This is a genomic window from uncultured Cellulomonas sp. (genome assembly GCF_947494015.1).
GTDB lineage: Bacteria > Actinomycetota > Actinomycetes > Actinomycetales > Cellulomonadaceae > Pengzhenrongella.
In genome coordinates this window covers 170571-228241 of sequence record NZ_CANLTL010000006.1, presented here as the reverse complement: position 1 = coordinate 228241, position 57671 = coordinate 170571, and the positions used below count along the sequence as shown (strand labels likewise).

Annotated in this window: 48 protein-coding genes (2 of these 48 cut by a window edge); 26 read left to right on the top strand and 22 right to left on the bottom strand. The window is 73.6% G+C overall.

Features of this window, described 5'->3' with window-relative positions; translation table 11 throughout:
* Together Q0840_RS09175 and Q0840_RS09170 are read right to left on the bottom strand one after the other, a co-directional pair.
* Positions 1-247, bottom strand: partial view of a hypothetical protein gene (locus Q0840_RS09175; RefSeq protein WP_298459007.1) — the beginning only. It extends 791 nt beyond the left edge of the window; only the first 247 of its 1038 coding nucleotides appear in the window; the start codon lies at positions 245-247; the stop codon falls past the left edge of the window.
* 189 nt (positions 248-436) lie between these two features.
* The gene (locus tag Q0840_RS09170; RefSeq protein ID WP_298459005.1) at positions 437-1246 is read right to left on the bottom strand and encodes a GAF and ANTAR domain-containing protein; all 810 of its coding nucleotides are present in this window, start codon (positions 1244-1246) and stop codon (positions 437-439) included.
* A gap of 347 nt (positions 1247-1593) precedes the next feature.
* Between Q0840_RS09170 and Q0840_RS09165 the strand changes: the two genes are divergently transcribed.
* Both Q0840_RS09165 and Q0840_RS09160 read left to right on the top strand, forming a co-directional pair.
* Positions 1594-1944, top strand: coding sequence for an STAS domain-containing protein (locus tag Q0840_RS09165; RefSeq protein WP_298459003.1), 351 nt, complete (start codon positions 1594-1596; stop codon positions 1942-1944).
* 86 nt (positions 1945-2030) lie between these two features.
* Positions 2031-2426, top strand: a complete 396-nt coding sequence (locus tag Q0840_RS09160) for an ATP-binding protein (RefSeq protein ID WP_298459001.1) — start codon at positions 2031-2033, stop codon at positions 2424-2426.
* Positions 2427-2447: 21 nt separating this feature from the next.
* Here the strand turns inward: Q0840_RS09160 and Q0840_RS09155 are convergent, their stop codons facing one another.
* Entirely contained in the window at positions 2448-4046 is a 1599-nt protein-coding gene (locus tag Q0840_RS09155; protein WP_298458999.1) for an NAD(P)/FAD-dependent oxidoreductase, read from the bottom strand.
* Between the two features lie 126 nt (positions 4047-4172).
* Here Q0840_RS09155 and Q0840_RS09150 point away from each other — a divergent pair, with 126 nt between their 5' ends.
* The 3 genes from Q0840_RS09150 (at position 4173) to Q0840_RS09140 (ending at position 7509) form a co-directional block, all read left to right on the top strand.
* On the top strand, positions 4173-5477 hold the full coding sequence (locus Q0840_RS09150) for a D-arabinono-1,4-lactone oxidase (RefSeq protein WP_298458997.1): 1305 nt from the start codon (positions 4173-4175) through the stop codon (positions 5475-5477).
* 84 nt (positions 5478-5561) lie between these two features.
* Positions 5562-5795 carry a DUF6480 family protein gene (locus Q0840_RS09145; RefSeq protein WP_298458995.1) on the top strand — a complete coding sequence of 78 codons (234 nt, stop codon included), beginning with the start codon at positions 5562-5564 and terminating at the stop codon, positions 5793-5795.
* 229 nt (positions 5796-6024) lie between these two features.
* Positions 6025-7509: a GDSL-type esterase/lipase family protein gene (locus Q0840_RS09140; RefSeq protein WP_298458993.1), complete on the top strand. Its 1485-nt coding sequence runs from the start codon at positions 6025-6027 to the stop codon at positions 7507-7509.
* 494 nt (positions 7510-8003) lie between these two features.
* On the opposite strand, the gene Q0840_RS09135 is transcribed toward Q0840_RS09140, so the two are convergent.
* Positions 8004-8600: a 1-acyl-sn-glycerol-3-phosphate acyltransferase gene (locus tag Q0840_RS09135; protein ID WP_298458991.1), complete on the bottom strand. Its 597-nt coding sequence runs from the start codon at positions 8598-8600 to the stop codon at positions 8004-8006.
* A 20-nt stretch (positions 8601-8620) separates the two neighbouring features.
* Positions 8621-10567, bottom strand: a complete 1947-nt coding sequence (locus tag Q0840_RS09130; protein ID WP_298458990.1) for a penicillin-binding transpeptidase domain-containing protein — start codon at positions 10565-10567, stop codon at positions 8621-8623.
* 205 nt (positions 10568-10772) lie between these two features.
* Between Q0840_RS09130 and Q0840_RS09125 the strand changes: the two genes are divergently transcribed.
* Positions 10773-11003: a hypothetical protein gene (locus Q0840_RS09125; RefSeq protein ID WP_298458988.1), complete on the top strand. Its 231-nt coding sequence runs from the start codon at positions 10773-10775 to the stop codon at positions 11001-11003.
* Between the two features lie 27 nt (positions 11004-11030).
* Here Q0840_RS09125 and Q0840_RS09120 read toward each other — a convergent pair whose 3' ends face one another.
* A complete protein-coding gene (locus Q0840_RS09120; RefSeq protein WP_298458987.1) occupies positions 11031-12623 on the bottom strand; it encodes a diguanylate cyclase in 1593 nt (530 codons plus the stop codon).
* A gap of 224 nt (positions 12624-12847) precedes the next feature.
* Positions 12848-14218, bottom strand: coding sequence for a replicative DNA helicase (dnaB, locus tag Q0840_RS09115; RefSeq protein WP_298458986.1), 1371 nt, complete (start codon positions 14216-14218; stop codon positions 12848-12850).
* A gap of 289 nt (positions 14219-14507) precedes the next feature.
* Between dnaB and Q0840_RS09110 the strand changes: the two genes are divergently transcribed.
* Positions 14508-15851 carry an MATE family efflux transporter gene (locus tag Q0840_RS09110; protein WP_298458984.1) on the top strand — a complete coding sequence of 448 codons (1344 nt, stop codon included), beginning with the start codon at positions 14508-14510 and terminating at the stop codon, positions 15849-15851.
* 171 nt (positions 15852-16022) lie between these two features.
* On the opposite strand, the gene rplI is transcribed toward Q0840_RS09110, so the two are convergent.
* From rplI to Q0840_RS09085, 5 genes are all read right to left on the bottom strand, one after another.
* Positions 16023-16472 carry a 50S ribosomal protein L9 gene (gene rplI, locus Q0840_RS09105; RefSeq protein WP_298458982.1) on the bottom strand — a complete coding sequence of 150 codons (450 nt, stop codon included), beginning with the start codon at positions 16470-16472 and terminating at the stop codon, positions 16023-16025.
* 15 nt (positions 16473-16487) lie between these two features.
* On the bottom strand, positions 16488-16724 hold the full coding sequence (rpsR, locus tag Q0840_RS09100; RefSeq protein ID WP_146898683.1) for a 30S ribosomal protein S18: 237 nt from the start codon (positions 16722-16724) through the stop codon (positions 16488-16490).
* An 85-nt stretch (positions 16725-16809) separates the two neighbouring features.
* Positions 16810-17328: a single-stranded DNA-binding protein gene (locus Q0840_RS09095; protein ID WP_298458979.1), complete on the bottom strand. Its 519-nt coding sequence runs from the start codon at positions 17326-17328 to the stop codon at positions 16810-16812.
* A 61-nt stretch (positions 17329-17389) separates the two neighbouring features.
* On the bottom strand, positions 17390-17677 hold the full coding sequence (rpsF, locus tag Q0840_RS09090) for a 30S ribosomal protein S6 (RefSeq protein WP_298458977.1): 288 nt from the start codon (positions 17675-17677) through the stop codon (positions 17390-17392).
* Positions 17678-17889: 212 nt separating this feature from the next.
* Positions 17890-20367, bottom strand: coding sequence for a penicillin-binding protein (locus Q0840_RS09085; protein WP_298458975.1), 2478 nt, complete (start codon positions 20365-20367; stop codon positions 17890-17892).
* Positions 20368-20639: 272 nt separating this feature from the next.
* Here Q0840_RS09085 and Q0840_RS09080 point away from each other — a divergent pair, with 272 nt between their 5' ends.
* The 3 genes from Q0840_RS09080 to Q0840_RS09070 all read left to right on the top strand — a co-directional run bounded on the left by Q0840_RS09080 (position 20640) and on the right by Q0840_RS09070 (position 23862).
* Positions 20640-21284 (top strand): PadR family transcriptional regulator, encoded by a 645-nt coding sequence (locus Q0840_RS09080; RefSeq protein WP_298458973.1) that lies wholly within the window; start codon positions 20640-20642, stop codon positions 21282-21284.
* A complete protein-coding gene (locus tag Q0840_RS09075; protein WP_298458971.1) occupies positions 21281-22375 on the top strand; it encodes an inositol-3-phosphate synthase in 1095 nt (364 codons plus the stop codon). The genes Q0840_RS09080 and Q0840_RS09075 overlap by 4 nt, the downstream gene beginning before the upstream one ends.
* Positions 22376-22527: 152 nt before the next feature.
* Positions 22528-23862, top strand: coding sequence for an MFS transporter (locus Q0840_RS09070; protein WP_298459088.1), 1335 nt, complete (start codon positions 22528-22530; stop codon positions 23860-23862).
* Here Q0840_RS09070 and Q0840_RS09065 read toward each other — a convergent pair.
* Positions 23819-24421 (bottom strand): pyrimidine dimer DNA glycosylase/endonuclease V, encoded by a 603-nt coding sequence (locus tag Q0840_RS09065; protein WP_298458968.1) that lies wholly within the window; start codon positions 24419-24421, stop codon positions 23819-23821. The genes Q0840_RS09070 and Q0840_RS09065 overlap by 44 nt on opposite strands.
* The gene (locus Q0840_RS09060; RefSeq protein WP_298459086.1) at positions 24418-25869 is read right to left on the bottom strand and encodes a CCA tRNA nucleotidyltransferase; all 1452 of its coding nucleotides are present in this window, start codon (positions 25867-25869) and stop codon (positions 24418-24420) included. Before Q0840_RS09060 ends, Q0840_RS09065 begins: the two co-directional genes overlap by 4 nt.
* Before the next feature lie 227 nt (positions 25870-26096).
* On the opposite strand from Q0840_RS09060, the gene Q0840_RS09055 reads away from it, so the two are divergent.
* The 8 genes from Q0840_RS09055 to Q0840_RS09020 all read left to right on the top strand — a co-directional run bounded on the left by Q0840_RS09055 (position 26097) and on the right by Q0840_RS09020 (position 37517).
* The gene (locus Q0840_RS09055) at positions 26097-26645 is read left to right on the top strand and encodes an NUDIX hydrolase (RefSeq protein ID WP_298458966.1); all 549 of its coding nucleotides are present in this window, start codon (positions 26097-26099) and stop codon (positions 26643-26645) included.
* Positions 26642-28864 (top strand): DUF6049 family protein, encoded by a 2223-nt coding sequence (locus Q0840_RS09050; protein WP_298458963.1) that lies wholly within the window; start codon positions 26642-26644, stop codon positions 28862-28864. Before Q0840_RS09055 ends, Q0840_RS09050 begins: the two co-directional genes overlap by 4 nt.
* A complete protein-coding gene (murJ, locus tag Q0840_RS09045; protein ID WP_298458961.1) occupies positions 28861-30699 on the top strand; it encodes a murein biosynthesis integral membrane protein MurJ in 1839 nt (612 codons plus the stop codon). Before Q0840_RS09050 ends, murJ begins: the two co-directional genes overlap by 4 nt.
* A 171-nt stretch (positions 30700-30870) precedes the next feature.
* On the top strand, positions 30871-33480 hold the full coding sequence (locus tag Q0840_RS09040) for a hypothetical protein (protein ID WP_298458959.1): 2610 nt from the start codon (positions 30871-30873) through the stop codon (positions 33478-33480).
* Between the two features lie 158 nt (positions 33481-33638).
* Positions 33639-34661 (top strand): thioredoxin-disulfide reductase, encoded by a 1023-nt coding sequence (gene trxB, locus Q0840_RS09035; protein ID WP_298458957.1) that lies wholly within the window; start codon positions 33639-33641, stop codon positions 34659-34661.
* A 1-nt stretch (position 34662) separates the two neighbouring features.
* Positions 34663-35013 carry a thioredoxin gene (gene trxA, locus Q0840_RS09030; RefSeq protein ID WP_298458954.1) on the top strand — a complete coding sequence of 117 codons (351 nt, stop codon included), beginning with the start codon at positions 34663-34665 and terminating at the stop codon, positions 35011-35013.
* A gap of 58 nt (positions 35014-35071) precedes the next feature.
* The gene (locus Q0840_RS09025) at positions 35072-36469 is read left to right on the top strand and encodes a PLP-dependent aminotransferase family protein (RefSeq protein WP_298458951.1); all 1398 of its coding nucleotides are present in this window, start codon (positions 35072-35074) and stop codon (positions 36467-36469) included.
* Between the two features lie 40 nt (positions 36470-36509).
* Positions 36510-37517, top strand: coding sequence for a D-alanine--D-alanine ligase (locus Q0840_RS09020; protein WP_298458948.1), 1008 nt, complete (start codon positions 36510-36512; stop codon positions 37515-37517).
* Between the two features lie 65 nt (positions 37518-37582).
* Here the strand turns inward: Q0840_RS09020 and Q0840_RS09015 are convergent, their stop codons facing one another.
* The 8 genes from Q0840_RS09015 to rpmH all read right to left on the bottom strand — a co-directional run bounded on the left by Q0840_RS09015 (position 37583) and on the right by rpmH (position 45513).
* Positions 37583-38695 (bottom strand): ParB/RepB/Spo0J family partition protein, encoded by a 1113-nt coding sequence (locus tag Q0840_RS09015; RefSeq protein WP_298458946.1) that lies wholly within the window; start codon positions 38693-38695, stop codon positions 37583-37585.
* Positions 38688-39731 carry a ParA family protein gene (locus tag Q0840_RS09010; protein WP_367183093.1) on the bottom strand — a complete coding sequence of 348 codons (1044 nt, stop codon included), beginning with the start codon at positions 39729-39731 and terminating at the stop codon, positions 38688-38690. Before Q0840_RS09010 ends, Q0840_RS09015 begins: the two co-directional genes overlap by 8 nt.
* Before the next feature lie 1839 nt (positions 39732-41570).
* Entirely contained in the window at positions 41571-42173 is a 603-nt protein-coding gene (gene rsmG / locus Q0840_RS09005) for a 16S rRNA (guanine(527)-N(7))-methyltransferase RsmG (protein ID WP_298458944.1), read from the bottom strand.
* A 538-nt stretch (positions 42174-42711) separates the two neighbouring features.
* Positions 42712-43230, bottom strand: a complete 519-nt coding sequence (locus tag Q0840_RS09000; RefSeq protein ID WP_298458942.1) for a R3H domain-containing nucleic acid-binding protein — start codon at positions 43228-43230, stop codon at positions 42712-42714.
* 38 nt (positions 43231-43268) lie between these two features.
* A complete protein-coding gene (gene yidC, locus Q0840_RS08995) occupies positions 43269-44573 on the bottom strand; it encodes a membrane protein insertase YidC (RefSeq protein ID WP_298458939.1) in 1305 nt (434 codons plus the stop codon).
* 55 nt (positions 44574-44628) lie between these two features.
* Positions 44629-44901 carry a membrane protein insertion efficiency factor YidD gene (gene yidD / locus Q0840_RS08990; protein WP_298459084.1) on the bottom strand — a complete coding sequence of 91 codons (273 nt, stop codon included), beginning with the start codon at positions 44899-44901 and terminating at the stop codon, positions 44629-44631.
* A 104-nt stretch (positions 44902-45005) separates the two neighbouring features.
* Positions 45006-45365, bottom strand: coding sequence for a ribonuclease P protein component (rnpA, locus tag Q0840_RS08985; protein ID WP_298458937.1), 360 nt, complete (start codon positions 45363-45365; stop codon positions 45006-45008).
* Between the two features lie 10 nt (positions 45366-45375).
* On the bottom strand, positions 45376-45513 hold the full coding sequence (rpmH, locus tag Q0840_RS08980; RefSeq protein ID WP_034225701.1) for a 50S ribosomal protein L34: 138 nt from the start codon (positions 45511-45513) through the stop codon (positions 45376-45378).
* Positions 45514-45902: 389 nt separating this feature from the next.
* On the opposite strand from rpmH, the gene dnaA reads away from it, so the two are divergent.
* From dnaA to Q0840_RS08940, 8 genes are all read left to right on the top strand, one after another.
* Positions 45903-47366, top strand: a complete 1464-nt coding sequence (gene dnaA, locus Q0840_RS08975) for a chromosomal replication initiator protein DnaA (protein ID WP_298458933.1) — start codon at positions 45903-45905, stop codon at positions 47364-47366.
* Positions 47367-47907: 541 nt separating this feature from the next.
* Positions 47908-49038, top strand: coding sequence for a DNA polymerase III subunit beta (gene dnaN, locus Q0840_RS08970; RefSeq protein ID WP_298458930.1), 1131 nt, complete (start codon positions 47908-47910; stop codon positions 49036-49038).
* A gap of 15 nt (positions 49039-49053) precedes the next feature.
* Positions 49054-49992 (top strand): phosphogluconate dehydrogenase (NAD(+)-dependent, decarboxylating), encoded by a 939-nt coding sequence (gene gnd / locus Q0840_RS08965; protein WP_298458927.1) that lies wholly within the window; start codon positions 49054-49056, stop codon positions 49990-49992.
* A 30-nt stretch (positions 49993-50022) separates the two neighbouring features.
* Positions 50023-51234, top strand: a complete 1212-nt coding sequence (gene recF, locus Q0840_RS08960) for a DNA replication/repair protein RecF (protein ID WP_298458925.1) — start codon at positions 50023-50025, stop codon at positions 51232-51234.
* Positions 51224-51865 (top strand): DUF721 domain-containing protein, encoded by a 642-nt coding sequence (locus Q0840_RS08955; protein WP_298458922.1) that lies wholly within the window; start codon positions 51224-51226, stop codon positions 51863-51865. Before recF ends, Q0840_RS08955 begins: the two co-directional genes overlap by 11 nt.
* Positions 51866-52015: 150 nt before the next feature.
* Positions 52016-54067 carry a DNA topoisomerase (ATP-hydrolyzing) subunit B gene (gene gyrB / locus Q0840_RS08950; RefSeq protein ID WP_298458920.1) on the top strand — a complete coding sequence of 684 codons (2052 nt, stop codon included), beginning with the start codon at positions 52016-52018 and terminating at the stop codon, positions 54065-54067.
* Positions 54068-54236: 169 nt separating this feature from the next.
* Positions 54237-56816: a DNA gyrase subunit A gene (gene gyrA / locus Q0840_RS08945; RefSeq protein WP_298459082.1), complete on the top strand. Its 2580-nt coding sequence runs from the start codon at positions 54237-54239 to the stop codon at positions 56814-56816.
* Positions 56813-57671 carry the 5' portion of a DUF3566 domain-containing protein gene (locus Q0840_RS08940; RefSeq protein ID WP_298458917.1) on the top strand. Its footprint extends 89 nt past the window's final position, so 859 of the gene's 948 nt are visible here — the first part of the coding sequence; it begins with the start codon at positions 56813-56815; its stop codon lies beyond the right edge, outside the window. Before gyrA ends, Q0840_RS08940 begins: the two co-directional genes overlap by 4 nt.

Genomic DNA, 57671 nt, shown 5'->3' with positions numbered 1-57671 from the left:
CGAAGCCCTGCTCGGCCATGCACGCGGCGATGGCCTCCTCCAGCCGCAGCATGTCGCGGTTCGCCTGGTCCTCGTCGTACTCCCCGTAGGCCTGCTGGAAGTACTCCTCGAGCGGCCCGAGCTCGACCTCGGGTGCGGCACCGTCGTCCCCGTCACCGGGCGCGTCGGCGCCGCCGGACCCGCAGCCGGCGAGCGTCAGCATCAGGACCGCCAGTGCGGCAGCCACCCTCGGTGTGCGTCGCTTCATGGTCGGTGCCTCTCGGGTGGTGCGGACCGGGCGCGCCAGGGTGGCGGCGGCACCGCGCAGCCGCCCTCGGCCTGTCACCCGCGCACCGTAACGCCAGTCAAGTCGCCGATGACCCGTTTTCGCGATATCGCGACCGGACCGTCGCCGGACGCGGACGCGGACGCGGTCGTGGCGTGGTCGCGGCGACCGTCAGAGCTCGAACCGTCCCGGCCTCGGGGCGTGCCCGGTGGTCGCCGTGATGATCTCGGCCGCGATGTCGGCGATCTTGCGGTTGCGGGACTGGCTGCCGGCACGCAGCACCGCGAACGCCTCGTCGGCCGTGCACTGCTGGCGGGCCATGAGGATGCCCAGTGCCTGGTCGATGACGCTGCGCGACTGCATCGCGGCGTGCAGCTGCTCGACGGCGTCACTCTGCTCGGTGCTGCGCAGGGCGAGCGCGAGGGCGACCTGCGCCTGGGCGGCGAAGGTCGACAGCTGCTCGGCCAGCTCGGCGGTGAAGCTCCGTGGCTGGACGGCGTAGACGTTCAGCGCGCCGACCGTGGTCCCGCCCACGCGCAGCGGGAGGGACAGGCTGCTGCGCACCCCGCGGCTCAACGCATGGTCGGGGTAGCCGCCCCACCGTGACTCCTCGGTGACCTCCGGGACGTGGACGACGTGGCCGGTGCGGAGGGTCTCCAGGCACGGCCCGGTGTCCATGCCGTACTGCACCTCGTCGACGCTCCCCGCCAGCGCGTTGCTGGTCGCGACGCTGAGCACCTGCCCGTGGCGCCGCAACGTCACCCCGACGCCGGCGATGGCCGGGCTCACGCCCTGCGCCATCGCGGCGACCTCGTCGAGGTAGGCCTCGACGCCGGGCGTGCTCATGACGAGCTGGAGCAGCTCCATCGCGCCGGGCCGCAGCACGGCGGGGTCGGCGCCGGCGGCTGGTCCACCGTCCGGGGACGCGGGGACGTCGTCCGGGGACTCGGCGACGACCGGGTCGGGTCGACGACCGTCCATGGGTGCACGGCTTCCGGTGCCCGACGGCACGAGTGGCGACGACCGCGGACGGGGCCGGCTCGAGCGGGGCACGGCTTGGTCGAAAGACCGTGAACGGCGGTGCTGACAGCACCGCGCGGGTGGCCCGCGGCTGACCCCAGGGTAGCCCCGACGGGGTCCGCGGAAGCCGCCGACCCGGGGCAGCACCGGGTCCGCCGCGCCGACACCCTCGATCCCGAGGGGGGCCGGCGCTACGCTCGTCGGTGGTTGGGAAGCAGCCAGACCCGTCGGCGTCCGTCGGCGGGTCCGGTGACCCCTCAGCGCCGCGAACGGACGTCGTCGGTGGGTCCGGGCGGAGGACCGACCCCGTGACGAGCCAGCAGCACACCATCCCCGTCGACGACTCGGGCGAGCCGACGCTGACCTTCTCCGTGACCGCCGACCCGGTCAGCACGATCCACCTCGGCGGCGAGCTCGACGCCGCGACCGGTCCCGCCGTCGGCGGCGTCGTGGAGGAGCAGGTCGCCCAGGGCCACCTCGACCTGCGCCTGGATGTCGCGGGGCTGACGTTCGTCGACCTCGCGGGATTCGACTGCCTGCGTGACCTGCACCGCCGCCTGTGCGCCCGCGGTGGCGGGCTGCGCGTCCACGGGTACGACCGCCTCTTCGCCGAGGTGGCGCGCATCTGCGGCCTCGACGACCTGCTGGACGGCGGCTAGCCCTGCTCCCCCTGCGGGCTGCTCCGATGTGCGGGATGGTGGATCCTCGACCCGGGCCCGGGCCGAGGCAGCCAGGAAGGACTCCCATGTTCTTCCCGCCCGACCTCGCCTCCGTGCGCGCCGCCCGGCTGTGGGCGGCGGAGTCGGTACGGGCCCACGGTGCGACCCCGGCCGCCGAACGGCTGGTCGTGCTGCTCGCGAGCGAGCTGGTGACCAATGCGGTCAAGTACGGGCCGCCGTCCGGCTCCATCGACGTCGACGCCCGGTACGCCGACGGGGCCGTGCGCATCGCGGTCCGCGACGACAGCCCCCGGGTCCCGGTGGTGATCGATGCTCCGCCCGAGGCGACCGGTGGTCGCGGCATGAAGCTGATCGACACGTTCGCAGCCGCCTGGGGGGTCGAGGCCGACGGCGGCGGGGGCAAGACGGTCTGGTTCCAGGTGGACCTGGCCACGGACGGGCCGCGGATCGCGAGGGCCTAGGGAACCAGCGCCGGGCAGCGGTCACCCCGCCCCGAGCGCCCGCTCCCACACCGTCCGGGTGAGCAGCCGACGGACGGCGCCGGTCCGCCCGGACGCACCCAGCGCGGCCCGGGCCGCGTTCCACCCGCAGGCCCCGTGGACGCCGCCGCCCGGGTGCGCCGACGCGCTCGCGAGGTACAGGCCGGCCACCGGCGTCTCGGGCCGACCCAGACCCGGCGTGGGCCGGAAGAACAGCTGCTGGTGGATGGCGGAGGTGCCGCCGTTGACGGCGCCCCCGTGCAGGTTCGCGTTGGCCGCCTCGAGGTCGGCCGGGGACTGCACGCTGCGCGCCAGGACGGCGTCGCGGAAGCCCGGCGCGACCCGCTCGACCGCCGCCTCGATCCGCTCGACATGCGCCGCGACGTCCGCGTCGGTCCAGACGACGCCGTGCGGCACGTGGGTGTACGCCCACGCCGACTCGGTGCCGGCCGGGGAGCGGGACGGGTCGGACGTCGTCATCTGGCCGAAGAGCAGGAACGGGCGCTCGGGCACCCGGCCCACCGACAGGTCGGCGGCCATGTCCACGAAGCCGTCGCTGTCGACGCCCAGGTGCACGGTGCCGGCGCCGCGGGCACCGGGAGCCGTCCACGGGATCGGACGGTCCACGGCCCAGTTCACCTTGAACGTCGGGTGGTCCCACTGGAAGCGGTCCAGGTCCCGGCGGACCTTGGCAGGCAGGTGCTCGAGGCCCACCAGGTCGCGGTAGAGCGCCGGGGCGGTGACGTCGGCGAGCACGGCGTGCCGCGCACGGACCCGCCGGCCGTCCCGGGTGCGCACCCCGATCGCGCGCCCACCGCTGACCACGACCGAGTCCACCCGCGCGCCGGTCTCGATGTCGCCGCCGCCGGCGACGACGCGGGCCGCGAGCGCACCGGCGAGCCGACCGGCGCCGCCCTGCGGCACCGGGAAGCCGACGTCCTGCCCCAGCATCGCGAGCAGCCACCCGAAGATCCCGCTGCCGGCGGCGTCCGGCGGGACGTCGGAGTGCATCGCGTTGCCGGTCAGCAGCAGCGGTCCGCCGTCCCCGCGGAAGTGCTCGTCCCCGAGGCGCCGCACCGGCAGCACCGCGAGCCGGGCCAGGTCCAGGGACCCCGCCACGCCGGACCGGGCCAGCAGCCGCAGCCCGGACGTCACCGGCGGGAACGGGGTGAACAGCGCGTCCAGCAGCGGGTCGCGGATGCGGTCCCACGCGTGCACCATGCGCAGCCACGCCTCGCCGTCCCCGGCGGCGAACTCGTCGAGCCCCGCCGCGGTCCGCGTGGCGTCGTGGTGCAGGACGGCGGCGCGGCCGTCGTCCAGCGCGTGCGCCAGGACGTCAGGGGCCCGCAGCCAGGTCAGCCCGTGCTCCTCCAGACCCAGGCCACGGATGATCGGGGACGCGGCCGCCAACGGGTAGAAGGCGCTGAACAGGTCGTTGTGGAAGCCGGGCGCGGTGACCTCGGCGGTGCGGACGGCGCCCCCGACGTGGTCCTGCTCCTCGAGGACGAGCACCTCCCAGCCCGCGTCGACGAGCGCGTTGGCGGCCACCAGCCCGTTGGGGCCGGCTCCGACGACCACCGCGTCCACGGTGTGAGTGCTCACGCCGTTCCTCTCCGTCGCCCGATCGGCCCGATCCGATCCCACGCTCGCACCGCGTCCCGGCCGGGGCAACCGGCCGGACGGCACCCCGGCCTGGTAGACCTGACCACCCGCACTCGAGAGGACACCATGCCCGCGCACGGCACCAACTGGTCCGGCACCGTCACCTTCGCCGCCCGCCAGGTCCACCAGCCCGCCTCGGTCGACGAGCTGCAGGACCTGGTCGCGGCGACGCCACGGATCCGGGCCCTGGGCACGGCTCACTCCTTCAGCCACGTCGCCGACACCACGCACGACCTCGTCTCGGTCACCGGCCTGCCGCCCGTGGTCGACGTCGACCCGGGGACCTCGACCGTCACCGTCGCCGCCGGGGTGCGGTACGGCGCCGTGGCGCAGGCGGTGCACGAGCACGGCTTCGCACTGGCCAACATGGGCTCGCTGCCGCACATCAGCGTGGGCGGCGCCTGCTCGACCGGCACCCACGGGTCCGGTGTGCGCAACGCGAACCTCGCCTCGTCGGTCCGCGCGGTGCAGCTGGTGACCGCCGACGGCGAGCTCGTCACGCTGTCGCGGGACGCGGACCCGGACCGGTTCCCGGGCGCGGTGGTCGCGCTCGGCGCGCTCGGCGTCGTCGTCGCGCTGACCCTCGACCTCGTGCCGACCTTCGACGTCCGGCAGGTCGTGTACCGCGACCTGCCGGCGGACCAGCTGACCTCCGGACGGCTCGAGGAGGTGCTGCGCAGCGCGTACAGCCTGAGCCTGTTCACCCGCTGGCGGTCGACCGACGTCGAGCAGGTGTGGGTCAAGCAGCGCGTGGGTGGGTCGCCGGGAGAGGAGCCCGACGGCCTGCCCGACGACGCCGACGCGCCCTTCCCGACCACCTGGCACGGCGCCCGGCTCGCCGACGGCCCGCTGCACCCGCTGCCGAGCATGCCGCCGGAGAACTGCACCGAGCAGGGCGGTCGCCCGGGTCCGTTCCACGAGCGGCTGCCCCACTTCCGGATGGAGTTCACCCCCAGCAGCGGTGACGAGATCCAGACCGAGTACCTGGTGCCAGCCGAGCACGGGGCGCCGGCACTGGCGGCCGTGGCGACGCTCCGCGAGCGCATCGCCCCGGTCCTGCACGTGTCGGAGATCCGCACGGTCGCGGCCGACGACCTGTGGCTCAGCCCGAGCTACGCGCGGGACTCGGTCGCGATCCACTTCACCTTCCACAAGGACCCCGACGGCGTCGCCGCCCTGCTGCCCGACCTCGAGCGGGTCCTGGCGCCGTTCGCACCGCGCCCGCACTGGGGCAAGGTCTTCGGCACCGACCCGGCCGAGGTGCGCGCGCAGTACCCGCGCGCGGACGACTTCCGCCGGCTGGCCGCGGAGATGGACCCGGACGGCAAGTTCCGCAACGACTTCCTCGACCGGTACCTGCCGGTGCTCTGACCGGCCGGGCCGCCCCGGACCCGGGTGTCGGGCGGTGAGCCGGCCCGCGTGGCGGGCCCGTCGACGCGGGCTTAGCGTGAGCCCATGACCGCCAGACCGACCGACCCGGACCCGGAGAACACCCCGGGCATGCAGCACGGCAACAGCGTCGACCCCGGGGACACCCCGCCGATCGAGGCGAGCACCTCGGGCAACGCCTACCGGCAGCCCGACCTGCCGTCGGAGAAGACGAACAAGCTGGTGTACGTGGGGATCCTCGTGGTCGTCGCGCTGGTCGTGGTCATGCTCGTCGGCTACGCCGTGGGGATCGGCGACTGACCGACCCCGCCACCGAGGGCGCCGTCGGCGGCGCCCGACCTGCACGACGACGGCCCGGCAACCCCTGAGGTGCCGGGCCGTCGCACGTCGGGCCACCGCGCGCGGGGGTCCGCCGTCCGTGGCACCGCCATCGCGAAAGCGCCCGGAGGCCGGGCCGTGGCCACCAGAATGCGCGGTGGGCGCCCGCGCCTTCGGCGGTCGCTCTCCCCTCGACGGCAAGGACGTCACGATGCTCACAGTCATGGTCAGGCGCATGCGCCGCAGCGCCTCGGTGCTCGGTGCTGCGGTGCTGGCGGCCACCCTCAGCCTGCCCGCCGCCGCGGCGGAGGCACCGCCCGGCCTGCCGCCGGACGGCGTCCCCGTCGTCACCCTCGGCGACTCCTACGCCTCCGGGGAAGGTGCGCCCGCGCCGGGGGAGCAGCCCTGGACGATCGACGTCTTCGGCGACAGCGGTGCCGACGGCTGCCACCGCTCGGCGATCGGCGGGCACGCGATCTTCGGCCAGCTCGTCGCCGCGGCGAGCGGCACGCAGTACGTCAACGCCGCGTGCAGCGGCGCCACGACCCTCACCCTGGCCAGCGGCCTCAAGGGCGAGCCGTCGCAGCTCACCGCCCTGGGTCCGCAGACCGGCCTGGTCACCTTGAGCATCGGCGGCAACGACGCCGGCTTCAGCACGGTCGCGGCGGCGTGCAACACGGTCGTCCCGGTCCCCGGCCTGCCCACCTGCTCGGCGGCGCTGACCGCGTCCGCCGGCGCCCTGCAGGCCCTGACGACGGCCGCACCCGGTGGCGCCTCGCCGCTGCAGCAGGTGTACGCCACCGTGCAGGCCCAGGCCCCGGACGCCCTGGTGATGGTCGCCGGCTACCCGCTGCTGTTCCCGGCCGGGGCGCCGTCGGCGGCCTGCAGCGCCATCGCCCCCGAGGCGCAGGGCGTCATCAACGCGGCGACGCTGCAGCTGAACGCCGCCATCGCCGCCGCCGCCCAGGCGGTCGGCGCGGTCTACGTCGACCTGGTCGAGCCCTTCGCCGGGCACTCGTCCTGCGAGACCGACCCCGCGCAGTCCTGGATCAACACCCTGACGCCGAGCGACCCGGTCGCGAGCTTCCACCCGAACGTGGCCGGCCAGCAGGCCATCGCGCTCGCCCTGGCCTCCGCCGTCCCGGCCCCCCAGTTCGTCGACGTGGTGGAGGGGCAGCCCTTCTACGCCGACATCCGCTGGCTCGCCGAGTCGGGTCTGTCGACCGGGACGCCGGTCGGTGACGAGCTGTACTTCTACCCCGCGAGCGCCATGTCGCGGCAGGCCATGGCCGCGTTCATGTACCGCTACGCGGGCGAGGAGTACACCCCCGAGCCCGGTCAGCAGACGTTCTCGGACGTCGGCCCCGACAACCCGTTCTTCGTGGCGATCGAGTGGATGGCCGCGAACGACCTGGCGAAAGGGTACGAGGGCGACCTGTTCGGCCCGACCCGGCCCGTGAGCCGGCAGGCGATGGGCGCGTTCCTCTACCGCCTGGCCGGCGAGCCGGCCGTCGACGCGACGGCGACGTTCCCCGACGTCCCGGCGGACAGCCAGTTCACCGACGCGATCGCGTGGCTCGCGGCGACGGGTGTCGCCGAGGGCTACGACGACGGCACCTTCCGGCCGACCGTGGCCATCAGCCGTCAGGCGATGGCCGCCTTCCTGCACCGCTTCGACGGGCTCTCCCCGGCGTGACCGACGACGCGCCGGAGCCCCTCACGGTCGGGGGTTCCGGCGCGCCCACGGGCGCTCGTCACGGCGTGCCCCCATGCCGGCCGCGCACCGGGGGCACACCCGCCCGACCTCGTCGGCGTGCCGCCCCGTGGCGGGTCGGACGTCGGACCAGTCAACGTGCGGGAAGCGCTGCAGCTGCGACCGGCTCAGCGGCAGGCCGCACACCGTCTGGTTGGTGCCCTGCTCCCAGGCATGGACCTCCCCCGCCGGCATCCGCACCCCGTCGGGGTCGGTCCACCGGCTCGAGGCGGCCACCGCCGCCCGCGTCACCCGCCTGACCACGTCACCTGCCTCACCCGCCCAGCGGTCGTCCTCGTCCCGTGCCGCCCAGCATGTCGGGCGACGCCGACCGACGCAGGTCGAGCCCGCCGCGGCGACGAGTCACCGGCCACCGGCCACCGGGCCACACCTCGCAGCCAGGCACTCACCGGCCACGCCTCACACGGTCCACGCGTTCACAGCGGCGGCAGCCCCGCCGACGACGACGGCTCGTCGCGCAGCCGCGGCTCGGTCCGGTTCTCCGGCCGCAGGCCGGCCTTGTCGGCGTAGAACGCGCGGATCACGTCCATGTCGGCCCGCACGTCACCGGTCAGCCGGATGGTGGGCCCGAGCCCCGTCGTCATCGTCCGCCGGTCGACGTAGCCCAGCGTGACGGGCAGGCCGGTGTCCAGGGCGATCCGGTAGAAGCCGGACTTCCAGTGCTCGGCCCGGCTGCGCGTGCCCTCGGGGGTGACCACGAGGAAGAACCGCTCGCCCCCGCGCACCCTGGCCACGACGTCGTCGACCAGCCCGGCCGGGTTGCGCCGGTCGACCGGGATGCCGCCGAGCGCGCGCATCAGCGGCCCGAGCGGCCCGCGGAACAGCGCGAGCTTGCCGAGGAACTTCGACTCGATGCCGAGCCGCCAGGTGATGGCGAGCATGAGGACGAAGTCCCAGTTGGAGGTGTGGGGCGCCCCGATGAGCAGCCCGACGCCCTCAGGCGGCAGCGGCTCCGACCGGTGCGTCCAGCGGCTGGCGGCCCAGTAGCCGCGGGCCAGCGCACGCCGGATCATCGCGTCATCACGCGGCGACCCTACGCCGCGGCACCGCGCAGGAACGCCTTGAGCAGCGGCCCGGCCGTCGTCGAGCCGAAGTCGCCCTCCTCGACGAAGACCGCGACGGCGAGATCGCCCTGGGTCGCGATCATCCAGGCGTGGTTGCGTGGCGGGTCGTCGGTACCGAACTGCGCCGTCCCGCTCTTGGCACCCACCGGTTCGCCGGGCAGGTCGGCGAGGAAGTCCCCCGATCCTTCCGTCACCACGGCCCGCATCAGCACTCGCAGGGACTCGGCCTCGGCCGCGGTGAGCGGGGTCGCGGCCGCCGCGTCGGTGCCGAGCGGGTGCTCGTCGGTGACCACGAGCACCGGCGTCACGGGACGCCCACCGGCGACCGATGCGGCGACGACCGCCATCGCGAGCGGGGACGCCTGCACGCGGCCCTGGCCGATCATCGAGGCGGCGTGGTCCGTGCCCTGCGCGTCGGCCGGGACGGACCCGAGGAACGCGGGGAAGCCGACGTCGTCGCTCTGGCCGAGCCCGAGCGAGGAGGCGGCGTCGGCGAGCGCGCCCTGCGGGACCGTGTCGCGCGCACCGATCATCGCCGTGTTGCACGAGTTCGCGATCGCGGTGAGGAGCGTGATGTCGCCGAGCGCGGCAGCCGGGTAGCCGGGGTAGTTCTCGAAGGTCCGGCCGTCGGCCGTGATGGTCGCCGGGCACGAGACGGCGCTGTCCGGAGTCAGCCCGGCCCTCAGCAGGCCGAGCGAGGTCGCGACCTTGAACGTCGAGCCCGGCGCGTACTGCCCGAGCGTCGCGGTGGAGTAGCCCTGGCTGCCCGGACCGCTGGCGGCGGCCAGCACCTCCCCGGTCGAGGGGCGCACCGCGACGATCGCGCTCGCCGGGCCGACGTCCGCCAGGGTGGCCTCGGCGAGGTCCTGCAGCGACGGGTCCAGAGTGGTCTGCAACGGCTCGCCGGGCACCGGCTCGCTCCGGAACAGATCCCGGGTGCCGCCGCTCTCGGCGCCGGTCGAGTGGATCGTCAGGCCGGGCAGGCCGCGCAGCCGCGCGTCGTACTGCTGCTGGAGGCCCGACAGGCCGGCCAGGTCACCGGCGACGACGGCGCCCTGGGAGGCCTCGACGATCTCGGCGGTCGCCTCACCGACGGTGCCGAGCAGCGGTCGGGCGAAGCGTCGGGTCGGCGCCAGCGGCAGCGTGTCCGGCAGCGCGATGACGCCCGGCACCGCGCGGGCGGCGGTCACGTCGATGTCGCCGGGGTCGGTCTCGCGCACGACGATGGCCTCGACGAAGGCCTTCTCGCCTGCGGCCGCGACGCGGGCCACGTAGTCGTCCGGGTCGAGGCCGGTCAGTGCGGCCAGCGCCCGGGCGGCGGCCTCCTGGCCGGCCGCGTCGACGCGTGTCTTGTCGACCCCGAGCCGCAGCACCGGGCGGTCGCTGACGAGCACGGTGCCCCCGGCGCCCAGCACGGTCCCCCGCGCGGCCGGTACCCGGTCGACCGCGAGCTGCTCGCCCGTGACCATGCCGGGGGCGATCAGGCTCGGGGCCCACCGCACGCGCCACTGCGCCTCGCCGTCCTCTGGGTCGACGTAGGCCAGCGGCACCGGCGTGGTGTACGTCCAGTCCGTGTCGCCCGCGTCGACGTCCCAGGTGACCTCGAGCTGCGCGGTGGCGGCGGTGTCGTCCTCCTCGTCGACGTCGACGCTCGCCACGTCCACCTGCGGCCGCCACGGGTCCAGGCCCTCGACGGCGGAGGTCAGCTGCTCGGTCGCCTCCGCCGGCGTGGCGCCCTCGAGCGGCACCCCGGTCAGGTCGAGCGTCTCCAGGCCCTGCGCGAAGGCCTCCGCGGCGGCGTCCGGGTCGGGCCGGTCCGGCGTGCAGGCGGTGAGCGTGCCGACGGTCAGCGTGGTCAGCAGCAGGCCGGTCAGCACCGGCCGGGCCCCTGCGGTGCGGGGTCGCGACGACGTCATGGTGGAAGTGCCCCCTCGATCGGCGCGCCGACGGGCGCGGGTGCCCCAGCGTGCCCTGTCCGGGCGGGCGGTGGCACACCGGCACGCCACGACCGGGCCGGTGGGCGTGCGGCGGGTCGACCACGCGATCGACGTGCGCGTCCCTCGCCGTGCGGGACGCCGGGCGCCGCCGGACGATGGAGGCCCGCCGACGAGAGGACCTGGCATGACCGAGCCGTCGCAGGAGCGCGCCGCGCAGGGCAGCGTGGCCGAGCACGAGGTGCCCCGGCACACCGTCGACCCCGACACCCACGCCGAGGTGCCGCTGGAGGAGACGACGGCCTACGAGCTCGCGGTCGAGGACGGTGCCCCGCTGCCCCCCGACGGTCCGGACCCGGGCGCCGGCGACCGGGCGCCGGACTTCCGCGCGCCGCAGCCGCGAGGGTCGCAGGCCTGACGACGCCGCGCACCGCGTCCGGCCGAGTCAGCGGTCGTCGACCACGACCCGGTCGCGGCCGGCCCGCTTGGCGGCGATCAGCGCGCCGTCCGCCGCGAGCAGCGACGCGTGCCCGGTCTCCGCGACCCGCCCGACGCCCACCGACACCGTGACGACCAGCCCGGGTGCCAGCCGGTCCCACCCGTGCGCACGGACCGCGCCGTGCACCCGGTGGGCGAGGGCGGCGGCGCCGTCGAGGTCACCGGTCGACAGGATGAGGAACTCGTCCCCGCCGAACCGGATCAGCATGTCCTCCTCCCGTGACACGAGCCGCATGATGGTGGCGAGCTCGCGCAGCACGGCGTCACCGACGGCGTGCGTGTAGGTGTCGTTCACGGCCTTGAACTCGTCCACGTCGATGAAGATGACCGACGACGGCTGGCGCGCGGCCTCCGCGGCCTCGGCCGCCTCCGCCAGCATGCGACGGTTGCCCAGCCCTGTGAGCGGGTCCTGGACGACGGCGCGCCCCATCCGGTCGGTGTGCGCGGTCAGCTCCCGCAGGCGGTTGTGGGCCTGCAGCGCGGCGAACCGGCCCTCGCGCTCGGTCCACCCCCGCTCGAGCGCCGCCTGGGCCACCGAGCGCCACAGGTCCATGCCCTCGTGCGGGCCGTCGCGCACGATGTGCAGGTCGGCCAGCGCTCCCGTGGCGGCCACCGACCACACCTCGCGGCTGACCGACGTGGCGCTGCGCTGGACGAGGCCGAGCCGCTCGGCGGCCTCGTCCAGGCGGCCGTCCGCGACCGCCGCATGGCCGAGGACGAGGTGGAGCAGGTAGGTCTCGACCAGCTCGATCCGGAACGTGAACCGCTCAGCCGCGGCCCGCGCCCGGGCAGCGGAGAGCCCCTGCAGGCCGAGGTGCAGCCCGGCGAACGCCTCGATCACCTCCGCCCGTGCCGCCATCCCGGAGCTGCCGATGCGCTGCGCCATCCGGCGTGCGCGCAGCGCTCGCTGCGCGGCCACCACGAAGTGCGCGGCCGCCTCCCGGTCGCGGCCGATGATGACCAGCGCGGTCCCCCAGTACGCCCGCAGGATGGCCGACTCGAGGGTCACCAGGAGGTTCGTCTCCGGTGAGCCGGCGTCCCGGACGGCCGCGAGCAGCACCTCAGCCTGCTCGAGGAGGTTCAGCGAGCGCATGGACAGAGCGACCCCCACGCTCGCCGACAGGTGGCCGTACGTCCCCGCCGGGATGGACCGTACGTGCGAGTCGGCCTCGGCGAGGGCCGCGACGGCGCGGCCGTGCTCCCCGATCCGGATCGCCGACTCCGCCACGACGGACAGCGCCTTGGCGCGCCACACCGGCTCCGACGCGTCGCCGAGCTCCTCGACGAGCGTGCTCGCCTCGGCGACCGCCTCCGCGTGCTCGCCGTAGTCCTGCAGGGCGATGGCTGTGATGTAGCGCAGGTACCGGGACGTGATGAGGTCGCCGGCCGCCTGCGTCACGGTCAGCCACTGCCGGGCCACCTCGACGGCCCGTCGGGAGACGCCGTCGAGGTACAAGCCGTGCGCGGTCGCCGCCAGGTCGTCGTACGGGCCGAACTCGCCCGTCGCGACGAGGTCCGTGCCCGGTCCGCTGCCGGTCATGATCGCTCCCTCTGCCAGGGGCCCCACATCCGGCCGCCGTGCGGGCGGCCCGGACAGCGCTGGCGGGAGCGGTCTCGCCCGAGGCGGGCGTGCTCGCCGGCGCCCCGGCCCTGGTCGTCCATGCCGGCATCCACCGGCTCCTTCGTGATCGGCACCGCCCCGCTGCTCGGGAGGCTTCCCCGCGACGCGTCCGTGCGGTGTCCCTGGATCGGCGCAGCCGGCCGTCAGCCTGCCATGTCGACGAAGCGCGAGTAGTGCCCCTGGAACGCGACCGTGATCACGTCGGTGGGTCCGTTTCTGTGCTTGGCCACGATGAGGTCGGCCTCACCGGCGCGCGGCGACTCGCGCTCGTAGGCGTCCTCGCGGTGCAGCAGGATGACCATGTCGGCGTCCTGCTCGATCGAGCCGGACTCACGCAGGTCGCTCATGGCCGGCCGCTTGTCGGTGCGCTGCTCCGGGCCACGGTTCAGCTGGCTGATCGCGATCACCGGGACCTCCAGCTCCTTGGCGAGCAGCTTCAGCGCCCGGGAGAACTCGGAGACCTCCTGCTGGCGTGACTCCACCCGCTTGCCCGAGCTCATCAGCTGCAGGTAGTCGATGACGACGAGCTTCAGGTCGTGCTTCTGCTTCAGGCGCCGGCACTTGGCGCGGATCTCCATGAGCGACATGTTGGGCGAGTCGTCGATGAACAGCGGCGCCTCGGAGATCTTGCCCATGGTCCCGGCCAGCTTCTGCCAGTCGTCCTCGCCCATGGTCCCGTTGCGCATCTTCTGCAGGTGGATGCGGGCCTCGGCGGACAGCAGTCGCATCGTGATCTCGTTGCGGCTCATCTCCAGCGAGAACACCACGCTGGTCTGACCGTTCTTGATCGACGCCGAGCGGGCGATGTCCAGTCCCAGGGTGGACTTGCCGATGGCCGGCCGCGCCGCCAGCACGATCATCTGCCCGGGGTGCAGGCCGTTGGTCAGCCGGTCGAGGTCGGCGAAGCCCGTCGGCACGCCGATCATGCCCTCGCCGCGGTTGCCCGCCGCCTCGATCTCGTCGACGGTGCCGCCGATCACCTCGCCCAGACGCAGGTAGTCCTCCGCGGTGCGTCGCTCGGTGACGGCGTACACCTCGGCCTGGGCGTTGTTCACGATGTCGTCGACGTCGCCGCCGTCGGTCGCGTACCCGAGCTGGACGATGCGGGTGCCCGCCTCGACGAGCCGGCGCAGCACGGCCCGCTCACGCACGATCCGCGCGTAGTACCCCGCGTTGGCCGCGGTCGGCACCATCGAGATGAGGGTGTGCAGGTACGGCGCGCCGCCGACCCGGCCCATCTCGCCGCGCTTGACCAGCTCGGCGGAGACCGTCACGGCGTCGGCGGGCTCGCCGCGCCCGTACAGGTCGAGGATCGCGTCGTAGACGACCTCGTGCGCCGGCCGGTAGAAGTCGGTGCCACGCAGCTGCTCGACGACGTCGGCGATCGCGTCCTTGGAGATCATCATCCCGCCGAGCACGCTCTGCTCCGCGGCGACGTCCTGCGGCGGGGTGCGGTCGAAGCCGCCGGCGCCGCCGCTGGGCCGCAGGCCCTGCTCGAGCTCGTCGATCGACATGCCACTCCCAGTCTTCGCGTCGGGCCGTACCCGTGTTCTACCGGTGGGCACCCACACCGGGGTCGGCCCCCCGCGACGAACGCCCTGCCCCCCGCGCCGGAGCGAGGGTATGGGCTGGTTCCGACGCGTCCAAACGACCCTGTTGACCGTCCTGGGGACAGGGTGTGGACGCCCCGCCCGGCCACTGTGCACAGGACGTGGACAGCGCTGTGGATAAGGTGGCCGGCGGTGCGCGGCCGCGCCCGTGATCGGCCCCGACACCGGTCACACGCTGTGGACGGGAGAAAGTGTGGCGCGGGATCCAAGGCGTGGACGCCGCGACCGCGCCCTGGACCGGCAGGTCGTCGCGCTCGCGCTGCCGGCGCTGGGCGCGCTGGTGGCCGAGCCGCTGTTCGTGCTGGTCGACTCTGCGGTCGTGGGCCGCCTGGGGACCGCCCCGCTGGCCGGGCTCGCGCTGGCCTCGACCGTCCTGCTCACCGTGGTCGGGCTGTGCGTCTTCCTCGCCTACGCGACGACGGCCGCGGTGGCCCGCCGCCTGGGTGCGGGGGACCTGCGCGGTGCGATGACGCTCGGCGTCGACGGGCTCTGGCTCGCGGCCGGGCTCGGGGTCGTGCTCGGAGCGGGCGTCGGGCTCGCCGCCCCCTGGCTGGTGACGGTCCTCGGCGCCGACGGCGACGTCGCCCGGCACGCCGTCGCGTACCTGCGCTGGTCGGCCCCGGGACTGCCGGGGATGCTCGTGGTGCTGGCGTCCACGGGGGCCCTGCGCGGGCTGCAGGACACGCGCACGCCGCTGTGGGTGGCCGCCGGTGGTGCCGTGCTGAACGCCGCGCTGAGCGTCACCCTGGTGCTGGGCGCCGGGATGGGCATCGCCGGGTCGGGGCTCGGCACCTCCCTCGCGCAGCTGTCCATGGCGGGCGCGCTCACGGCCGTCGTGGTCCGCGGCGCCCGGCGAGCCGGTGCACCGCTGCGCCCGGCGGTCGCCGGCATCCGGTCCAACATCCGGGCCGGGGCACCGCTGCTGGCGCGGACCCTGTCGCTGCGCGCGGCGATCCTGCTCACCGTCGTCGTGGCGACCGGGCTCGGTCCGGTCGCCCTGGCCGGCCACCAGGTGGTCAACGCGGTCTGGGCGCTGACCGCCTTCGCGCTGGACGCCCTGGCCATCGCGGCCCAGGCACTGGTCGGGCACGCGCTGGGCGCCGGCGACGTGGACCGCACCCGTGCGGTGCTGCGCCGCACGCTGCAGTGGGGGACCGGCGCCGGGGTCGTCCTCGGTGTGGCGGTCGCGACGGTCGCCGGCGTGCTGCCCGCCGCCTTCAGCCCCGACCCCCAGGTGCGCTCCGCGGTCACCGCGGGCCTGCTCGTCGCGGCCGTCTGCCTGCCGGTCGCCGGCTGGGTCTTCGTGCTCGACGGCGTGCTCATCGGAGCCGGCGACGGCCGCTACCTCGCGGGCGCCGGGATGCTGACGCTCGCCGCCTACGTGCCGGTCGCGTGGGCCGTGGCCACCTGGGCGACGGGTGGCGCCGCCGGCCTGGCGTGGCTGTGGGCGGCCTTCGCGGGGGTGTTCATGGCGGCGCGCGCCGTCGTCACCGGTCTGCGGGCCCGCGGGTCCCGCTGGATGGTCGTCGGGGCCTGACCGGAGCTCGTCACGCGACCTGTCCCGCGAGAGGGGCGGGCCGCGGGCGGGCGCAGTGTCCGGGGCAGTCGGCCGGCGGGAACGGCGAAGGACCCGGCCCCACGGGGCCGGGTCCTCCACCTGCGCCAGTGCCCAGCCTGCGGGCGCGCGACACGGATCAGTCAGGGCACGTCAGAGCGCGACGACCTTGACGTCGATCTTGGCCGTCACCTCGGGGTGCAGGCGGACCTGCACCGTGTAGTCGCCCAGGGCCTTGATCGGCTGGCCGACCTCGACCTTGCGCTTGTCGACCGCGGGCGCACCGGCGGCCGTGACGGCCTCGGCGATCTCGGTCGTGGTGACCGCACCGAACAGGCGGCCGGCCTCGCCGGACTTGGCGCGCACGACGACGGGCTTGGACTGCAGCGCGTCGCGGATCGCCTTCGCCTCGTCCAGGGTCTCGATCTCCCGGGCCTTGCGGGCCTTGCGGATCGAGCTGACCTGCTTCTCGGCGCCCTTGGACCACGCGGTGGCCAGGCCACGCGGGACGAGGAAGTTACGGGCGTACCCGTCCTTCACCTCGACGACGTCACCGGGGGCACCGAGACCGGTGACCTCGTGGGTCAGGATGAGCTTTGCCATGGGTCCTCCTCCTTCTCAGCGAGCCGACGACGAGTACGGCAGGAGTGCCACCTCGCGCGCGTTCTTGACGGCGCGCGCGATCGCGCGCTGCTCCTGCACGGACACGCCGGTGACGCGGCGGGCGCGGATCTTGCCGCGGTCGGACACGAACTTGCGCAGCAGCGCGGTGTCCTTGTAGTCGACGACGTCGATCTTCGCCGCCTTCAGCGGGTTCTGCTTCTTCTTGGGCTTGCGAACAACGGCCTTGGCCATCGCGGTGCTCCTTGGTGTGAAGTCTTTGGAGCCCGGGGCGTTGCCGTGCCCCGGGATGGGTGATGAAGGATCCGGCGAGGCCGGATCAGAAGGGGGGCTCGTCGGAGTAGCCACCCGACGAGCCACCGGAGGCCGGCGTGGCCCACGGGTCGTCGGCCTGGCCGCCGCCACCGGAGGACGAGCCGCCGCCGAAGCCGCCGCCCCCGCTGTAGCCGCCACCGCCACCGCCGCCGCCACTGCGCTGGGTGCGCGTGACCTTGGCGCTGGCGTAGCGCAGCGAGGGACCGACCTCGTCGACCTGGAGCTCGACCACGGTGCGCTTCTCGCCCTCGCGCGTCTCGTAGGACCGCTGGACCAGCCGGCCGGTGACGATGACGCGCATCCCCTTCGTGAGCGACTCGGCCACGTTCTCGGCCGCCTCACGCCAGATCGAGCAGCGCATGAACAGCGTGTCGCCGTCCTTGAACTCGTTCGCCTGGCGGTCGAACGTGCGCGGCGTGGAGGCCACGGTGAAGTTGGCGACGGCAGCACCCGACGGGGTGAAGCGCAGCTCCGGGTCCCCGGTCAGGTTTCCGATCACCGTGATGACGGTCTCACCAGCCATGCGTGCTCCTCAGGGTGGGCGTGGACGAGAGGGGTCTGGTCGTGGACGGGCCGGCGACGCCTCAGGCGTCGGTGCGCAGGACCTTCGTCCGCAGCACAGCCTCGTTCAGGCCCAGCTGGCGGTCGAGCTCCTTGGCGGTGGCCGGCGTCGCGTGGAAGTCGACGACCGCGTAGATGCCCTCGGACTTCTTCTGGATGTCGTAGGCCAGACGGCGACGACCCCAGATGTCGACCTTGTCGACCGTCCCGCCGTCGCTCTTCACGACGGACAGGTACTTGTCGAGCGAGGGGGCGACGGTGCGCTCCTCGATCTCGGGGTCGAGGATGATCATGATCTCGTACTGACGCATGCGGTGACCCACCTCCTGTGGACTTGTGCGGCCACGGTCTCTCCGTGGCAGGAGGGCATGTTGCGTCGCGGAGCCCGCGGCCCACGTCGATGGCGACGGGGCGGGTGCGGGCACAGCAACCGACCACGATACCGGCTCCCGGGCCGCCGCAGGACCACGGCAGGTGCGCTGTGGATCACGCCCGGCCACCGACGCGCCGAGCCCGCACTGCCCTACCCCTCGGCCGGCCCGCCGTCCGGCGCCTGCCGGGCCGCCTCGGTCTCCTCGCCGTCCCCCGGCCCAGGGTCCGTGCCGCCGTCCGCCGGCGGGGCCGTCGGGGTCGGCGTGGGCGTCGGGCGCGTGGTCGGGCGGGGCGCCGGCGTCGGCGGCCCGCTCGAGACGACCAGCGTCACGGTCGACCCACCGGGCACCGAGCCACCGGCGGGGCTGGCGCTGATCACGCGGCCGGCCGGCACGGTCGCCGACGCCTGCTGGGTGACCGTCGCCGTCAGGCCCACGTTGACCAGCGCCGCCTCGGCGTCGGCCTGGGTGCGGCCGGCCAGGCCGCCGGGGACCGTCACCTCGGCCGGCTCGGTGGGCGTGGGCTCGGGGGTCGGGGTGGGCTCCGGGGTCGGCGTCGGCGTCGGGGTCGGACGCCGGGTCTCGCGGCCGACGTTCGCCCGCTCGGGGAACTGCACGACGGGCGCGTACTCCTCGACCTCGAAGACCTGCGCCATGTAGTCCGCCCACAGCGCGGCCGGCCACGTCCCACCGGTGACCTGCCGGACACCGCGCCCGAAGGGCGTGATGGTCTCCTGGGCCGCGGCGACCGGCGCGTCCGCGGCGGCCTCCGGGTCCGGCACGGCCGGCTGGTACAGGCCCACCGCGGTCGCGATCTGCGGGGTGTAGCCGACGAACCACGCCGACCGGTTCTCGTTCGACGTCCCCGTCTTGCCCGCGATGGGGCGGTTGAGCCGGCCGACCCAGCGCGCGCCCGAGCCGTCGGTGACCACCTTGGTCATGGCGTAGGTCGCGTCGGCCATCACGTCGGCCGAGAAGACCTGCTCGGGCGTCCCGGCGCCCTGGTAGGCGACCGTGCCGTCGGTGAGGTAGGTCGCCTCGCGGATGATGAACGGCGTCGACCGCAGGCCCTGCGCGGCGAAGGTGGCGTACGCGTTCGCGAGGTCCAGCGGGTGCACGGTGTCGGTCCCCAGCACGTTGCCCGGGTTGGTGCCGACCTCGGTGGTGATCCCGGCGCGCTGCGCGACGGCGGCCGTCTTCTCCGGGCCGACGTCCAGGTTGAGCTGGGCGTAGACGGTGTTCACCGACTGCTCGGTGGCCCGCACCAGGTCGATGGTGGGGAAGCTCTCGTCGCCGAAGTTCTCCAGCTCCCCGCCCCAGCCCTCGGGCTCCATCGGGCTGTAGCCGGGGTAGCGCGTGGTGAGCGGGATGCCGTCCTCCAGGGCGGCGACGAGGGCGAAGGGCTTGAAGGTCGAGCCGCCCTGCGCGGCGCCCTGCGTCGCGTTGTTGAACGGCTGGCTGAGGAAGTCCGGACCGCCGTACAGCGCGACGATGGCGCCGTCGGCCGGGTCGATCGACACGATGCCGGCGCGCAGGTTCTCCGCCGGGGCCTCGCCGGCCAGGGTGCCGTCCATGAGCGACGTCGCCGACGCCACGGCGGCGTCCTGCAGCGGCTTCTTCACGGTGGTGACGACCTTGAGCCCCGCCGTGTCGATCTGCTCGTCGGTGAAGCCGGCGCGCTCGCGCAGCTCGCGGCGGACCATGTCCAGCAGGTACCCCTGCGGGCCGCCGTAGGTGTCGCCGGTCTTCAGCGGGACGGTCTCGGGGAAGGTCTGCGCGGCGCGCTCCTCGGCGGTGATCCAGCCGTCCTCGACCATGAGGTCCAGCACCCGGTTCCACCGCTGCTCGGCGCGCTGGGGGTCGACCAGCGGGTCCCAGTTGGACGGTGACGGGATGATGCCGGCGATCAGGGCGGCCTGGGAGATCGTCAGGTCCGCGGCGTCCACGCCGAAGTACGCCCGGGCGGCCGCCTGGATGCCGTAGGTCCCCCGGCCCAGGTAGATCGTGTTGAGGTAGTTGCCGAGGACCTGCTCCTTGTCCTCGCTCTGGCCGATCTTGATCGCCAGCAACGCCTCTCGGGCCTTGCCGACGTAGTCGGTCGTCGTCTGGCCGGCGTAGTAGCGCTCGGCGTACTGCTGGGTGATGGTCGACCCGCCCTGGGTCGCGCCGCCGCGCAGGTTGTTGATCAGGGCGCGGGCCATCCCGGTGGGCGAGACGCCCGCGTTCTCGTAGAAGGTGCGGTCCTCGGAGGCGACGACGGCGTGCCCGACGTGGTCGGGCAGCGTGGCGATGTCCACGATCTCGCGCTGCTGGCTGGCGAAGGTGCCCATCTCGGTGACGCCGTCGGCGTAGAACACCCGGGTCGTCTGGGCCTGGGCGAACTCGTCCGGCTCGGGGATGCTGGTCATCGCGTACGCGGCGACCAGCAGCCCGACGCCCACGAGGCCGAGGGCCAGCACCGAGCCGAGGACCACGCGCCAGGACGGCAGCCACCGGCGCAGACCCCGCCGGTTCCACCGGGGGTAGCCCAGCACCTGACGCCGGCCCGTCGTCGCGCGCCGACCGGACGACGACCCGGCGGCCGTCCGCCGGGCGACCGGGGTCCTGCTCGGGGTGTTCCCGCGTGCCACGTGCTGCCCTCCGCCGACGACCTGGTGCGTGTGCCGGTCCGCCGACGTGCAGGCTCGCGGACCGGGCGGCCTCAGTATGCGTGACCGGCACCCACCCACCAGGGGGCTGCGACCCACCGGGCGTCCCCTTCACACGATCGCCACCGGTCCGCCGCCGCGCCTCCCGGCGCGGCGTGTTGCGGGTCACCTCGAACCGGGCCTAGCCTGCTCGATGTATCGCACCGATACATCGAGTCCACGGACGCGACCGGACGAGCGGGGAGGAGCACCGCGTGCGCGGACGTTCCGACGTGCTCGAGCCGGCGATCCTCGGCCTGCTGCACGAGACGCCCATGCACGGGTACGAGCTGCGCAAGCGGCTCAACCTGGTCCTCGGGTCGTTCCGGGCGCTGTCGTACGGGTCGCTCTACCCGTGCCTGAAGACGCTGGTCGCCCGCGGCTGGATCGCCGGCGAGGAGTCGCCCGCGGCGCCGCCGCACGCGCTGTCGGGCAAGCGGGCACGGATCGTCTACCACCTGACGGCCGCGGGCAAGGAGCACTTCCAGGGGATCCTGGCGTCCTCCGGACCGGCGTCCTGGGAGGACGAGAACTTCGACGTCCGGTTCGCGTTCTTCGCGCAGACCGACGCCGAGACCCGGCTTCGGATCCTCGAGGGCCGGCGGTCGCGGCTGACCGAGCGGCTGGAGACGGTCCGCCAGTCGTTCCACCGGACCCGCGAGCGCATGGACGAGTACACCCTCGAGCTCCAGCGTCACGGGCTCGAGCAGGTCGAGCGCGAGGTCCGCTGGCTCGACGGCCTCATCGACAACGAGCGGGGCGTCCGTCCCGCTCGCCCCACCGGCACCGACCGTCCGGTCGATGCCGACCACGCCGAGGGCGCGCCGCGTCCCGGCTCTGAACTGAAGGAGCGAGGATGACCTCCATCCGCGTCGCCATCGTCGGCGTCGGCAACTGTGCCTCGTCGCTGGTCCAGGGCGTGCACTTCTATGCCGACGCGGACCCGTCCGCGTCCGTGCCCGGGCTCATGCACGTGAAGTTCGGGGACTACCACGTCTCCGACCTCGAGTTCGTCGCGGCGTTCGACGTCGACGCGAAGAAGGTCGGCTTCGACCTGTCCGAGGCCATCACCGCGAGCGAGAACAACACGATCAAGATCGCCGACGTCCCGCCGCTGGGCGTCACGGTGCAGCGGGGGCCGACGCTGGACGGCATCGGCAAGTACTACGCGCAGACGATCGAGCAGTCCGAGGCGGAGCCGGTCGACGTCGTCGCCGCGCTGCGCGAGGCCCGGGTCGACGTGCTGGTCTGCTACCTGCCGGTGGGCTCGGAGGACGCGGCGAAGTTCTACGCGCAGTGCGCGATCGACGCGGGGGTCGCCTTCGTCAACGCGCTGCCGGTGTTCATCGCCTCCGACCCGGAGTGGGCCGCGAAGTTCGAGGCCGCCGGGGTGCCCATCGTCGGCGACGACATCAAGTCCCAGGTGGGCGCGACCATCACCCACCGGGTGCTCGCGAAGCTGTTCGAGGACCGCGGCGTCGTGCTGGACCGGACCTACCAGCTCAACGTCGGCGGCAACATGGACTTCAAGAACATGCTCGAGCGGGACCGCCTGGAGTCCAAGAAGCTGTCCAAGACGCAGGCCGTCACCTCCAACATCGACGACGGTCCGCTGGCCGGCAAGAAGGAGGACCGCAACGTCCACATCGGCCCGTCGGACTACGTCGCCTGGCTCGACGACCGCAAGTGGGCGTACGTGCGCCTCGAGGGCCGCGCCTTCGGTGAGGTCCCGCTCAACCTGGAGTACAAGCTCGAGGTCTGGGACTCCCCGAACTCGGCCGGGATCATCATCGACGCCGTCCGCGCGGCGAAGATCGCCCTCGACCGCGGCGTCGGGGGCCCGATCGTCTCCGCCTCGACGTACTTCATGAAGTCCCCGCCGGTGCAGATGGAGGACACGGCCGGCCGCGCCCAGCTCGAGGCCTTCATCGCCGGCGCTGCGGAGCGCTGACCCACCCACCCATCCCCCCACCGAGTGCGACGTTCCGGACCGTTGGCGACACCTGAACGGTCCAGGACGTCGCACTCGGCAGGCGGGCGTTCCCGGGGGGACGGCGAGGGATGGCGAAGGCCGGGACGGACGGTCCGCGGCCCGCGCGTAGCCTGACGGGCGTGCACGTCATCACGGAGCTGCGCCGGCTCCTGCGGCTCGAGGGCTTCCGGCGCCTGTTCGCCGTCCGCCTGGTCAGCCAGGCCGGCGACGGCATGTTCCAGGTCGGTCTGGCGACCCTGTTCTTCTTCTCCCCGGAGAGCGCCGGCACCGCCACCGGGGTGGCCGCCGCGTTCGCCGTCCTGCTGCTGCCGTTCACGGTGGTGGGCCCGTGGGCCGGAGTCCTGCTCGACCGCTGGCGTCGCCGCCAGGTCCTGCTGGTCGGCAACCTGGTGCGGGTCGCCATCACGCTGGTGCTGTCCGCCCTGCTGCTCACGCAGGGCGTGGGACCGGCCGTCTACGTGCTGGCGCTGGTCAACCTCTCCATCAACCGGTTCCTGCTCTCGGCGCTGTCCGCCGGACTGCCGCGGGTGGTGGACGGTCCGCTGCTGCTCACCGCCAACTCCCTGACCCCCACGCTGGGGGCCGGGGCGGCGTTCGTCGGCGGCGGGCTCGGTCTGGTCCTCGGGCTCGTGCTCGAGCCCGGCCGGGCCAAGGACGCGGCCGTGCTGCTCGGCGCCGCGCTGCTGTTCGCCGCGGCGTCCGGGCTGGCCACCCGGATGGCGGCCGGTCTGCTCGGTCCCGAGCACCCCGCCGACGGCCAGGCGCTGCGCCGGGAGCTGCGCGACCTCGCCCGGGGGCTGGTGGATGGGGCCCGGCACCTGCTGGCGCGTCGCACGCCGGCTCGTGCGCTGGGGGTCATGGCCGTCCACCGGTTCCTGTACGGCGTCGTCTTCATCGCCGCGATCCTCATGTCGCGCAACCTGCTCGCCGGCCCCGGCCAGGAGGGCCTCGCGGTGTTCGGGCTGGTCCTGGCGGTGCTGGCGATCGGCTCCGCGGTCGCCGTCGTGCTCACCCCGGTGCTCGGCCAGCGGACCGGCCCGCACCGGTGGATCGTGCTGTGCCTGCTGCTCGCTGCGATCAGCCAGGGCCTGCTGGTGGTCACCAGCGCCCTGCCCGCCGTCCTGGCCGGCGCGGGCCTGCTCGGCCTGGCCGCCCAGGGCGCCAAGATCGCGATCGACACGATCGTCCAGCGGGACACCGCCGACGCCTACCGGGGTCGGGCGTTCGCGCTCTACGACGTCCTGTACAACGCGGCGTTCGTCGGCGCCGCGGCGCTCGCCGCCCTCGCGCTGCCTGACGCCGGCTACTCGCGCGCGGTGTTCGCCGGGCTGGGGGTGGCCTACGTCGTGGTGGCGGTCGCCTACCGCGCCGGTGCACGACGGGACGCGGCGGTGGCCACCGTCAGCGGGCCTCTTCCGTCGCCGCCGTCCCCGGCGGCTCGCTGACCGTCACGATCTCCCACTCGGCGACCGGGCCCGGCACCACGTGGAACAGCGGGTGCGCGTCCGGCACGACCACGTCCGCCCACAGCTTCCCGATCTCCGGGCTGCGGACGGTCAGCTTGGCCCGCAGGTGCTCCCACTCGTAGGCCAGCTGCCCGTCGGTCACCTCCAGCCGGAGGTCCGGCACGGCGGCGCCGAGCACCAGCGTGCGGTCGAAGGTGTAGCCGCGGCGGGTGGCCTCGTCGACCACGCCGTGCAGGTAGGTCGAGATGGCCGGGCCGGCGCCGTCGTCGGGCACGACGTCGAGCGCGGTGCCGCGCGCATGGCGGCCCGGCGTCAGACCCGGGGCCGGGGCGACGTGGGCGCCGGAGCCCTCACCGCCGGGCACCGGCTCGCTCATCGCGGCGCCGTCACCGGCCGCCCGGAACCGGCGCAGCTGGGGGTGGTTGCGGTAGCCCTTGGTGGTCCCGGTCAGCACCTTCTGGACGAGCAGGCCCTCACGCCAGCACGCCGTCAGGCCCTGCCGGTCCAGGTACCCCGGATGTACCGACCAGATCCTCATGGGGCGCCGTCGGACTCCGGCTGGTCGGCCCACCACCGCAGCAGCGCGGCGCGGGCCGAGTCCGCGTCCAGGGGCCCCTGGTCGAGCCGGACCTCGAGCAGGTGCTTGTACGCCCGCCCCACCACGGGGCCCGGCGAGATGCCGAGGATCGCCATGATCTGCTGCCCGTCGAGGTCGGGACGGATGGCCGCGAGCTCCTCCTGCTCCCGCAGCGCCGCGATCCGCGCCTCGAGGTCGTCGTAGGCCGCTGACAGCCGCTGCGCCTTGCGCCGGTTGCGGGTGGTGCAGTCCGAGCGGGTCAGCCGGTGCAGGCGCTCGAGCAGGGGACCGGCGTCGGTGACGTACCGGCGCACGGCCGAGTCCGTCCACGCACCCTCGCCGTACCCGTGGAACCGCAGGTGCAGCTCGGTGAGCCGTGCGACCGCCTGCACCGTCTCCTTGTCGAACCGCAGCGCACGCAGCCGGCGCGCGGCGAGCTTGGCGCCCACGACCTCGTGGTGGTGGAAGCTCACGCCGCCGCCCGCCTCGAAGCGACGGGTGCCGGGCTTGCCGATGTCGTGCAGCAGGGCCGCCAGGCGCAGGACGAGGTCCGGACCGGGGACGGGCCCGTCCGGCCCGGTCTCCAGCGCGATCGCCTGGTCCAGCACGGTCAGGGAGTGCTCGTACACGTCCTTGTGCCGGTGGTGCTCGTCGATCTCCAGGCGCAGCGCCGGCAGCTCGGGCAGCACGTGGTCGGCCAGCCCGAGCTCGACCAGCGCGCGGATGCCGGGGCGCGGCGTCGGCGACAGCAGCAGCTTGACCAATTCGTCGCGCACCCGCTCGGCCGAGACGATCGTGATGCGCTCGGCCATCTCCGTCGCCGCGGCGGCGGCGTCCGGGTCGATCCGGAAGCCCAGCTGGGCGGCGAACCGGGCGGCGCGCATCATCCGCAACGGGTCGTCGTCGAAGGACTGGCGCGCCGTGACCGGCGTGCGCAGCGTCCCCGCTGCGAGGTCCGCCAGCCCGTCGAACGGGTCCACGAAGCTCAGGTCCGGCAGCCGCACCGCCATCGCGTTGACGGTGAAGTCGCGCCGGGACAGGTCGCCCTCGAGGGAGTCGCCCCAGACGACCTCAGGCTTGCGCGACGACGGGTCGTACGCGTCGGTGCGGTAGGTGGTCACCTCGACCACCACCTCGCGAGGCCCCGGCTGACGCCGCATCGCGCCGATCGTGCCGAACGCCTTGCCGATGTCCCAGTGCGCGTCGCCCCAGGACCGCAGCAGGGCCTCCGTCTGGTCCGGAGTGGCCGACGTCGCGAAGTCCAGGTCCGCGCTCACCCGACCCAGGAACGCGTCCCGCACCGGACCGCCCACCAGGGCCAGCTCGTGGCCCGCCGCGCGGAAGATCTCGCCGAGCTCCAGCGCCGCCGGCGCCAGGTCGGCGAGGACGCCGAGGGCCCGCCGCTGCAGGGCCGCGAGCGCGGCCGGGTCGGCGCCCGCCTCGCTGGGGTCGGGCGCACCGTCGGGGTGGTTCTCGGTCCGGGACACGACGTCCAAGCCTGCCAGAGGTCGTGGTGCGCCGTGCCGCGGGCCGGCAGCGACCCGCCGCGGACGCCGCCGTCGTCGGGTCCGGGCAGGCCGGCGCCCGAGCTGGAGTCGGGGCGAGTGCCGCGCCACCTGTCGTTACAGTGGCGGTCATGTCCAGCCCAGCGCCGAAGCCGCGCCCGCCGGGCGTGCCTGCGCCCCCGGGCGGACATGCGCTGCGGATCGACCCGGCGGCGTTGCGGCCCGCGGCGCTCCCGCTGCCCGTGGTCGACGAGACCTCGGCCGGCGGCCTGGTCGTCAGCCAGCGCCACGGCGTGCACCACGCCGCCGTGATCGCGCGCCGCAACCGGGCCGGTCGGCTGGAGTGGTGCCTGCCCAAGGGCCACCTGGAGGGTGCCGAGACCCCCGAGCAGGCAGCGGTCCGGGAGATCGCCGAGGAGACCGGCATCGAGGGACGCATCCTGCGGCGGCTCGGCGTGATCGACTACTGGTTCACCGGGGACGACCGCCGGGTGCACAAGGTCGTGCACCACTTCCTGCTCGGCGCGGTCGGCGGCCACCTCACCGTGGAGGGCGACCCGGACAGCGAGGCCGAGGACGCCGAGTGGGTGGCGCTCGCCGACCTGTCCCACCGCCTGGCCTACCCGAACGAACGGCGCCTCGCGGAGGCGGCGCGGCTCGTCCTCCTCAGCGGAGCATGACCGCCCGCCGTCACCCGCACCCGACCCGGCCCGCCGCCGCGTTGCCCGTCGTCCTGGGCGCGCTCTGCGCGCTGCTCGGGGTGCTGGGAGCCGGGCTGCTCGGCCCGCTCGCGGTGCCGGCCGCCGCGAGCACCACGCCGTCACCCGGACCCGGCCGCTCCGCCGCGGCCGGTCCTCGCGACGGCGCCGCGGGGGACCTCGCCGAGGAGGGCGACGAGGCCGACGACGGCGCGGCCGAGCTGCGCATCACCCAGGTGTCCCCGCAGGTCGTCCGGCCTGCCGACGAGCTCGTCGTACGTGCCACCGTGCGCAACGACACCGACGACACCCTGAAGTCCCCGCAGGTGAGCCTGCGGATCAGCCGGTTCCTGCAGTCCACCCGCAGCTCGCTGGAGCGCTGGGCCGACCTGCCGCTCGACGGCACCGCCGGGACCCCGCTCGAGCCCACGCAGTCCCTCGGGCCGCTGGCGCCCGGCCAGAGCGCGGAGGTCGAGCTGCGCGTGCCGGCCTCCGACCTGCGGCTGTCCACGGCCGACAGCGCCTGGGGACCGCGCGGCATCTCGGTGGTGCTGGCCGACGGCGGCCGACGGGAGGCGGTCGTGCGCACCTTCCTGGTCTGGCGGCCGACCGAGGAGCCGGTCACACCGACGCGCCTGAGCGTGCTCGTCCCGATCACCGGTGGACCGGTCGACCCGACGGCGACGACCGGGCCCACCGGGGACGGGACGGACCCGGGCGAGGCGGCCACCGCCGTCGTCGGGGCACCCACCGCCGACGACGTCGACCGGTTGGACGCGGCGCTGCAGGCCACCGCCGGCCGGCCCGGGGTGACGTGGGCGGTCGACCCCGCCCTGCTCGCCGCGGCGCGTGCCGCCGCGGACGGCTCGCCCGCACGCCGCTGGGTCGACGCGCTGACCGAGCAGGCCACCGGTCGGGAGGTGGTCGCGCTGCCGGCCGGTGACCCCGACGTCGCCGCGCTCGCGCACGCCGACAGCGCCGCCGCCGACGCGCTGCTCGCCGACGCCGTCACCGCGGCAGCCGGGACGCAGGACCCCGTGCTCGGTGCCACCGGCGCCACCGGCCTCGCGTGGCCGGCCGGCGTGTCCCCGGACGTCGACACCGCGATCCTCGCGGCGCGGACCGGCGCGACGTCGCTCGTCGTGGACGGTGCGGCGCTGCCTCCCGAGGAGCTGACGTACACACCCACCGGGCGCGCGAGCGTCGCCACCACCGACGGGACGCTGGCCGCGCTGGTGACCGACCCGGTGCTCACCGCGCAGCTCGAGGACCCGACCGGGACCACGGCGGCCACGGCGGCCCAGCGGGTGCTCGCCGAGACCGCCGTCGTGACCCGCGAGCGACCCAACGACGGTCGCCACCTCCTGGTCGCCGTCGACCGCGGCTGGGCGCCCGACCCGGCCGTCGCAGCAGCCCAGCTCGCCGCGCTGGACGCCGCGCCGTGGGTCGAGCTCAGCGACGTGTCCACCCTGGCCGCCACCGTCGACCCCGAGGTGGACCGGCCGGCGCTGCCGGCACGGGCGGTCTCGGAGGCGGAGATCGCGCCCGGGGACGTCGCCGCGCTGCAGCGTGCCCGGGCCGAGCTCGCCGGCTTCGCCGCGATCGTCCCCGACCCGGCCGCGCTCCTGACCGGCGTCGACGAGGCCGTGCGCGCTCCGCTCTCGGTCGCCTGGCGCGACGACCCGGTCCAGCGGTCGGGCGTCGTCGACGACGTCGTCGCCGACCTGGCCGCCCGACGGTCCGGCGTCTCGGTGGTCACCGGCAGCGACCTCAGCCTCATCTCCCAGACGGGCCTGTTCCCGCTGGGACTGCGCAACGAGCTCTCGCAGGAGGTGACCGTCCAGGTCGCCGTCGACCCCGCGAGCCCGCTGCTGGTGATCGACGGGGCGCAGACGGTCACCATCCCGCCGAGCAGCGAGATGCAGGTGCGGGTGCCGTTCCGTGCGGTCGGCAGCGGTGACGTGCGGGTCGCCGTCTCGCTGCTGACCCCCGGCGGGGCGCCGCTCGGCCCACCCCAGCAGTTCACCGTCCGCGTCCACGCCGACTGGGAGAACGTCGGGACCGCCGTGGTCGCCGGGTTGCTCGGGATCGCGCTGGTGGTCGGCATCATCCGCACCATCCGCCGCGGCCAGACGGCCAAGCGTGGACCCGGTGCCGTGCCCGTCTCGGAGCTCGCGCGACTGCCCGAGGAGTCCTCATGACCACCGTCCCGCCCAGCGAGGGACCGGTCCCGGAGACGGCGCCCGCGCACCCCGCGCCGGACGCCCTCGCCGGATCCGGCGCCCGCCCCCCGAGCGGCCCACCGAGCAGCCCACCGAGCAGCCCGGCCCCTGACGGCGGCACGTCCGGGACCCCGGCGCGCCCCTCCGGCGGGCTCGGCCGTAGCGCCGCGGTCATGGCGGCCGGCACCGCCGTCTCCCGCGTGCTCGGCATCGTCCGCGGCGCGATGCTGGTCGCCGCCGTCGGCACCACCGGACTGGCCGCGAACTCGTTCGACCTCGCCAACAAGCTGCCGAACATCGCCGTGATGCTGCTGGCGACCGGGATGCTCAACGCCGTCCTGGTGCCCCAGGTCGTCCGCGCGTACACGACGGCACGCGGCGAGGAGTACGTCAACCGGATCATCACGCTCGGTGCGGCGTTGCTGCTCGGGGTGACGGTGCTGCTCACCGCGGGCGGCGGGCTGCTGGTGCGCCTGTACAGCGACACCGCGAGCGGGGCTCAGCTGCGCGTGCTGGCGACCGCCTTCGCGCTGTGGTGCCTGCCGCAGGTCTTCTTCTACGGGATGTACACGCTGCTCGGCCAGGTGCTCAACGCGCGGGGCAGCTTCGGTCCGTTCATGTGGGCGCCCGTGGTGAACAACGTCGTCGCGATCGCCGGCCTCGCGGTCTTCCTCGGCCTGTTCGGCCCGTTCCACGCCGACCTGGCGCCGGCGGACCTGGAATGGTGGACGCCCGCCCGGATCGCGCTGCTCGGCGGCACGGCGACGCTGGGCGTCGTGTGCCAGGCGGCCGTGCTGGTCTGGCCGCTGCGACGGATCGGCTTCCGGTACCGGCCGCGCTGGGGCCTGCGCGGGTCCGGCCTGGGCAGTGCCGGGCGCGTGGCCGGCTGGACGTTCGCCGCGCTCGCCGTGGGGCAGGTCGGCTTCCTGGTCGCGACCCAGGTGATGACCGCGGCCGACCGGACCGCGCAGACTCTGGCCGACGGCCGGGTGGTGGTCGCCGGCAACGCCGTCTACACCGCCGCGTTCACCCTCTACATGCTGCCGCACTCGCTGGTGACCGTCTCGCTGCTGACGGCGCTGTTCACCCGGCTGTCCACGCACGCGGCGCACGAGGACACCGACGGCGTCCGGGCCGACTTCTCCCACGGTGCACGCACCATCGGCGTCTTCACGCTGTTCGCGACGGCCGCGCTGGCCGTGCTCGCGCTGCCGGTGCTGCGGCTGGTGCTGCCCACGCAGTCGGTGGCGGAGGCCTCGGCGACCGTCCCGGTGGTCGTGGCGCTGACCTTCGGCGTCGCGGCGCTCGGCACCTGGTCGCTGTGCCAGCGGGTCTTCTACGCCTTCGAGGACGCCCGCTCGCTGTTCGGGATCCAGGTCGCGATGGCGGTCGTGGTCGCCGGTGGCTCCGTGCTGTCCCGCGCGGTCCTCGAGCCGTGGTGGTGGGTGACCGGGATCGCCGCCGCGATGTCGGTCTCGCACGTCGTGGGCACCGTCCTGGCGGTCGGCGGGCTGCGGCGGCGGATCGGTCGGCTCGGCACCGCCCGGATCGTGCGGCTGTACGTGCGGGCGGGGCTCGCCGCGGCGATCGCGGGCGGCGTGGGCTGGACGATCGTGCTCGCGGTGGGCGCCCTGCCCGACGACGCCGGCGACGCGCTGATGGGCGTCGGCATGCTGCGGGCCGCGCTGCTGTGCGCTGCCGCCGGTCTGGCCATGCTGGTCGTCTACGGGCTCCTGCTCCGGGCCATGCGGGTGCGCGAGCTGTCCGACCTGACCGGCCCGCTCCTGCGGCGGCTGGGCCGACGGCGGGGGTGACCGGCGGCCACCGGGCCTGACGGACCTCGCCGATCGACGCGGCCGATCGGCGAGGCTGACCGGGTCCGGCCGGACCCGTCCGCGTAGCATGACGCCGTCGGCGGTAGCCGTCGGCACGGGTGCGCACGCGCCACCACGAGCACGGGACATCGGCACAGGACGGGGGGCACGGTGGACGGCGTCGTCGGACGAGGCACCCTGCTGGCCGGGCGCTACCGGACCCTGGAGCCGCTCGACTCAGACCTCGCCGGTGCGTCGTCGTGGGACGCCACCGACCAGATCCTGGACCGCCCGGTCCGGGTGACGGTGCTGCACTCCGGCTCCGTGCCGCAGGCTCTGGACGCTGCGCGCCGCGCGGCGCTGGTGACCGACCCGCGGTTGCTGCGCGTGCTCGACGTCGGCGAGCACGAGGGCGTCGCGTACACCGTGTCCGAGCAGGTCACCGGCCCGTCGCTGGCCGACCTCGTCGCGCGCGGGCCGCTGCCGGCCGACCAGGCACGGGCGATCGTCGGTGAGGCGGCGTCGGCCCTCGAGGCGGCCCGCCGCCGTGGCGTCCACCACGGGGCGCTGCGGCCGTCGGTCCTGCACCTGACGCCCGACGACCGGGTCGTCGTCACCGGCGTCGCCGTCGACGCCGCCCTCCTCGGCCAGGACACCACGGACGCGACCGCCGCCAGCCGGGCCGACACGCTCGGCCTGGTCGCCCTGCTGTACGCCGCACTCACCGGCCGCTGGCCCGCGACACCCTTCGGCGACGGGCCGGGCGCCCGGCCCGGGTCGAGCCTCGACGACGCGCCGCTGCTCGAGGGAGCTCCCGTCCCGCCGGCCGAGGTCGCGTCGGGGGTGCCCAACGACCTCGACACGCTCTGCGCCGTCACCCTCGGCGTGCACGACGACGGCCCGCGTACCCCCGCCGAGCTGGTCCAGGAGCTCGAGCCCTGGGGTGACATCCACGCGACGGACCTGTTCGCGGTGACCCGACCGATCTCGCTGCCCTCGCCCCCTCGGCGGCCGGCGTCACCGCCGCGCGGCACGCCCGCCGCCCCGGCACGCGTGCAGCGGACGTCGGTGCGCTCGGCGTTCGCCGAGCACGCCGGGTCGGTCCCGTCGCGGCCGGGCACCCCGCCGCCGGCCACCCCGACCCGGTCGTCGGCGTTCACCGGTCCCGCCGTCGGGGCAGGCGTGGGCAGCACCGCTGCCGGTGCTGCGGCCCGCGCTGCCGGGACTGCCGGTGCCGCCGGAGCAGCAGGCGGCGCGGCAGGAGCCGGCGGTGCAGGCGCAGCCGCGCCGACCCGCCCGGTGACCGACGGCGACGGCGCGCCCCCCACTGCGCCGATGCCGACCACGGGCGCCACGACCGGCGCGGCGCCGCCGACCGAGACGCTGCCGCCGGCGACCGGGAGCGACGCCGCCGCGGGTGCTCCGGTCGCCACGTCCACCACCGAGACGCCCACCGAGACGCCCACCACCCAGATGCCCAGCGTCGGCGGAGCCCCCGCCGCCGCGTCGGGCACCCCGGAGCCGGTCCGCGCGGAGCCGACCGCACCCGCCGACCGCGACCGCGCCTCCGACGACGCCGTCACCGCCGGCCCGGGCACGCCGGACGAGGTCCCGGACGCGGCGCGGCCACCGGCCACCGCGACCGTCCCGGTCGCCGACGGCGAGGGGAGGCCGTCGAGGGAGGCCGCACCGACAGCCGCCGTCCCGGTCGCCGACGGCGAAGGGAGGCCGTCGAGGGAGGCCGCACCGACAGCCGCCGTCCCGGTCGCGGACGGTGCTGCCGGGTCTCGCGACGGTGCTGCCGCGTCTCCCCACCGGGCCGCAGCGTCTCCGGCGCCCGAGTCGGTCGACGCGGCCGACCCGGCCGACCCGGTCGACGCGGCCGACGCGGCCGACCCGGCCCCTCTCCGCCCGACCACGCCGGAGGGCCGCACCGCAGCGACCGCGGACCGGGGCACCGCCGGCACCACCGGGGCCCCGTCCGCCGCGCCAGGGAACCCGATGGCATCGGCCCGGGCGACCCCGGCATCGGCCGGGGCGTCCACCGCCGCCCCCGCCGCGCCGGCGTCCCTGCTGCCCGGCGGACGTCCCGGCGGGCTGGACGTCGCCGCGGCGCGCGAGTCCATCGCCGCTCACCGCTTCGACCCGACGCGGCTCGTGCTGCTGATGGTCGGGCTGGCCATCGTGCTCGGGCTGTTCATCGCCGCCCAGGCCCTCACCCGGCCGGTCGGACCGCCCGCCGCGGAGCAGCCGGCGCCCGTCGCGACCGAGCCGCCGCCGGCGGAGGAGCCGGCTCCCGAGGAGCCCGCACCGCAGGAGCCCGCACCCGAGGAGCCCGCACCGCCCGCACCTCCGGTCATCGCGTCGGGGGCCCAGCTGGACCCGCCCCCGGCCGGTGACGAGAACGAGCACCCCGAGGCGGTGCCGCTGGCGATCGACGGGGACCCGGGCACGGTCTGGTACACCCGCACCTACAGCACGCCGACCTTCGGCGGCCTGAAGACCGGCGTCGGCTACGCCGTCACCCTCGCCGAGCCCGCGACCGTCTCCACGGTCACCCTCGACGTGCGCGGGTCCGGCGGTCAGGTGGAGGTGCGTGCGACGGACCCGTCGACACCCACCGAGGGTGCGGTCCTGGCCTCCGGGGCGCTCGGCCCCGGGACCACGCTGACCCTGAGCGAGCCCACCGAGACGCAGAACCTGGTCCTGTGGTTCACCGAGCTGCCGCAGACCGAGGACGGCTCCAACCGGGTCGAGCTGGCCGAGGTCGCCGTCTCCTAGACCGCCGCGGCGCCCCGTCGGCGCCCCGCCGCCCGTCCCGGCGCGTCCGCCGCGGTTTGTCGCCGGAGGTGTCGTCGGGGAACACTTCACGGCGAGGATCGGTTCGGCACAGCAGACGGCGCACGACGCGCCGGTGAGCACGAGGACGAGGTAGGCGTGTGAGCGAGCAGACCACCCCCCAGACCACCACCCCAGGCGCCCCGCGCGACGTGGTCATCGTCGGCTCGGGTCCGGCCGGCTACACCGCCGCGGTGTACGCGGCGCGTGCGGGTCTGGCCCCGCTGGTCATCGCCGGGTCGGTGACCGCCGGCGGCGCGCTGATGAACACGACCGAGGTCGAGAACTTCCCCGGCTTCCCCGACGGCATCCAGGGTCCCGAGCTCATGGAGGCGATGCAGAAGCAGGCCGAGAAGTTCGGGGCCGAGGTGCTGTGGGACGACGTCGTCGAGATGCAGCTCGACGGACCGGTCAAGACGCTGCGCACCGGCGGCGGCGAGACGTTCACCTCGCTGTCGGTGGTGCTGGCCACCGGCTCCGCCTACCGCGAGCTCGGGCTGCCCGACGAGAAGCGGCTCTCCGGCCGCGGGGTGTCATGGTGCGCCACCTGTGACGGGTTCTTCTTCCGCGACCAGGAGATCGTCGTCGTCGGCGGGGGTGACTCCGCCGTGGAGGAGGCGACCTTCCTGACCCGGTTCGCGTCGAAGGTCACCATGGTGCACCGGCGCGGTGAGCTGCGGGCGTCGAAGGTCATGGCCGACCGCGCGAAGAACGACCCCAAGATCGAGTTCGCCTGGCACAGCGAGGTCGTGGCCATCCACGGCCAGGACAAGGTGTCCGGCGTGACGCTGCGCGACACCCGCACCGGTGAGCAGCGCGACCTCCCCGTCGGCGGGGTGTTCGTGGCGATCGGCCACGTGCCGCGCACCGAGCTGCTGACCGGCCAGATCGACCTGGACGAGAACAACTACATCAAGGTCGTCGGCCGCACCACGTTGACCAACCTGCCCGGGGTGTTCGCGTGCGGCGACGCCGTCGACCACATCTACCGCCAGGCCATCACCGCTGCCGGCTCCGGGTGCGCCGCCGCGCTGGACGCCCAGCACTACGTCACCGGGCTCGGCGACGTCGGCACCGACGGCCCGGTCGCGCCCGACGAGGCTGTCGCCCTTCAGGAGGCCTGACATGTCCACCCCCACCCCTGTCGCAGCCCCGGTGCACGCGACCGACGCGACGTACCGGGCCGAGGTCCTCGAGTCCGACCTCCCGGTCGTCGTGGACTTCTGGGCGCCCTGGTGCGGTCCGTGCCGCATGGTCGCGCCGGTGCTCGACGAGCTGGCCGCCGTGTACGCGGGCCGGGTCAAGGTCGTCAAGGTCAACACCGACGAGAACGCGCAGGTCGCCGCCGACTACGGCATCGTCTCGATCCCCACGATGCACTTCGTCAAGGGCGGTGAGCTCGTCTCCACGGTGGTCGGGGCGCGGCCCAAGCCCGCGCTCGTGAAGGAGATCGAGACGACCCTGCTCGCCCACTGAGATCTCACCGGCGCGCGCCCACCCGGGGTGCCGCCGACCGGCGTGGCAGACTCGCCCCATGACCTCCGAGACGCCCGGGGCAGGTGCACTGCCCCCCACCGGGGCCGCCGCCGACGCGCCGGCCGTCCACCAGCACCCCGCCAGTGGCTCCGCGCCGACCGACCCGGGCGCCCACGGCACCCGCCTCGACCCGTGGCTGCACTCCTACGCAGACCGGGCGCACGCGATGCGGGCGTCGGAGATCCGGGCCCTGTTCGCCGTCGCCAGCCGACCCGAGGTGGTCTCGCTCGCCGGTGGCATGCCGTACCTCGAGGGCCTGCCGCTGGACGTCCTGGCGGACATGAGCCGGCACGTGGTCGCGACCCGGGGCACGACGGCGCTGCAGTACGGGTCCGGGCAGGGCGACGAGACGCTGCGCGAGCAGATCCTCGACGTCATGCGCCTCGAGGGCATCGACGCCCATCCCGACGACGTGGTCGTGACCACCGGGAGCCAGCAGGCGCTGGACCTGGTGACGCGGATCTTCGTGAACCCGGGCGACGTCGTCGTGGCCGAGGCGCCGTCGTACGTCGGCGCGCTCGGGGTGTTCCGTGCGTACGAGGCGGACGTCGTCCACGTCCCGCTCGACGAGCACGGTCTGGTGCCCGAGGCGCTGGAGGAGACGCTCACCGCGCTGGAACGGGACGGTCGCACCGTCAAGCTGCTCTACACGGTGCCGAACTTCCACAACCCGGCCGGCGTCACGCTCAGCGCCGAGCGCCGCCCACGGATCCTCGAGATCGCGCGGCGCCACGGCGTCCTGGTCCTGGAGGACAACCCCTACGGCCTGCTCGGGTTCTCGGGCGACCCGCTGCCCGCGCTGCGGTCTATCGAGGCCGACGGCGTCATCTACCTGGGCTCGTTCTCCAAGACGTTCGCCCCCGGCTACCGGGTGGGCTGGGCGGTCGCACCGCACGCCGTCCGCGAGAAGCTCGTCCTCGCGAGCGAGGCGTCCATCCTCAGCCCGTCCAACGCGTCGCAGCTCGCCATCTCCGCCTACCTGGCGACCTGCGACTGGAAGGGCCAGGTCAAGTCGTTCCAGGAGCTGTACCGCGAGCGGCGCGACGCGATGGTGGGTGCGCTGGCCGAGCACCTGCCGGATGCGTCCTGGACCGTGCCCGACGGCGGCTTCTACACCTGGGTCCGGCTGCCGGAGGGCCTCGACGCCCGGGCGATGCTGCCGCGTGCCGTCACGGCGCGGGTCGCCTATGTCCCCGGGACGGCGTTCTACTTCGACGACCGCGGCACCGACCACATGCGGCTGTCGTTCTGCTTCCCGACGCCCGAGCGGATCCGTGAGGGCGTGCGGCGTCTGGCCGGCGTCGTCGCCGGCGAGAGCGAGCTCGTGTCGCTGTTCGGCACCTCGGGGACGCGGCCGGTGCGCGACGTGCAGTCCCCGGGTCCCGACCTGGCGTGACGAGACCCCCGAGCACCCCCCTGGACGAGAGGACCGCCCCGTGAACGCTGCCCCGAGCGAGGCCGCGACGTCCGCGCCGGCGGATCCGGCCGCGTCCGCTGCGCGCGTCGTCGTCCTGGCGGGCGGGCTGTCGCACGAGCGTGACGTCTCCCTGCGCTCGGGTCGCCGTGTCGCCGAGGCGCTGCGCGGCGCCGGCATCGAGGTCACCGTGCACGACGTCGACGCCGACCTCATCCCGGCGCTCACCCAGACCCGCCCCGACCTCGTGTGGCCGTTGCTCCACGGGGCGACGGGTGAGGACGGGTCGGTACGGGACGTGCTGGAGCTGCTGCGCGTGCCGTACCTGGGCACCGACCCACGTGCCAGCCGGCTCGCGTGGAGCAAGCCGGTCGCCAAGACGGTCGTCACCCGCGCCGGGCTGGCCACACCCGAGTTCGTCACCCTGCCGCAGAGCCTGTTCCGCGAGCTCGGCGCCGGCCGCGTGCTCGACGCCATCGTCGACCGCCTGGGGCTGCCGCTGGTGGTCAAGCCGTCCCGCGGTGGCTCGGCGCTCGGGGTCACGCTGGTGGGGACGGCCGCCGAGCTCGCCCGCTCGATGGTCGACGCGTTCTCCTACGGTGACACGGCGCTGGTCGAGCGCGCGGTGGCGGGCCGGGAGGTCGCCGTCAGCGTGGTCGAGGACCGGGGCGGACCGCGCGCCCTGCCAGCCGTCGAGATCGTCACCGAGGGTCCGTACGACTACGACGCCCGGTACAACCCGGGGCGGACCGAGTACTTCGCGCCCGCTCGGCTCGACGCTCGGGAGCAGGCCGCGGTGGCCGCCATGGCCGTCACCGCTCATCAGGCGCTCGGCCTGCGCCACCTCTCCCGCACGGACCTCATCGTCGACGACGACGGCGTGCCGCACTTCCTCGAGGTCAACGTCGCCCCGGGCATGACGGAGACGTCGCTGTTCCCGCAGGCGGCCGCGGCGGCCGGGCACGACCTCGGTTCGCTGTACCGCGATCTCGTCGACCGAGCCCTCGCAGACGCCACCGCGACGCGCTGACCTGCGAGAACGTCAAAAGCACCGCGTCGTGCCGAGCTCGCCGTCCCGGCCGGCCCACGACCGCGTCAGTCCTCCGGTGCGGTGAGGAGACCGGCGTCCGCCGGCGACAGGGTGGTCAGGATGCGGTTGAGATCCTGGACCGATGCGAACTCCACCGTGAGGCGGCCTTTGCTCTTCCCGAGCGCGATCTTGACCCGAGTCTCGAACCGGTCCGACAGTCGCGCCGCGAGCTCGTCGACCGCGTCGGCCCGGGGACCCACCCGGGCCCGACGGCTCGCACTCACCGGTCGTTCCGCCTCGCCACCGAGGGCGACGATCTCCTCGGTCGCACGGACCGACAGGCCCTCCGCCACGATGCGCTGCGCGAGCCGTTCGATCGCCGCCCCGTCGGTCAGCCCGAGAAGCGCTCGCGCGTGCCCGGCCGACAGCACGCCGGCGGCGACGCGTCGCTGGACCAGCGGCGGGAGGCGCAGCAGTCGCAGCGTGTTCGAGATCTGAGGCCGCGACCGCGAGATCCGGGTGGCGAGCTCCTCGTGCGTGCAGCCGAAGTCGTCGAGCAGCTGCTGGTAGGCGGCGGCCTCTTCGAGCGGGTTCAGCTGACTACGGTGCAGGTTCTCGAGCAGCGCATCACGAAGCAGGTCGGCATCGTCCGTCTCGCGCACGATGGCGGGCACTGTCGCGAGTCCTGCTCGCTGACTCGCGCGCCAGCGGCGCTCGCCCATGATGAGCTCGTAGTCCGCGTCGCTGCCCTGCGCCGGCCGGACGACGATCGGCTGCAGCACCCCGATCTCGCGTACGGATCCCGTCAGCTCCTCGAGCGCGTCCTCGTCGAACACCGTGCGCGGTTGACGCGAGTTGGGTCGGATCGAGTCGACAGGGAGCTCGGCGAAGCGCGCGCCCGGCACGGGCAGCAAGTCGCCGGTTTCACGTGGAACATCGACGGAGACCACCTGGGCAGCGGCGGCTCGGGACCCGACTGCTCCGGACGAGCCGTCCCGGACACGCTGCTCCGACGGAGCACCCGGCACCATGTCCTCCCCGCGCGCCGAGGCCGCAGCCGCAGCCGCCGCAGCACCGGCGACATCGGGAAAGAACACGTCGACCGGACGCTGCTGGTCGCTCGCCGTCGGGATCAGCGCGCCCAGGCCGCGTCCCAGACCGCGCCGCTTGTCACTCATGTGTTCCGTCCTTGTCCGTCGTGGTGAGGTGGTGGTCGACTCCGCGGACCGCCAGCTCGCGCGCCGCCTCCAGATAGGCCAGCGCACCACTGGATCCGGCGTCATAGCTGAGCACCGTCTGTCCGTACCCAGGGGCCTCGGAGATGCGGACCGAGCGCGGGACGGTCGTGCGCAGCGTGATCGCGGGGAAGTGCTCGCGGACCTCCGCCGCCACCTGCTGCGCGAGGTTCGTCCGAGCGTCGTACATCGTGAGCAGGATTGTCGTGACGCGTAGATCGGGATTGAGATGCGCCCGCATGAGCTCCACGGTGTTGAGCAGCTGACTCAGGCCCTCCAGGGCGTAGTACTCACACTGGATCGGGATCAGGACCTCGCGCGCAGTCACGAAGGCGTTCACGGTGAGCAAGCCCAGGCTCGGGGGACAGTCGATGAAGACGTAGTCGATCGGGTCCTGCCCACTGGCATCACGCTGAGCCAGGTACCGGTCCAGCGCCCGGCGCAACCGGTGCTCACGGGACTCCATCGACACCAGCTCGATCTCGGCCCCCGACAGATCGATCGTGGCAGGCACGCACCACAGCTGAGGGATGTCCGGGCACTGCTGCACCGCATGTGCGAGGTCCGCCTCGTCGACCAGAACCTCGTAGACGGACGGGGTACCGCTGCGGTGCTCGATACCCAGAGCGGTGGACGCGTTGCCCTGCGGGTCGTTGTCGATGACCAGGACGTTGAGGCCGCCCTTCGCCAGTGCGGCGGCCAGGTTCACACTCGTCGTCGTCTTTCCGACGCCGCCCTTCTGGTTCGCGACCGTGAGAACGCGAGTCGCCTCCGGGCGGGGAAAGCGCCGGCCACGAAGCTGGATACGTCGTCGCGCATCCCTGGCCAGCTCCGCCATGAGCGGCGTCGTCTCATCACCACTGGGGAGGCTGTCGACCAGTGCCGTCCTGCGCTCCTCGTCCCGTCCGGACGTTTCACGTGGAACGGTGCGGTCGTTCGCTCCGGACGTGCGCCCCGCCAGATCCGTCGGCTCCGTCATACCGCTTCTGCCAGAGCGTTGCTTGCCGTCGCCGTCACGCCGAAGACCCTACCTGGGGAACTGGTGTCGTCCCGACACCGACGCACGGGGTACGCGTGGACCCGCGAGATGCCGTGTTCCACGTGAAACGTCCGGTGGAGCGCGGTTCGGCAGTCGAACGCCAAGCTCCTGCACCCCCCGGGGCCTCCGTGGGGATCACCGGACCAACCGAGGCGCCACCGTCGATCGCGTCATCAGCCGTCCCGACCGACGAGCGAGATCGGCGTACCCCGGTCGACGCGCGGCCCGCTGACCTGGGTGGCCGGATCTTGCCGACGTCGACGCGGCGATGTCGGGCGACCGCTGGCGACCGCCGTGGCCCTTCAGCAGCTACGCAAGAGCCGCGGCAGCGTCAGAGCCGAGGCGGGCGCTACCGACGACGCAATCGACAGCGACAGCGACAGCGACAGCGACAGCGACAGCGACAACCGTAGCTGCGACTGCATGAGGGGGCAGGGGCAGGGCGGGCCAGGGCAGGGGCAGAGCTCGGGCGCGAGTTGAAACAGCGACGAACCCGCCACGGCCTCGGTGCAACAGACGATCCACGCGCGGCGGCAGCGGGTGCGGTGGCCTCGATGAAGGTCCGAGCCAGCCACGACGAACAGCCGCGTTCCACCCTCCCTGCTGAAGACGATCGCCCCCCGGCTGTGGGCGCGGCGCGGCGGCCCCGAAGTCGCGCAGCGCGAAGAACGTCTCCTCCGCGAGAGCGAACGGGGCGCCATCACCACGAGTCGCGCAAGCCTGCTGCGTCGCTGCCCGCTCCAGACACGGAGTCGTTGTCCGGTCTGTGGCGACGACGTGACGGCCGTGGCGCCCACTCACCTCGTCTCCCGGCCCGCTCCACGCACCGCAGCCCGAACTCCCGCGGTTTCACGTGGAACACCGTGCCCCCTCGACCGGCTCTCCTATCTAACGCCGCCCCCTGACACAGATGCTCCGCCCACACTGAGAAGGTTGAGAGCCGTGAGACAAGCCCCTCGGCTCTGTACCTATCCCCGCTATAGGAGCGAGGTGCACCAGCCGGAGACGGCGGACCAGTCGGACACAGCCCGGTCCGCGAGGTCCGGACCGCCGCTCAAGAGCAGTCGGCAGCGACGTCGCGCGCGAGTACTGGCGCGACGAGCTCTCACGGCACGTATCGGTACGGCCACGCGCGACCCGCGTACGACTCGCACGGGTGTGGTCGTTCCGCGTGGCCGGCCAGAAGCCACACCGGAGGTGCACCGACGACCCAGGCGACGCAGTCGCTGGGAGCGATCCCGCTGCCCGAAGCACCGATCGACAGGGACCCCCGCCGGTCGTAGCCCCGCGGGTGACGACCTGGGTCGGCGCGGCGCCACGGTCGTCAGCACGCCCGGCCGCCCGCCGCCCCCGCCGGGACGACGCGGGGCGTCGCGGCGTCGACACTCCTCGCGTCCTCTGGTCCCGACCGGAGTCTGCGGACGATGTCATGCCCGTCCCGGTGTCCCCGCCACTCCCGACAGACCTCGGACATCCGCCTGGACGCGGAACTGGGACCGGGGGTTGCCGCCGGGATCAGACACCACCAACACTTCTCGGCGGTGTCGAACATCGGCCTGGGTGTGGAGCAGGGGCTGGGACCGCTGTCCGGGTCTGGACCCCGCCTGCAGCGGAGCGGACTCCCGCCCCGACCAGAGCACCACCGAACGCGTCCGGCCGACAGGAGCGCAATGCTGGCCTGCCCGCGGACTCGACCCCCTCGGGTGGCCACCACGTCACGGTGACGGCGCCCGGGTGGGACCTCTCGATCGGTTGCGGCCGCACATCGCGGCAGACGTGCTACCCGTCCTTCTGAATGCGCACGATGGTCGTCGGTTCCAGCCCCGGCAGTGTCTCGCCGGCGACGATCTCCGTCCGGACGGCCTTGAGCTTGCGCAGCACGTGCTTGGCGTCGTCCAGCTCCGTCGTGGCCTGCCGTCCTTTGAGCACGACGAGGTGACCGCCGGGCCGAAGCATCGGCATCGACCACCGCGCCAGTCGGTCCATCGGCGCCACGGCCCGAGCGGTGACCGCATCGGCCGACATCCGTCCGTGCTGCTCCTCGGCGCGGCCCCGCACCACCGTGGCGTTCGCCAGTCCGAGCGCGTCGACCACCTCGACCAGCCACGCTGTTCGGCGCTCCATGGGCTCGAGGAGGACCACCTCACACCTCGGCAGCAGAGCGGCCAGGACGATGCCGGGGAGACCGGCTCCCGATCCGACGTCGACGAGGAGTCCCTGCGTCGGGAGGTGAGGTGCCAGGGACGCACTGTTCAGCAGGTGGCGCTCCCACAGCCGACTCACCTCGCGCGGACCGATCAGGCCCCGGAGGACGCCCTGTTCCCGCAGCAGTTGGTCGAACTGCTCCATCGCCGGATACGCCGCGCCGAGGAGATCTGCCACGCGCGGGTCCCCGGCGAGCGGGTCGACATCGGCCGATTGTCCCGCCGGCCCCGGGTCGGGCACCCCGCCGGCGTCGGCACTCGACGACCCAGCGGCGTGCGACCTGTCTGTGTGACGACCCGTCACCCGACCCCCCGACCTGCTCGCTGCGAGAGCCACGAACGACGCTGTTTCACGTGGAACCTCCAAGTAGAATGTTCAACTACCGGCGGGACAACGCCGTGCTGACTCACCACTTCGTCCCCGCGTGTCCGCCCCAGCGACACCGGTCCGCCGGACTGCGACGTGGCCAAGCGCGTCGCAACCCTCGCACCCGGGCGCCACAGCGGTTGTCCACACACTCTGTCCACACTGTGTGAACACCGCGCCGCTGCTCCCGACCACCCCACACGGACTCGTGCGGACCGCGGCTCATGACAGCACCGGTCCCACTCGACACGGGCCCCACTCGACACGCGCATGAGGACGGACGGACGGGCGCCGGCCATCGCACGAGCAGTCCGTACCGACCCGTGCACCTGTCGTCGCCCGAGCGGCGTCAGGCCGGGCGGATCACCACGTGCCGGTGCGGCTCCATACCGTCGGAGTCGCTCGTCAGACCCGCCTCCGAGACCGCGTCGTGGACGACCTTGCGCTCGAAAGGGTTCATCGGCTCGAGCGCCAGCTCGGTGCCCGACGCCCGGACCGTCTCGATCGCCTTGGCGGCCACCGCGAGGAGCTCGGCCCGCCGGCCCGCCCGGTAGGCGGCCACGTCGAGCATCAGACGGCTGCGCTCCCCGGTCTTCGCCTGCACCGCAAGTCGGGTGAGCTCCTGAAGGGCGTCGAGCACCTCGCCGTCGGTGCCGACCAGACGGGCGAGCGCGCGCTCCGAGCCCTGCTCGGCGACGATCTCGACGGCCGCTCGACCGTGGTCGATGTCGATGTCGATGTCGCCGTCCAGGTCGGCGATGTCCAGCAGCTCCTCGAGGTAGTCGGCGGCGATCTCGCCTTCCTCCTCCAGGCGCTTGAGGCCCGCGCTCTCAACCGGCGTCTGCTGATGCTCCGCGGATGTCGTCATGGCTGCTCCTCATCGAGATCGTGCCGCACCGGCACGGGTCAGGTCGTGGGCTTGGTGGAGGACGCATCCCCGGCGTCCGTCGAGGACGCACCGCGCTCCGAGCCCGAGGTGGGTGCGCCGGGTGCGCGCCCACCCGACTTCTCCCGGCCCCGGGTCGGCTGGACTGCGGTCGCACCGGTCGGCCGGGGCTTGCGTCGAGCGCCGGCGTCCGTGGAGGCACCGGTCGAGCCGACCCTGCTGCCAGGCGCGGACGTCCCGCGCTTCGTCGACGCACCCTTCGCCGGGCCCGACGACCCGCCTGCGGTCGCGGGCTTGGCCGGCCCGGCGCCACTCGGGCCGGTCGAGCCGGCCGTCGGCGGGCGCGTCCCGGCCGAGGGCTTCGCCTTGGCCCGAGCCTTGCCGACCGGCTGCTGGCGCTGCCCCTTGGGGGCGGGAGGCTCGATGACGGCGGTCGTCCCGGAGCCGGCCGCGTCGGTGCCCGGCAGGTCCTTGCCCTTGCGCTGGCGCCGCTCCTTGAGGCGTCGCTCCGCCTCCGACCCGGGAGCAGGCATCCGGCGGATCGTGTAGAACTGCTGGCCCATCGACCACAGGTTGGTGGTCGTCCAGTAGATCAGGACACCGATCGGGAAGTTCACGCCTGAGAAGGCGAAGATGAGCGGCAGGACGTAGAGCAGCACCTTCTGCTGCTGCGCCATCGGGCCCTGCAGGGCCGACGGCGGCATGTTCTTCATGGTCAGCTGCCGCTGCGTGAGGAACGTAGTCGCAGACATCGCGACGATGAGCAGGATGGTCACCAGGCGTGTGTTGAGGGCGGCATCGCCCTCGAGCCCGGCCTGCATGAACGTGGACGACAGCGGCGCACCGAGGATCGTCGACCGCTCGGCCTGCGCCGCGACCACCTGGTCGATCGGCCCGATCCCGTCGCGGGTGCCGGCCCCGATCTCGTCCAGGGAGTTCAGCACCCGGAACAGGGCGAAGAAGATGGGGGACTGCGCCAGGATCGGCAGGCACGACGCGAACGGGTTGGTGCCGTGCTTCTTGTACAGCGCCATCGTCTCGCGGCTCATCGCCTCGCGGGACGCCGGATCGGTCTTGCCCTTGTACTTCTTCTGGATCGCCTGCATCTCGGGGGCGATGATCTGCATCCCGCGGGACGCCTTGATCTGCTTGAAGAACAGCGGGATGAGCAGGATCCGCATGACGACGACGAGCGTGACGATGGACAGACCCCAGGCCAGCCCCGACGCCGCGTCCAGCCCGAGCGCCGTCAGGCCGGAGTGGGCCAGGTACATGATCCAGGCCACGACCCACTCGATCGGGTACAGGATCTTCAGGAAGTCCATCGGTGCGTTCCCTCACGTCGTTCAGAAGTCGTCGGTGCCCGCGGCGGGCGTGAGCTCAGTGCTGGTGGTGCGGCCGGCCGGTGCGCCCATCCTGCCCCCTGGCCGGCGGCACGTCGTCCACCCCACCGGAGTTCCACGGGTTGCACCGCAGCAGTCGCCAGGCGGCGAGCCCTGTGCCGCGGACGGCTCCGTGCCGCTCGATCGCAGTCACGGCGTACTGGGAGCAGCTCGGGTAGAAGCGGCAGGTCGGCCCGTACAACGGCGACACCACCCGCTGGTACAGACGCAGCAGCCCCACCAGGACGACACGCGGGGCCGAGCGCAGCAGTGCCCCTGCGCGCCCCGCCGCCCGGCCGACGTCGTCCGACCGCGCGGCGAACCCGCGCTCGCTCGCTCCACCGCCGTCGCGCACGACCCCACCCCCGCCGGAGGTCACCGGCGTCCGGCCCGCGACCGACGCGTCGCGCCCGCCAGTGCCCGCTCGAAGTCGGTGGCCAGCGCCGACGACTCCATCTCGGCAGCCGCCGGCAACGCACGAACGACCAGCCGCCCACCGTCGGGCAGCTGGTCGATCCGGTGGCTCACCACGGCCCGCAACCGGCGCTTGACGCGGTTGCGGACGACCGCGTTCCCCACGGACTTGGCGACGACGAATCCCACCCGTGCCCCCTCCTGCGCGACCGGGTCGCGGTGGAGGTGGACGACGAGCGACGTCGATCCGCTGCGGGCACCACGACGCACCGCCTGCTCGAAGTCAGCAGGGCGGCGCATGCGTGACGCCGCGGGGAGCACGGAGAGGGCGTCAGGCCGAGAGCTCGGTGCGGCCCTTGCGCCGGCGGGCGGCGAGGATGGCGCGCCCCGCGCGGGTCCGCATGCGCAGGCGGAAGCCGTGGGTCTTCGCGCGACGCCGGTTGTTCGGCTGGAAGGTCCGCTTGCTCACGAGGGTTTCTCCAAGTACTTCGGGGATCGCACTGCTCGGGCGCGAGCGGTGCCAGGATCTGCTGCCGTCTCGACAGGTAGGGCGCGAGCCGTACCGCGCGTCGTGCGGGCACGACAGCGGGAGCCGTCGAAGCGGCTCGCCAACGTTACGCGCGGCGCGCGAGCGGGTCAAATGCCGGAGCCGGGGCCGATATCACCCCGAGGGGGCTGGCGCCGGGACGCCACGCCGCGGGAGGATCCCCCATCGGCGGACGCCTCGCGGCATCCCCATCGTGCCACCCGGGTCACGGCCAGGTCGCGAAGATCACACAGGCTGTGGACAAGTGTGTGGATCACGGGGCCCGTGCGAGACTCACGGCCGGAATGCGACCAGCTGCAGTGAGGATGACCGTGTCAGGACAGGACGAGAGCATCGCCCATGTCTGGGACCGCGCCCTCGCGCAGATCGAGGACAGCCCCGACGTCACACCGCGTCAGCTCGCGTTCGTCAAGCTCGCCAAGCCGCTCGGGCTGCTCGACGGCACCGTGCTGCTCGCGGTCCGCAACGACCTGACCAAGGACTACCTCGAGTCGCGGGTCCGCTCCGAGGTGAACGCGGCCCTGAGTCACGCCCTGGGCCGCGAGGCGCGGTTCGCCATCACGGTGGACCCGGACCTGGAGACCGGCGTGGCGGACCCGGTGCCGCTGCGACCACCGGTGTCGACCAACGGCACCACCGAGACCTCGCGCGTGCTGGACGACGACGACTTCGGTGACGAGCCCCTCCAGCCGGCGTACACCGGTCAGCGCACGCACGGCGGCAAGCCGATCGCCGTCGAGCCTGCGCGGCTGAACCCCAAGTACCTGTTCGAGACCTTCGTCATCGGCTCGTCCAACCGGTTCGCCCACGCCGCCGCGGTGGCAGTCGCCGAGGCCCCCGCGAAGGCCTACAACCCGCTGTTCATCTACGGCGACTCGGGTCTGGGCAAGACGCACCTGCTGCACGCCATCGGCCACTACGCCCACAACCTGTACCCCGGCGTGCGCGTGCGCTACGTGAACTCCGAGGAGTTCACCAACGACTTCATCAACTCCATCCGCGACGACAAGGCCGGCGCGTTCCAGCGCCGCTACCGCGAGGTCGACGTGCTCCTGGTCGACGACATCCAGTTCCTGCAGGGCAAGGAACAGACGATGGAGGAGTTCTTCCACACCTTCAACACACTGCACAACGCGAACAAGCAGGTCGTGATCACGTCCGACCTGCCGCCCAAGCAGCTCAACGGCTTCGAGGACCGCATGCGGTCGCGCTTCGAGTGGGGCCTGATCACCGACGTGCAGCCCCCGGACCTCGAGACCCGCATCGCGATCCTGCGCAAGAAGGCCGGCAGCGAGCGCCTGCAGGCGCCCGACGACGTGCTGGAGTACATCGCGTCGAAGATCTCGACCAACATCCGCGAGCTCGAGGGCGCGCTCATCCGGGTCACGGCGTTCGCGAACCTCAACCGCCAGCAGGTCGACAAGGCCCTGGCCGAGATCGTCCTGAAGGACCTCATCACGGACGAGAACGCCGAGGAGATCACCGCCTCCGCGGTGATCGGCCAGACGGCGGCCTACTTCGGTCTCACGATCGACGACCTGTGCGGCTCGTCCCGGTCGCGCGTGCTCGTGACCGCCCGCCAGATCGCGATGTACCTGTGCCGCGAGCTCACCGACATGTCCCTGCCGAAGATCGGTCAGGCGTTCGGCGGGCGCGACCACACCACCGTCATGCACGCGAACCGCAAGATCCGCGAGCAGATGGCCGAGCGGCGCTCGACCTACAACCAGGTCACCGAGCTCACCAGCCGGATCAAGCAGCAGCACCGCGGCTGAGCCGTCGCCGCCCGCCCGCCCAGCGGCGCTCCACGCCCGCGCACCGGGTGCGACCGGGTCACACCCGGTCCCATCCACCTGTCCTCGTCGCGTCTGTTCACACCTGTGCACATCTCTGTGGACGGCGGTGGACAGCCCGCACAGCGCATGTGGACGCGGAATGACACAACCGTGGACGCCGGGTGACGCCCGGACGACCGTCCACGACAGGTCGCGGTCGTCCCCGGACGCGTCCCCGACGGCGTCCACACCGCCGTCAGCCGCCTGACCTGCACCGGGACGCGTCGTCCACACGGTGCACAGAGGCGATGACAACGATGACCTTGTCATCTTCATCCCGATCCACAACGCCTTCATGGGGATGACGGGCCGGCCGCCGGCACGCGAGCGGACCGTCGGCGGGGCGCTCACCGCACCCCTCCCGGACGAGCCCGGACCGACGTCGGACCCGGTACCGGCCGCCACCGGTCCTCGCGTAGTGTTCGGGCGAATCACCAACGCGCCGCGACGTCGTCGTGCGTGCAGACGGATGGGGAGTGGCATGAAGTTCCGGGTGGAGCGCGACGTCCTGGCCGAGGCCGTCACCTGGACCGCGCGCTCGCTGCCGACCCGGCCGCCCGTGCCCGTGCTCGCTGGGGTGCGGATCGAGGCCGACGCCGCCGGGCTGCTGCACCTGTCCAGCTTCGACTACGAGGTGTCCGCCCGGTCCGAGGTTGCCGCCGAGGTGAGCGAGCCCGGCACGGTGCTGGTCTCCGGGCGTCTGCTCGCGGAGATCTCCCGGTCGCTGCCCGGCAAGCCGGTGGACGTCGTGCTGGACGGCACCAAGGTCACGGTGACCTGCGGCGCGAGCCGCTTCACCCTGCTGACGATGCCGGTCGAGGACTACCCCGCGCTGCCGGTGATGCCGCCGGTCTCCGGGACGATCGACGGCGATGCGCTGACCCAGGCGGTCGCGCAGGTCACGGTCGCCGCGAGCCGGGACGACACGCTGCCCCTGCTCACCGGCGTGCGGGTGGAGATCGAGGGCGAGCGGATCACCATGCTCGCGACCGACCGCTACCGGCTGGCCCTGCGTGAGCTCACCTGGACGCCGTCGTCGCCGGACATGTCGGCGGTCGCGCTGGTGCGGGCGCGGACGCTGTCGGACGCCGCCAAGTCGCTCGGCGGCTCCCCGCAGGTGAACGTGGCGCTGGCCACCGGCACCGGCGTTGACCTCATCGGCTTCGAGGCCGGCGGCCGGCACACCACCTCGCTGCTCGTCGAGGGCGACTACCCCGCGGTGCGCCGGCTCTTCCCCGACGAGACGCCGATCCACGCGGTGGTGTCCCGGCCGCAGCTGATCGACGCCGCCAAGCGCGTCGCGCTGGTCGCCGAGCGCAACACCCCGATCCGGCTGTCGTTCAGCGAGGGTCAGGTCGTCCTCGACGCGGGCCAGGGCGACGACGCGCAGGCGTCCGAGGCGCTCGAGGCGGCGCTCGTCGGGGAGGACATCTCGGTCGCGTTCAACCCCCAGTTCCTGCTGGACGGGCTCGGCGCCCTGACCACCGACTTCGTCCGACTCTCCTTCACGCACCCCAACAAGCCGGTGGAGTTCACCGGGCAGACCTCGCTCGACGGTGATGACATTCAGGAGTACCGGTACCTGTTGGTGCCGATCCGGTTCGCGAGCTGACGGAGGGTTTTCCCCATGCACATCGGCCTGGTGGGTCTCGGCAAGATGGGCGCGAACATGCGCGACCGCCTGCGCAAGGGCGGGATCGAGGTGACCGGCTACGACCGCAACCCCGAGGTGAGCGACGTCGACTCCCTCGAGGCCATGGTCGCCGCACTGCCGGCGGAGCAGCGGATCGTCTGGGTAATGGTCCCGGCCGGCGCCATCACGCGCGGCGTCGTCGACGACCTCGCCGAGCTGCTCGGTGAGGGCGACATCCTCATCGAGGGCGGCAACTCGTTCTACAAGGACGACCTGGTGCAGGCCGAGGTGCTCGGCGCGCGCGGCATCCACTACCTCGACGTCGGCGTCTCCGGCGGCGTGTGGGGGCTGCTCAACGGCTACGGGCTGATGGCCGGCGGTGCGGCCGAGGACATCGCGGCGGCCATGCCGGTGTTCGACGTGCTGCGCCCCGAGGGTCCGCGCGAGGAGGGGTTCGTGCACGCCGGCAGCGTGGGTGCCGGGCACTACGCGAAGATGGTGCACAACGGCATCGAGTACGGCCTCATGCAGGCGTACGCCGAGGGCTACGAGCTGCTCCAGACCCAGGACATCGTCACCGACGTGCCCGGCACCCTCAAGGCCTGGACCCGCGGCACCGTCGTGCGGTCGTGGCTGCTCGAGCTGCTGGTCAAGGCGCTCGAGGCGGACCCCAAGCTGGGCAGCATCGACGACTTCGTCGAGGACTCGGGCGAGGGACGGTGGACGGTCGACGCGGCGATCGACGCGGCGGTCCCGCTGCCGGTCATCTCGGCTGCGCTGTTCGCCCGGTTCTCCTCGCGCCAGGAGCCGTCCCCCGCGATGCAGGCCGTCGCCGCGCTGCGCCAGCAGTTCGGCGGTCACGCGGTGCGCACCTCCGGCGTGCAGGCGCCGCCGTCCGGCACGGGTGACGCCCAGCCGCCCGTCGCCGGCTGAGCGCACGCGTCCGCCGTCCCCGGAGCTGGCGTGTACGTCTCGCACCTGTCGTTGACCGACTTCCGGTCCTACCAGGGCGTCGACCTCGAGCTGGAACCGGGGATCACGGCCCTGGTCGGCCCCAACGGCCAGGGCAAGACGAACCTCGTCGAGGCGATCGGCTACGTCGCGACCCTCGCCAGCCACCGGGTGCCGACGGATGCGGCGCTCGTCCGGGCCGGTGCGCCGCGGGCGGTCGTGCGGGCGCGCGTGGTGCGCGCCGACCGTCCCACCCTGGTCGAGATCGAGGTCACCGCCGGCAAGGCGAACCGGGCCCGGATCAACCGGTCCCCGGTCCCGCGAGCCCGGGACGTGCTGGGCATCCTGCGGACCGTGCTCTTCGCGCCCGAGGACCTCGCCCTGGTCAAGGGCGACCCCGACGGCCGCCGGCGCTTCCTCGACGAGCTGTCCCTGCTGGTCACCCCGCGGATGGCGTCCGTGGTGGCCGACTACGAGCGGGTGCTGCGCCAGCGCAGCGCGCTGCTGAAGTCCGCCGGCGCGGCGGTCCGGGGCTCGCGGGGGTCGGCCGACCTGCGCACGCTCGACGTGTGGGACGCCAAGCTGGCCCAGACCGGCGCCCAGATCATCGCCGCGCGGCTGGCCCTGGTCGGCGAGCTGCAGCCGCGGGTCGCCGCGGCGTACGAGCAGGTCAGCTCGGGCCAGGGCGAGGCGCGGATCACCTACCGGTCGTCCTTGGAGGCGGCCCTCGGCGCGGACGACGCGCACGACCAGCCCGCGGGGACGCCGCCGGCCTCGGACCGCCCGGACGCGGCGGCGCTGGAGGCGGGGCTCATGGAGGCGATGGGCCGGCTGCGGCCGAAGGAGGTCGAGCGGGGGGTGTGCCTGGTGGGCCCGCACCGCGACGACCTGGTGCTGACGCTGGGCGGTCTGCCGGCGAAGGGGTACGCGAGCCACGGGGAGTCGTGGTCCATCGCGCTGGCGCTGCGGCTGGCGTCCTACCGGCTGCTGACCGAGCCGGACGGTCCGGACTGGGTGTCGGACTGGGGCGAGGACGGCGAGCCGGTCCTCATCCTGGACGACGTCTTCGCCGAGCTCGACGTCCGGCGCCGTGACCGGCTCGCGACGCTGGTGGCCGATGCCCGGCAGGTGCTGGTGACCGCCGCGGTCGCGGGGGACGTCCCCGAGCAGCTCGCGGGGCGCCGCGTCGACGTCATGGACGGCCGGGTCGCGCGTGCCGTCTGACCGGCTCCCGCCCCGTGAGCCGCCCCACCTCGAGCGGCCCGACGTCGAGCGGTCCGACGTCGAGCCGCCGCCGGGCGGGGGTGCCGACACCCGGCCGGCCGGCGAGGACGTGCGCCCCGTGGGTCAGCGGGTCGACCTCACGCCGCCCGCCGAGGTGGCTCGTGCGGCGCTCAACCGGGCCAAGGCTGCGGCGGCCGCGCGCGGTATCCGCCCTGGTCAGGAGGCCAGACGGCGCACGCCGCTCGACCCACCACGCGGGGCGCCGGGCAAGGACGGCCGCGACCCGCGCCTCGTCGCGGACACCCTGGCCGCGTTGGTCCGCGACCGCGGCTGGACCGAGGACGTGTCGGTCGGGGGCGTCGTCGGCCGCTGGCGGGACGTGGTCGGGGACCAGGTCGCCGACCACTGCGAGCCCGAGACGTTCGAGGACGGCGTCCTGACGGTCCGCACCGACTCCACCAGCTGGGCGTCGAACCTGCGGCTGCTCGTCCCGCAGCTGCTGCGCCGCCTGGCCGACGACGTCGGCGAGGACGTGGTCCGCGAGGTGCGTGTCCTGGGGCCCAGCGGGCCGGGGTTCAAACGAGGTCCGCGGTCGGTGCCGGGGCGTGGTCCGCGGGACACCTGGGGGTGACGCCCCCGGATCGGGGGGCTGACCCCTGTCGCCAGGTAGACTGTGGAGGTCATTCCTGGCGCGTCTGCGCCCGGAAATCCAGCGCCCCGGACTGATCCGCCCTCCCGGCATGGTCCGCGCGCGTGCACGACGCAAGGAGTACCACCCGACGTGGCCGAGCAAACCCTGCCCACCGGTGTTCCCGAGACGACGTCGGCGGGCGGTTACGACGCCAGCAACATCACCGTCCTCGAGGGCCTCGAAGCGGTCCGCAAGCGTCCTGGGATGTACATCGGCTCCACCGGTGAGCGAGGCCTGCACCACCTGGTGTACGAGGTCGTCGACAACTCGGTGGACGAGGCCCTGGCCGGGTACTGCGACACCATCGACGTGACGCTGCTCGCCGACGGCGGCGTCCGCGTCGTCGACAACGGCCGCGGCATCCCGGTCGACATCGTCAAGAGCGAGGGCAAGCCCGCGGTCGAGGTCGTGCTCACCGTGCTGCACGCCGGCGGCAAGTTCGGTGGCGGCGGCTACTCCGTCTCGGGCGGCCTGCACGGCGTCGGCGTCTCCGTGGTGAACGCTCTGTCGGAGCGGCTCGCGGTCGAGGTGCGCCTCGGCGGACGGGTGTACCAGCAGGACTACCGCAACGGCGTCCCGCAGGCACCGCTCGCCGAGGTCGGGACCACCGACGTGACCGGCACGACGGTGACGTTCTGGGCCAGCCCGGAGACGTTCGAGACGACCGTCTACGACTTCGAGACGCTGCGGTCGCGCTTCCAGCAGATGGCGTTCCTCAACAAGGGGCTGCGGATCTCGCTGACCGACGAGCGACCCGAGCACGCCGGCACCGAGGACGAGGTCGCGGGTGGGGACACCGACGCGACCCCGGCGATCACGGACGACCCCGCACCGACGCGCCGCCGCGTCAGCTACAAGTACGACGGCGGCCTCGTGGACTACGTCAAGCACCTGAACTCGGCCAAGAAGGTCGAGGTGGTGCACCCGGAGATCATCGACTTCGAGTCCGAGGACGCCGAGCGGCGCATCTCGGTGGAGATCGCGCTGCAGTGGACCAACGCCTACTCGGAGTCGGTGCACACCTACGCGAACAACATCAGCACGACCGAGGGTGGGACCCACGAGGAGGGCTTCCGTGCCGCGATGACGTCGCTCGTCAACCGGTACGCGAAGGAGAAGAACATCCTCAAGGAGAAGGACGACAACCTCACCGGTGACGACATCCGCGAGGGGCTGACCGCGGTCGTCTCCATCAAGCTCGGCGAGCCGCAGTTCGAGGGCCAGACGAAGACCAAGCTGGGCAACACGGAGGCCAAGGCCTTCGTGCAGAAGGTGGTGCACGACCAGCTCGGCGACTGGCTGGAGTCCCACCCGAGCGAGGCCCGAGACGTCATCCGCAAGTCCATGCAGGCCGCAGCCGCGCGGATGGCGGCGCGCAAGGCGCGCGAGGCGACCCGGCGCAAGGGCCTGCTGGAGTCCGGCGGCATGCCGGGCAAGCTGCGCGACTGCCAGTCGAACAAGCCCGACGAGTGCGAGGTCTTCATCGTCGAGGGCGACTCGGCCGGTGGCTCCGCCGTGCGTGGCCGCAACCCGCGCACGCAGGCGATCCTGCCGATCCGCGGCAAGATCCTGAACGTCGAGCGCGCCCGGCTGGACAAGGCGCTCGGCAACGCCGAGGTCCAGGCGCTGATCACCGCGTTCGGCACCGGGATCGGGGAGGACTTCGACCTCACCAAGCTGCGCTACCACAAGATCGTGCTGATGGCCGATGCCGACGTCGACGGCCAGCACATCTGCACGCTGCTGCTGACGCTGCTGTTCCGCTACATGCGCCCGCTGATCGAGAACGGGCACGTCTTCCTCGCCCAGCCGCCGCTGTACCGCATCAAGTGGTCCAACTCCGAGCACGACTACGTGTACTCCGACCGCGAGCGGGACGCGGTGGTCGCCGCCGGGCAGGCCGCCGGCAAGCGGATCCCGAAGGACAACGGCATCCAGCGCTACAAGGGCCTCGGCGAGATGGACTACTCCGAGCTCTGGGACACGACGATGGATCCCGACCACCGCACGCTGCTGCAGGTGAATCTGGACGAGGCGGCCGCCGCCGACGAGATCTTCGCGGTGCTCATGGGCGAGGACGTGGAGTCCCGCCGGTCGTTCATCCAGCGCAACGCCAAGGACGTGAGGTTCCTCGACATCTGACCCGGGCCGGCCCGAGGGCCGGCGCCAGCAGGACGTTCGCAGGGACCGGCGGCGAGGCCGCACGCATGAGACGAGGTAGACGGTGACGGAAGAGAACCCCCCCATCGACGGGCCGGGCGGAGCGGGACCCTCGGGCGGTCAGGGTCAAGCCGACGGCGCGTTCCACGACGTGCTCGCGCACGGGCGCATCGACCAGGTGGACCTGCAGCTGGAGATGCAGCGGTCGTACCTCGACTACGCGATGAGCGTCATCGTCGGGCGCGCGCTGCCGGACGTGCGGGACGGGCTCAAGCCGGTGCACCGCCGCGTCCTGTACGCGATGTACGACGGCGGCTACCGGCCCGACCGCGCGTTCTCCAAGTGCTCGCGCGTGGTCGGCGACGTCATGGGCAAGTTCCACCCGCACGGTGACACCTCGATCTACGACGCGCTGGTGCGCCTCGTGCAGGACTGGTCCCTGCGGTACCCGCTGGTCGCCGGGCAGGGCAACTTCGGCTCGCCGGGCAACGACCCGGCCGCCGCGCCGCGGTACACCGAGTGCCGGATGGCCCCGATCGCCATGGAGATGGTCCGGGACATCGACCAGGAGACCGTCGACTTCCGCGACAACTACGACGGCCGCACCCAGGAGCCGGCCGTCCTGCCCTCGCGGTTCCCGAACCTGCTGGTCAACGGCAGCGCCGGCATCGCGGTCGGCATGGCGACGAACATCCCGCCGCACAACCTGCGCGAGATCGCCGAGGGCGTGCGGTGGCACCTGGACCACCCGGACGCCAGCAAGGAGGAGCTGCTCGACGCGCTCCTGGAGCGGATCAAGGGCCCGGACTTCCCGACCGGTGCGCAGATCCTCGGCCACCGCGGCATCGAGGACGCCTACCGGACCGGCCGTGGCTCGATCACCATGCGCGCGGTGGTCAACGTCGAGGAGATCCAGAACCGGATCTGCCTGGTCATCACCGAGCTGCCGTTCCAGGTCAACCCGGACAACCTCGCCCAGAAGATCGCGGACCTCGTCAAGGAGGGCCGCATGCAGGGCATCGCGGACATCCGCGACGAGACGTCGGGCCGCACCGGCCAGCGCCTGGTCATCGTGCTCAAGCGCGACGCCGTCGCCAAGGTGGTGCTCAACAACCTCTACAAGCACACCCAGCTGCAGGAGAACTTCTCCGCCAACATGCTGGCGCTCGTCGACGACGTCCCGCGCACGCTGAGCATCGACGCGTTCGTCCGGCACTGGGTCACCCACCAGCTCGACGTCATCGTGCGCCGCACGCGCTACCGGCTGCGCGAGGCCGAGGAGCGCGCGCACATCCAGCGCGGGTACCTCAAGGCGCTCGACGCGCTGGACGAGGTCATCGCGCTCATCCGTCGCACACCGACGGTCGAGGAGGCGCGCGACGGCCTGATGGCGCTGCTCGACGTCGACGAGATCCAGGCCACCGCGATCCTCAACCTGCAGCTGCGCCGGCTCGCCGCCCTCGAGCGGCAGCGGATCCTGGAGCTGTTCGAGGAGCTCGAGCGGCAGATCGCCGACCTCAAGGACATCCTCAGCGACGAGCGTCGCCAGCGGACCATCGTCGGTGACGAGCTCGGCGAGATGGTCGCCAAGTACGGCGACGACCGGCGCACCACGATCCTGCCCTTCGACGGCGAGGTCTCCATCGAGGACCTCATCGCGGAAGAGGAGGTGGTGGTCACCATCACCCGCGGCGGGTACGCGAAGCGCACCCGCACCGACGCCTACCGGGCGCAGCGGCGGGGCGGCAAGGGCGTGCGCGGCGCCCAGCTGCGCGAGGACGACATCGTCGACCACTTCTTCGTCACGACCACCCACCACTGGCTGCTGTTCTTCACCAACCTCGGCCGGGTGTACCGGGCCAAGGCGTACGAGCTGCCGGAGGGCGGGCGGGACGCCAAGGGCCAGCACGTGGCGAACCTCATGGCGTTCCAGCCCGGTGAGCGGATCGCGCAGGTGCTCGACCTGCGCGACTACGAGCAGGCGGAGTACCTGGTGCTGGCGACCCGGCGCGGCCTGGTCAAGAAGACCCGGCTGACGGAGTACGACTCCAACCGGTCCGGCGGGGTGATCGCGATCAACCTGCGCGAGGACTCGGGCGGCGCGACAGACGAGCTCGTCTCCGCGCGCCTGGTCGACGCGACGCACGACCTCATCCTGGTCTCGCGCAAGGGCCAGTCCATCCGCTTCACCGCGAGCGACGAGGCGATGCGCCCGCTGGGCCGCGCCACGTCCGGCGTCACCGGGATGAAGTTCCGCGCCGACGACGAGCTGCTCGCGATGGACGTGGTGCGCCCCGGTGCGCAGCTGTTCGTGGTGACCGAGGGCGGCTTCGCCAAGCGGACCGACGTGGACGAGTACCGCGTGCAGGGTCGCGGCGGCCTCGGGATCAAGGTGGCGAACCTGGTCGAGGCGCGCGGTGACCTGGTCGGTGCGCTGATCACCGACGAGGACGACGAGGTGCTCGTCATCATGGAGCGCGGCAAGATCGTGCGCTCCGCGGTGGCGGAGGTGACCGCCACCGGGCGGAACACGCAGGGCGTGACGTTCGCCAAGCCGGACCGGGGTGACCGCATCATCGCGGTGGCACGCAACATCGAACGGGCCGTCGAGGACAGCGCTACGGTGGACGGCGAGCTTCACGCCGAGCCGGCCGGCGAGACGCTGGGCGACGACGTCCCGCAGGTAGTGACGGACGAGACCACCGTGGTGAGCGAGGGCGACGACGAATGAGCACCGACCAGCCGACTCCGCCGTCGATCCCCCCGCGCAAGCGGCCGGCGCCGCAGACCGGGATCCCCGCGACGGCGAACGTGTCGGGTGCGACGACGTCACCGGCCACGACGTCACCGACCACGACGACCGCGGCCGCCGGGACGTCGAGCCCCCGCTCGTCGAGCACGGGATCGTCCAGCACGGGTCAGTCCGGCTCGGGTCCGTCCAGCAGCGGTCCCTCGCCCGCCGCCTCGCGCATCACGTCGTCAGGCCCCTCGCCGACCGCGGAGCGCACACCCCCCACCCGGACCGCGGAGCCCGTCGCCGACGAGGACGCCCCCACCGCGGCCGCTCAGGCCAGGGCGCGCGCCGCCGCTGCCGGCGGCGCGGCGGCGGGCGCCATGCGCCGCGCCTTCCGCAGCGCGACCACCGCGGTCACCGGGGTCGCCCCCGGCTCCGGTGATCCGACCACGACCCGGGGCGACGGCCCGCGAGGCACGGACCGCGAGGTGGACCCCGCCATGACCGCCGACACCGCGACCCGTCCGGCCACCCCGCGGCCCGCCGCACGTCCCACCCCGGCGCCCGCCGGCGAGGCCGGGCCGCGCCGCGTGCGGCTGTCGCTGTCGCGGGTGGACCCGTGGTCGGTGATGAAGCTGTCGTTCCTGCTCTCGTTCGCCATCGGCATCATGATCGTGGTCGCGGCTGCCGTGGTCTGGCTCGTGCTCGACAGCCTGGCGGTGTTCACCACGATCAACGACATGATCACCGAGGTCGTGGGTGAGGAGTCCCCGATCGACCTGCTCGCGGTGGTGGAGTTCCCCCGGGTGGTGTCCGGTGCCGCCGTGGTCGCCATCGTCGACGTCGTCCTGC

Bases quoted from the DNA above. Each gene is read 5' to 3' on its own strand.
- Q0840_RS09170 (WP_298459005.1), bottom strand. From the start codon at position 1,246: ATGGACGGTCGTCGACCCGACCCGGTCGTCGCCGAGTCCCCGGACGAC.
- Q0840_RS09160 (WP_298459001.1), top strand. From the start codon at position 2,031: ATGTTCTTCCCGCCCGACCTCGCCTCCGTGCGCGCCGCCCGGCTGTGG.
- Q0840_RS09150 (WP_298458997.1), top strand. From the start codon at position 4,173: ATGCCCGCGCACGGCACCAACTGGTCCGGCACCGTCACCTTCGCCGCC.
- Q0840_RS09145 (WP_298458995.1), top strand. From the start codon at position 5,562: ATGACCGCCAGACCGACCGACCCGGACCCGGAGAACACCCCGGGCATG.
- Q0840_RS09140 (WP_298458993.1), top strand. From the start codon at position 6,025: ATGCTCACAGTCATGGTCAGGCGCATGCGCCGCAGCGCCTCGGTGCTC.
- Q0840_RS09135 (WP_298458991.1), bottom strand. From the start codon at position 8,600: ATGATCCGGCGTGCGCTGGCCCGCGGCTACTGGGCCGCCAGCCGCTGG.
- Q0840_RS09130 (WP_298458990.1), bottom strand. From the start codon at position 10,567: ATGACGTCGTCGCGACCCCGCACCGCAGGGGCCCGGCCGGTGCTGACC.
- Q0840_RS09125 (WP_298458988.1), top strand. From the start codon at position 10,773: ATGACCGAGCCGTCGCAGGAGCGCGCCGCGCAGGGCAGCGTGGCCGAG.
- Q0840_RS09120 (WP_298458987.1), bottom strand. From the start codon at position 12,623: ATGACCGGCAGCGGACCGGGCACGGACCTCGTCGCGACGGGCGAGTTC.
- dnaB (WP_298458986.1), bottom strand. From the start codon at position 14,218: ATGTCGATCGACGAGCTCGAGCAGGGCCTGCGGCCCAGCGGCGGCGCC.
- rplI (WP_298458982.1), bottom strand. From the start codon at position 16,472: ATGGCAAAGCTCATCCTGACCCACGAGGTCACCGGTCTCGGTGCCCCC.
- rpsR (WP_146898683.1), bottom strand. From the start codon at position 16,724: ATGGCCAAGGCCGTTGTTCGCAAGCCCAAGAAGAAGCAGAACCCGCTG.
- Q0840_RS09095 (WP_298458979.1), bottom strand. From the start codon at position 17,328: ATGGCTGGTGAGACCGTCATCACGGTGATCGGAAACCTGACCGGGGAC.
- rpsF (WP_298458977.1), bottom strand. From the start codon at position 17,677: ATGCGTCAGTACGAGATCATGATCATCCTCGACCCCGAGATCGAGGAG.
- Q0840_RS09075 (WP_298458971.1), top strand. From the start codon at position 21,281: ATGACCTCCATCCGCGTCGCCATCGTCGGCGTCGGCAACTGTGCCTCG.
- Q0840_RS09065 (WP_298458968.1), bottom strand. From the start codon at position 24,421: ATGAGGATCTGGTCGGTACATCCGGGGTACCTGGACCGGCAGGGCCTG.
- Q0840_RS09055 (WP_298458966.1), top strand. From the start codon at position 26,097: ATGTCCAGCCCAGCGCCGAAGCCGCGCCCGCCGGGCGTGCCTGCGCCC.
- Q0840_RS09050 (WP_298458963.1), top strand. From the start codon at position 26,642: ATGACCGCCCGCCGTCACCCGCACCCGACCCGGCCCGCCGCCGCGTTG.
- murJ (WP_298458961.1), top strand. From the start codon at position 28,861: ATGACCACCGTCCCGCCCAGCGAGGGACCGGTCCCGGAGACGGCGCCC.
- trxA (WP_298458954.1), top strand. From the start codon at position 34,663: ATGTCCACCCCCACCCCTGTCGCAGCCCCGGTGCACGCGACCGACGCG.
- Q0840_RS09025 (WP_298458951.1), top strand. From the start codon at position 35,072: ATGACCTCCGAGACGCCCGGGGCAGGTGCACTGCCCCCCACCGGGGCC.
- Q0840_RS09015 (WP_298458946.1), bottom strand. From the start codon at position 38,695: ATGAGTGACAAGCGGCGCGGTCTGGGACGCGGCCTGGGCGCGCTGATC.
- Q0840_RS09010 (WP_367183093.1), bottom strand. From the start codon at position 39,731: ATGACGGAGCCGACGGATCTGGCGGGGCGCACGTCCGGAGCGAACGAC.
- Q0840_RS09000 (WP_298458942.1), bottom strand. From the start codon at position 43,230: ATGACGACATCCGCGGAGCATCAGCAGACGCCGGTTGAGAGCGCGGGC.
- yidC (WP_298458939.1), bottom strand. From the start codon at position 44,573: ATGGACTTCCTGAAGATCCTGTACCCGATCGAGTGGGTCGTGGCCTGG.
- dnaN (WP_298458930.1), top strand. From the start codon at position 47,908: ATGAAGTTCCGGGTGGAGCGCGACGTCCTGGCCGAGGCCGTCACCTGG.
- gnd (WP_298458927.1), top strand. From the start codon at position 49,054: ATGCACATCGGCCTGGTGGGTCTCGGCAAGATGGGCGCGAACATGCGC.